The organism is Streptomyces sp. NPDC005866, from assembly GCF_040629895.1.
Lineage (GTDB): Bacteria > Actinomycetota > Actinomycetes > Streptomycetales > Streptomycetaceae > Streptomyces.
This window is the reverse complement of sequence record NZ_JBEXWP010000034.1, coordinates 1-56,313: the sequence shown is the minus strand read 5'-3', so window position 1 is coordinate 56,313 and position 56,313 is coordinate 1. Positions and strand designations below refer to the sequence as shown.

Genomic DNA, 56,313 nt, shown 5'->3' with positions numbered 1-56,313 from the left:
GATCACCGGGGCGGCTGAGCAGCCGGGCCACCGCCACCGGCAGGGTCGGATTGCCGGGCCGCGCGATGAACACGGTCGCCCCGAACTCCCCCAGCGAGACCGCGAAGGCGAAGCCCGCCGCGACCAGCAACGCCCGCCGCACCATCGGCAGATCGACCTCCCGCCACACCCGCCACGGCGAGGCCCCGAGCACGGCGGCCGCCTCCCGCAGCCGTTCGTCCACGGCACGCAGCACGGGCAGCATGGTCCGTACGACGAACGGCACCCCGACCAGCGCCTGCGCGAGCGGCACCAGGATCCAGGACTGCCGCAGATCCAGCGGCGGCCTGTCGAGCGCGATCAGGAACCCGAAGCCGACGGTCACCGCGGACACGCCGAGCGGCAGCATCAGCAGCGCGTCGAAGCCCCGTACCAGCCGCCCCGCGTCCCGCCGGGCCAGCGCGGCGGCGGCGAGCCCGCCGATCACCACGGCGATGGCCGTGGCGGCGACGGCGTACTGCAAGGAATTCACGACCGACTGGATCGGCGCGACCAGGAAGGTGCCCCCGTCGGCGTCGCCCAGCGCCCGGTAGTACCCGAACCCCCCGCCGAGGGACCGCCGTACCAGAACGGCCAGCGGCAGGACGAGGAGTACGGCGACGGTGGCGAGGACGCCGGCGAGGAGCGCCCACTGCCCGGCCCCGCGCGGCCGACGGGCGGTCGTCTCGGGGGCGACGAGACGCAGCGCGCTCTCCCGCCGCCGTATCGTCCACGCGTGCACGGCGAGGATCGAACCGACGGCGACGAACTGCACGATCGTGAGGACGGCGGCCGTGGAGAGGTCGAAGATCTCGGAGGTCTGCCGGTAGATCTCCACTTCGAGGGTGGAGAAGGTGGGCCCGCCGAGGATCTGCACCACCCCGAAGGAGGTGAAGGTGAACAGGAAGACCATCAGCGCGGCGGCGGCCACGGCGGGCGCCAGCGCGGGCAGGGTGACCTTCCGCCAGGCGCCCAGCGGGGAGGCACCCAGCATCCGCGCGGCCTCCTCCTGCCGCGGGTCCAGTTGGGACCACAGGCCGCCCACGGTCCGTACGACGACCGCGTAGTTGAAGAAGACATGGGCGAGCAGGATGGCCCAGACGGTGGTGTCCAGTCGTACGCCCCACAACGCGTCGAGCAGACCGCCGCGCCCGACGAGGGCTAGGAAGGCGGTCCCCACGACGACGGTCGGCAGCACGAACGGCACGGTGACAACGGCCCGAAGCACCTGCTTGCCCGGGAAGTCGAGGCGGGCGAAGGCATAGGCGGCGGGCAGCGCGACGAGGAGGGTGAGCGCGGTGGAGGCGAGCGCCTGCCAGGTGGTGAACCACAGCACGTGCCGGATGTCGGACTGGCCGGCGACGTCGGCGATCCGCCCGAACCGCCACACCCCGTCGACGTTCAGCCCGCGCGTGACGATCGCCGCGACCGGCCAGGCGAAGAAGACGGCGAAGAACGCGACGGGCACGAGCATCAGCCCGAGCCGCGCCGCCCTCCCGCGCCGGCCGGAGGCCGTCACTTCAGAACGAGTGACGTCCACGACTTGACCCACTGGTCACGGTTGGCGGCGATCTTGTCGGGCGCCATGGTCTCGGGGTTCTTGGCGGCGGGACCGTACTCGGTGAACTCGGCCGGCACGCCGGCCCCCTCCACCACCGGATAGACGAACATGTTCGACGGCATGTCCTCCTGGAACTCCTTGGAGACCAGGAAGTCGATGAGCGCCTTGCCGCCCTTGGTGTTCCCGGCGTTGCTCAGCAGCCCGGCGAACTCGATCTGCCGGAAGCAGGTGCCGGTCGCCACGCCGGTGGGCGCGGTGCTGGGCTTCGGGTCGGCGTAGATGACCTCGGCGGGCGGGGAGGAGGCGTACGACACGACGAGCGGCCGGTCGCCGCCCGCCTTCTTGCCGCCGGCCGAACCGGAGAACTCCTCGTTGTAGGCCTGCTCCCAGCCGTCGACGACCTTGACGCCGTTGTCCTTGAGCTTCTTCCAGTAGTCCTGCCAGCCGCTGTCCCCGTACCGGGCGGCGGAGCCGAGCAGGAAGCCGAGCCCCGGCGAGGAGGTGGACGCGTTCTCCGTGACGAGGAGGTTCTTGTACTGCGGCTTGACGAGGTCGGCGTAGGAAGTGGGGGGAGTCAGCTTGTGCTTGCCGAAGTAGGCCTTGTCGTAGTTGACGCAGATGTCGCCGTAGTCGATGGGCGTGACCCGGTGCTTGCCCGCGTCGAGTTGGTAGTCCTTGCCGACCTGGTCGAGGCCCTTGGCTTGGTACGGCTGGAAGAGACCGTTGTCGAGGGCGCGGGAGAGCAGGGTGTTGTCAACGCCGAAGAAGACGTCGCCCTGCGGGTTGTCCTTGGTCAGGATCGCCTTGTTGACGGCCTGCCCGGCGTCGCCGTCCTTGAGGACGTTCACCTTGTAGCCGGACTGCTTCTCGAAGTCCTGGAGCACGCTCTTGGAGACGGCCCATGAGTCGTGGCTGACCAGGGTGACGGTCTTGGAGGCCGCGGCGGAGCCGCCGTTCCCCGACCCGCACGCGGACAGCGTGACGAGGCCGAGCCCGACGGCCGCGGCCAAGAAGGTCTTGGTGTGCACTGGTGTTGTCCTCCTGGGATGGACCAGGAAGAGACGCGGCCCCGCCCGGTGGAACCACCCGGGCAGGGCGCAACAGCTTGAGTGATGACCGAACTTCCTACCCAGAATGACCTGGGCGAGGTTCAGAGGGTCTGCGGCCCGGTTGCCGCACTCTCAGCGCTGTGGCGCTCCCCTGTCGGAATATGAAGATGTCAGCGTATGCGGATGTGGGTGTATGACGATGTGGGTGTACGGCCCTCAGATTACCGCTCGGTGGCCGCGAGCTGACCACACGCCCCGTCGATCTCCTGCCCACGGGTGTCCCGAACGGTGACGGGCACACCGTGCGCGGCGATCGCCTCGACGAACGCCTTCTCGTCCTCGGGCCGCGAGGCGGTCCACTTCGAGCCCGGCGTCGGGTTCAGCGGGATGAGGTTGACGTGCACGGGCTTGCCCTTGAGCAGGCGGCCCAGCCGGTCACCGCGCCACGCCTGGTCGTTGATGTCCCGGATGAGGGCGTACTCGATGGACAGCCGGCGCCCGCTCTTCTCGACGTACTCGAACCCGGCGTCCAGCACCTCGCGCACCTTCCACCGGGTGTTGACCGGCACGAGGGTGTCACGCAGTTCGTCGTCGGGGGCGTGCAGGGAGATCGCGAGCCGGCACTTGAACCCTTCGTCGGCGAACCGGTGAATGGCGGGCACAAGCCCGACCGTCGACACGGTGATCCCGCGCTGCGAGAGTCCGAGCCCGTCCGGGGCGGGGTCGGTGAGGGCACGGATGGCGGTGACGACCCGCTTGTAGTTCGCGAGCGGCTCTCCCATCCCCATGAAGACGATGTTGGAGAGCCGGGCAGGACCGCCGGGCACGTCCCCGTCCCTGAGCGCCCGCATCCCGTCCACGATCTGGTGGACGATCTCCGCGGCGGACAGATTCCGGTCCAGGCCCGCCTGCCCGGTCGCGCAGAACGGGCAGTTCATCCCGCACCCCGCCTGTGAGCTGATGCACATGGTCACCCGGTCCGGGTAGCGCATCAGCACCGACTCGACGAGCGTGCCGTCGAACAGCCGCCACAGCGTCTTGCGGGTGGTGCCCTCGTCCGTCGACTGATGCCGTACGACGGTCATCAACTCGGGGAACAGCGCGTCCCGCAGCCGGTCCCGGGAGCCGGCCGGGATGTCCGTCCACTGCTCGGGGTCGTGCGCGTACCGCGCGAAATAGTGCTGCGAGAGCTGCTTGGCACGGAACGGCTTCTCACCGACCTCGGCCACGGCGTCCTTGCGCTCGGCGGGCGTGAGGTCAGCGAGATGCCGCGGCGGCTTCTTGGCTCCGCGCGGGGCGACGAAAGTGAGTTCTCCGGGTGCAGGCATAACCCTTCCAGTGTGGCAGATCAACTCCGGCGGCCCAGGCCAGAGCGGGGTGGGAGTGGTCACCCGTGGGCGGCCTCTGTCAGCTTTGGTCGGCATCGGACGGCCCAGGGACGGCCCGAGGGCGTGTGCTCTGCGATGGGATGATCTCTCCAGAGGGGTGCGAGTGGACAGGCTTGTACTGATGGAGTGGCTGGCCGAGCGCGGAGTCACAACCGTCTTCAAGGTCGACGGTGACCGCATGGTTGAGCGGAGGAGGCATGGATGGTCATCGTCAGCGGTGGGCCGCTTGGCGAGGACTCGTTCTTCCGTCCTGACCTGGCCACGGCAGACGCTTGCCTTGACTCGCTGCTCGCTCACCTGGAGGGCAAGGGTTGCTGTACTGCACGGCTGAGGATGGACTAGAAGGCGACGATTCCGACCGGTCCGTTGCCGACGCCGATGGGGCGCCCGATCACCCGGTTGTTTCTGGTGTTGATCACCGACACGGTGTCGTCGTCGACTTTGCTTGGTCCCCGCCTCAGGCCGGTGGGTTGAGGCTGGCGGCTCCCGGGCTTCCGGGTGTCGCGTCAGCGCCGTGATGGTTGCCGTTGACGTGAGCAACCTTCTTCAGGTACTTGACCGGGCTCAGCGTCGGCAGGCGTTGGATGACCACCATGGCTGCGTCGTCGCCCAGGCGCCCGCCGGCATGCGTGAGAACGTCGTCTCAGATGTGGTGCAGCAGTGCCTCGGGGCGAGCAACCATCACCGTTCCCGCTGACCACGACGCCCGGACCGATTGCCCGTTAGCGACCCACGCTCCTAGGTAGCCCAACTGGTGGGATGTAGCTGTGCCGATCAGCGGGCGACGCGCTCTTCCGTGCTTCCATCGCGTCAGGAGGCGTACCACATGGATGATGAGCGACAGCAGGACACCCGCCCCCGACTTGCCGCGTCCCGGCGCGGTGTGCTGGCCGCGGTAGCCCTTGCGCCGGCATTTACCGGTGTGCCAGCCCGGGCCCACGCCCTGTCCTTCGGACCTAAGGGCCGCGATCTGGTCGAACCGGTGATGACCAAGCTGGCGGACTGGGCGGACGTGGCTAAGACTCTTGGTCGCCCCGGTGACATGAGGCGGTTCTTATACCACACGGCCTTTCCGCGCCGAGACCTCACGGTCTTTTCCCAAGGCATCCTGATCAAGCCTGCCCTCGCCCTAGGCACGCACGTGTCCTTCGTCCGGTACGCAGACCACAGCGCGCTCATGATGGGGGACGTTGTGGTCACCGAGCGTGAACTGCAGCATTTCTGTGACGTCCTGCAGGGGCGGGGAATCATGCTGACCGCCATCCATAAGCACCTGCTAGCGCACAGTCCGGATGTCTGGTGGGTTCATCTGCATGCTCACGGCCACGATCAGGTCGCCGTTGCTCGCGGTCTGCGCGCGGCATTGGACTGCACTAGCACCCCGCCTGCCGAACCCATCACCCTCTCGCCGTCTGGCGACCTGGACACTGCCTCGATCGATGCCGCCATGGGCGTCAAGGGGGCTGCTAGCGGCGAGATCTACACGTGCACCTATGTCCGCCGTGAGACCATTGCCGACGGCGATTTGGCCTTGCCTCTGGGACTGGGCGCCACCACCTCCGTCAACCTTCAGCCGCTCGGCGGTGGAACGGCCGCGGTTAGCGGTGATCTGGTTATGATCGCCAACGAGGTCCAGCCCGTCCTCGTGGCCCTGCGGCGCGGCGGGGTCGAACTCGTTGAGGTGCATCACCACCACCTCAACGACGAACCTCACCTGTTCTTCGTCCACTACTGGGCTGTCGGCGATGCCGTCAGGCTCGCCGAGGCCATTCGCCGGGCCGTGGACGTCACCAACGTTGTACCGATGCCTGCAGTGGGAGGGACTGCTGCAGGATTGGGTGACACCTGACCTGGCTTGCTGAAAAGCGGCCTAGGAGGATGTTGCAGTGCCCAAGCCGTATCCGAAGGAGTTCCGAGAGGACGTCGTGCGGGTCGCGCGTGACTGCGAGCCCGGCGTCACGCTGGAACAGATCGCCGCCGACTTCGGCGTCCACCCGATCACGCTGCCGAAGTGGCTGCGCCGCGCCGACACCGACGAGGCAAACCCGCAACGGCATCGGGTGAGTCGGCCGAGCTGCGCGAGGCCCGCAAGAGGATCCGGTTGCTGGAGCAGGAGAACGAGGTGCTCACGAGGGCGGCGGCGTATCTGCCGGCAAAATGATGTACCCGCTCGTCCGCGAGCTGGCCGCCGCCGCTGCCCCTGTGCGGGTGCCGGTGGCGGTGATCCCGACTCCCGAACCCGGCGAGCCCTACGCCTCCGCCCGGCAACACGGGATGCACGCCCTTCGCCGCTTCTACGCCTCGGTCCTCCTGGACGCGGGCGAGAGCATCAAGGCCGTGAGCGAGTACCTCGGGCACTCTGATCCGTCGATGACGCTGCGGGTATACGCCCACCTGATGCCCAGCAGCAGCGAGCGAGCCCGCCGGGCCCTGGACGACGTCTTCCGCACGGCCCAGGAGCCCTGACGGCCCAGGGACGGCCCACCGGGCACAAGACGGCCCCCTACTGGCGACAAAACCGCTGGTAGGGGGCTTCTTCACGCCCGTGAGAGATCAGTTCTCCGGGTGCAGGCATAACTCATCCAGTGTCGCAGATCGCCAGGAGCGGCCCGGAGCCGCAGTGGTGCGCGAACGACCACCGTCCGGTGACCCTCTGTCACAACACCCACCTTTAACCGGTGTGATTTCAGTTTGCGGGGCCTACGTGCGGGCATCCCGGCGTCCGCCTTCCGACGCGCGGGGCGACGGGTTTCGCGAGACGCTGGGGAGGAGCGCGCCCGAAAGTGGCGACGCATTTCCAGCGGGAACGCGCACCTAGCCATGAAGGCGGGCCGTGATGAGCGATTCGCATACGGGCGCCATGGGGCGGAGCCAGGACGGGGCGGCCGGACTCTCGACGATCAGGCTGAGCGTCAACGATCAGGTGCGGCAGCTTGAGGTCGATCCGCGGACCTCGCTGCTCGACGCGCTGCGCGAACATCTGCGCCTGAGCGGCACCAAGAAGGGGTGTGACCACGGGCAGTGCGGAGCTTGCACCGTGCTGATCAACGGCCGGCGGGTCAACTCCTGCCTGACGCTCGCCGTCATGCACGAGGACGACGAGATCGTGACGATCGAGGGCCTGGGCGATCCCGATCGCCTGCACCCCATGCAACGTGCCTTCGTCGAGAGCGACGGCTTCCAATGCGGCTACTGCACGCCCGGCCAGATCTGTTCGGCCGTCGGCATGCTCGCCGAGGTGGAGGCGGGCTGGCCCAGTCACGCCACCGCTGACGTGAGCACGCATCACATCGCGTTGACCGACGAGGAGATCCGCGAGCGGATGAGCGGCAACATCTGCCGGTGCGCCGCCTATCCGAACATCGTCGCGGCCATCCGCGGCACCGCGGAAGGGGGCCGGGAATGAGGCCGTTCACCTACGAGCGAGCGACGAACGCGCAAGCCGCCGTCGCCGCGGTGTCCACAGACGGCGCGAAGTTCATCAGCGGCGGCACCAATCTGCTCGACCTGATGAAGCTCGACATCGAGAAGCCCAGCCATCTGGTCGACATCAGCCGGCTCCCGCTCCGGGACATCCAGGAACTCCCGGACGGCGGACTGCGCATCGGCGCCCAGGCGGCGAACTCCCAGGTGGCCGCCGACGCCCGCGTACGCACCCGCTATCCCGTGCTCTCGGAGGCGCTGGTGTCCGGCGCATCGGGCCAGTTGCGCAACAAGGCGTCCACCGGCGGAAACCTGGTGCAGCGCACTCGCTGCCCGTACTTCTACGACACCGCCGCGGGCTGCAACAAGCGTGATCCCGGCTCCGGATGCTCGGCGATCGGCGGGTTCAACCGAATACACGCGATCCTCGGCGCCAGCGACGCCTGCATCGCCACCCACCCCTCGGACATGGCCGTCGCGCTGACCGCGCTGGACGCGGAGATCGAGCTGCTCGACACCGATCAGGCGGTACGCCGCGTCGCCATCACGGACTTCTACCGGCTTCCGGGCGACACCCCGCACATCGAGACCGTGCTGCGGCCCGGCGAGATGATCACGAGCGTCGTCCTGCCCCCGCCTCCGCCGGGCCGGCAGAAGTACCGCAAGGTGCGCGACCGGGCGTCGTACGAGTTCGCCCTGGTCTCCGTGGCGGCTGTCGTCTCGACCGATCAGGGAACGATCAGCGAGGCGCGGGTGGCGTTCGGCGGTGTCGCGCACAAGCCGTGGCGGTCCGTCGAGGCGGAGGCCGCGTTGACCGGCCGTCCGGCCACGATGGCCACCTATCGCGCCGCCGCCGAGGCGGCGATGCGCGACGCGGTCGGGCAGGGACACAACGACTTCAAGATCGAGCTGGCCAAGCGCACGCTGTGCCGAACGCTGGCGCAAGCGGCCGGGGTGAGCTGAGGAGGCGGCATGATCGGGCAAGCCCTGAACCGCGTCGACGGCCCGTCGAAGGTCGCCGGCCGGGCCACCTACGCCTACGAGCAGTGGGAGGCCGGCCAGCCGCTCTACGGTGCCATCGTCGGCGCGACGATCGGCAAGGGCCGTATCACCCGGATCGACACGGAGAGTGCCGAACACACGCCCGGCGTCTACATGGTGATGACCTATCACAATGCCCCGGCGCAAGGCACCCGCGACGAGTCCATTCCGTTCGAGTACTGGCGCGCCCAGCCGGTGCTGACCGGCCCCGACATCCACCATTACGGCGAGCCGGTGGCACTCGTCGTCGCCACGGCCCTCGAGCAGGCCCGTGCGGCGGCCGATCTCGTCGAAGTCGAATACACCACCGGGCGGGGACGTTTCGACTTCGCCGAGCAGGAAGACGAGGTGTACATCCCGAAGGTGGTCAATGCCGGTCTCCCCACCGACACCGCGGTGGGCGATTTCGATGCCGGGTTCGACAGCGCGGACGTCAGAATCGACCAGTACTACACGACGCCGTACGAGTTCTCCATGCCGATGGAACCGCACGCATGTCTGGTGGAACCGCGTGACGAGGAACTTGTTGTCTACGTCAGCTGCCAGATCGTCGACGCGGCGCGGGCCTCGGTCGCCAGCACGCTGGGGATCGACCCGGCGCGGGTTCACATCGTCACCCCCTTCGTCGGCGGGGGATTCGGGTCCAAGCTGGGCATCCATTCCGAGACGATCCTGGCAGCGCTCGCCGCTCGCGCGCTGCGCCGACCGGTCAAGATCGCGATGACCCGGCAGCAGATATTCCAACTCGTCGGCATGCGCCCCACATCCAGCCAGCGGGTTCGACTGGGCGCGGGGCAGGACGGACGGCTGGCTGCGATCGCCCATGACGTCACCATGCACACCAACCCCGACGTGGAGTACGCCGAGCAGACCGCCGCCACGACCCGCAGCCTCTACGCGGCACCCCACCGGTTGACCAGCCACCGGCTGGCGCCTCTCGACCTGCCGCGCGGGACGGACGTCCGGGCACCGGGCGAGGCGCCGGGCATGCTGGCGGTCGAGTCGGCGATGGACGAACTGGCCCATGCGCTCGACATCGACCCGGTCGAGCTGCGGATCCGCAACGAGCCCACCGTCGACCCCGAGCGGGACGTGCCGTACAGCGACCGGCACCTGGTCGAGTGTCTGCGCGAAGGTGCGCGCCGGTTCGGCTGGGAGCACCGCCCCGCCGCCCCGGCGAGTGTGCGCGACGGCCGATGGCTGGTCGGCTACGGCATGTCGGCCGCCATCCGCGGGCACTTCCAGGGGCCGACCTCGGTGCGCGTGCGGTGGGAGGCGAACGGCACCGCCGTCGTCCAGACGGACATGACCGACCTCGGCACCGGCACCTACACGATCCTGACCCAGGTCGCGGCTGACGGCCTCGGGCTCCCGCCCGATCGGGTGCGGATCGAGCTGGGACGGTCGGATTTTCCCTCCAGCTGGGGGTCCGGGGGCTCGTGGGGCGCCACCAATTCGTGCACCGCGGTGCATCGGGCGTGCCTGGCCCTGCGCGAGAAGGTGCTGGCCGCGGCGGTCGGCGACACGCGCTCTCCGCTGCACGGCCTCGACCCGGCAGGCGCCGTGTTCTCCGACGGCAACGTGGGTATCGGCGGCGCGTCCGAGGCGGTGAGCGAGATCGTCGCACGCAACCGTTCCGAGGGTGTGGAGGCGGAGGGCGGGACCCGCTTCATGGGCGATGATCCGAACTACACGGCCTACTCGATCAACACCTACGGGGCCCATTTCGCCGAAGTGGGGGTCGACGCGGACACCGCCGAGATCCGTCTGAGGCGGATGCTCGGCGTGTTCTCTGTAGGCCGCGTGTTCAACCCGAAGACGGCCAGCTCGCAGCTGATCGGCGGCATGATCTGGGGAGTCGGCGCGGCCCTCGAGGAAGAGGCCGTGGTCGACCTGCGATCCGGCGCCTTCGTCAACCGCGATTTCGCGCAGTACCTGGTGCCGGTGCACGCCGACATCCCCGACGTCGAGGCCGTCGTCCTCGACGGGTTCGACGACAAGGCCAACGTCCTCGGCGCGAAGGGCGTCGGTGAGCTGGGAATCTGCGGGGCCGGCGCGGCGGTCGCGAACGCGGTGTTCAACGCCACCGGCGTGCGCGTGCGCGACTTCCCCATCACCATCGAGAAGGTGCTGCCCGGTCTGCCGCTGCTGGAGGCCTGACTCCGTGACGACTCCATGACCGCGACGGCGAGGAAGGCGCCTCGTCCGGCCGCCCTGTCACCAGGTCACGGGAGGGTGTGCGGTCCGCGGATCAGGCCCTGGCGCTGGAACTCGACCTCCCCGGCGGGCACGGCCAGCCGGATGCCGGGGAAGCGGGCAAGGACCGAGCCGATCATGATCTCCGCCTCCATACGGGCCATGATGGCGGCCATGCAGTGGTGGGGGCCGTGCAGCCGGTTGTGCCGGGGCGGGTCGATGTACTGCATGCAGGCCCGCCGTCTGCGAGGCGACGGGCTCCGGGCGCATGCTGGTGATGTCGCGGCCGACGACCTGTTCCCAGGAGAAGCGGCGGTCGGAGGTGACGAAGCGGACGTCCTCGTACCGTGTGACCAGCCAGGCGTGCCCCTCGCCGTACGCGAGCTTGATCCGGGTCACCGGTTCGTCACGCAGCATCTCGTCCAGGAACGGGTCGGGATCGAGGGCGGCCAGATCGTCGACGGGCCAGAAGCGCACCGGAGGAGGCGGGATCGTGGACGGGGTGGTGGCAGGGGCCGGGTGGAGGGGCATGGGCACACTCCCTGCGCGTCGTAGGACACAGCGTCCTCACAGGGAGTGTGCCTTCCGCCGGGATGACCATGCGATTTCTGCTGTCCGGGGCCAGACAAGCCGATGAGCCCCCGCCCTGCGAAGGGCGGGGGCTCGGCTGCGACAGGTGTGCGTCAGCCGCTTCCGAGGAAGAGCACCATCAGCAACCACACCACCGGAGCCGTCGGCAGCAGGGAGTCAAGCCGGTCCATGATTCCTCCGTGGCCGGGGAGCAAGGTGCCCATGTCCTTGATACCCAGGTCCCGCTTGATCATGGACTCGCCGAGGTCGCCGAGGGTGGCGCTGGCCGCGACCGCGAGGCCCAGCAGCAGGCCCTGCCACCAGGTGCCGTCGATCAGGAACTGCATGCACAGCGCGCCCGCGGCCATGGCGAACAGCACGGCGCCGACCAGACCCTCGCGGGTCTTGCCGGGGCTGATGCGCGGGGCGAGCTTGTGGGTGCCGAAACGCCAGCCGACCGCGTAGGCGCCGGTGTCGCTGACCACCGTGAGGACGAGAAAGGTGATCACGCGGCGTGGGCCGTCGTGGGCGGTGAGCATCATGGAGACGAAGGTCGCCAGGAACGGGACGTAGAACGCCGCGAAGAGACCCGCCGTGACGTCCCTGAGATAGCCCTCGGGCGGTTCCGTCATCCGCCAGACCAGGACCGCGAGTCCGGTTAGGGCCAGTGCGACCCAGGCGCCCTGCGCACCGCGGGCATAGCCGGCGACCACCATCGCCGCGCCGCCGAGCGCCAGCGGGACCAGGGGCGCCTTTATGCCCTTGCGCTCCTGGAGCCGGCTGGTCAGCTCCCACAGGCCCACCACGACCGCGACCGCCACCACACCGACGAAGACGGCCTTGACGACGAACAGGGACGCCACGATCACGACGCCCAGTCCGATGCCGACTCCTATGGCCGCACCCAGGTCCCGACCCGCGCTCTTCTTCTGCGGCGCGGGCGCCGGCTGCGAGGCGTCGGGCATGGGCTCCGGATTCTGCGGCACCGCCGCGTGTGGGAGAGGCTGCGCCGACGAGGTGTCGTTGCGGAACGTCCCGTCTCGGAAGAGGGGGCCGCCCAGCCGAGCGGCCCCCCGGTCGTCGTCCTGGTCGCCGCCGTACGCGGGTACGTCGTCGGGCACGATGGGCATGGGGCGAGTCTGCTGCGCGTCATGCGCATCGTACGCGGGACCCGCCGGGGCGGCTCCCTGGCCATAGCCATGGGCATAGCCATGGTCGTACCCCTGGCCGGGGCCGGGACCGTGGTCGTACCCCTGGCCCTGGGCGGGACTCTGCTCGTACCCCTGGCCCTGGGCGGGACCCTGGTCGTACCCCTGGCCGGTGCCCTGATCGGTCGGCCCCCAGTACCCGGCCGGTGATCCGGCCTGCCCGGCCTGCGGACCGGCGTGTGGCGGCGCTCCCCAGGATGAGTCGTTCATCAGACTTCGAGAAGCTCCGCTTCCTTGTGCTTGAGGAGCTCGTCCACCTGTGCGACGTACTTCGCGGTGGTGTCGTCGAGCTCCTTCTCGGCGCGACGGCCCTCGTCCTCGCCGACCTCGCCGTCCTTGATCAACTTGTCGATGGCGTCCTTGGCCTTGCGGCGGACGGAGCGGATGGACACCCGGGAGTCCTCCGCCTTGCTCTTGGCGACCTTGATGTAGTCGCGGCGGCGCTCCTCGGTGAGCTCCGGGAACACCACCCGGATGATGTTGCCGTCGTTGCTGGGATTGACGCCCAGGTCCGAGTCACGGATCGCCTGCTCGATGTTGCGCAGCGCGCTCTTGTCGAACGGGGTCACGACCGCCATGCGCGGTTCCGGTACGGAGAACGAGGCCAGCTGGTTGATCGGCGTCGGCGCGCCGTAGTAGTCGGCCACGATCTTGTTGAACATCGCCGGGTGCGCACGGCCGGTGCGGATCGCGGCGAAGTCCTCCTTGGCGACCACGACGGCCTTCTCCATCTTCTCCTCGGCCTCGAGGAGGGTCTCTTCGATCACCACTTGCTCCTGCGTGTCTTGAGTAAGGCCCGGCTGCGATTCCGTTTCGGGGCGGCGGCCGGCTGCGTCGCGTCTTCTTTCCTGTACGGTTCCCGACCGGCGGGACATTGTCCATTCCCCGGTCAGGGTGCGTCAGGCGGTGCCGGTCAGACCCGGCTGCCCTGGTCACCCACCAGCGTGCCGATCTTCTCACCCTTGACGGCCCGCGCGATATTGCCCTCCACGAGCAGCTCGAACACCAGGATCGGAAGCTTGTTGTCGCGGCAGAGCGTGATCGCGGTGGCGTCGGCGACCTTGAGCTCGCGGGTGATGACCTCGCCGTAGCCGAGGGAGTCGAACTTGACGGCGTCGGGATTGGTCTTGGGGTCTGAGTCGTAGACCCCGTCCACGCCGTTCTTGCCCATGAGCAGCGCCTCGGCGTCGATCTCCAGGGCGCGCTGGGCGGCGGTGGTGTCGGTGGAGAAGTACGGCATGCCCATACCGGCGCCGAAGATGACCACGCGGCCCTTCTCCAGGTGGCGCACGGCGCGCAGCGGGATGTACGGCTCGGCGACCTGGCCCATGGTGATCGCGGTCTGCACCCGGCTGTCGATGCCCTCCTTCTCCAGGAAGTCCTGGAGGGCGAGGCAGTTCATCACGGTGCCGAGCATGCCCATGTAGTCGGAGCGGGCCCGGTCCATGCCGCGCTGCTGGAGTTCGGCGCCGCGGAAGAAGTTGCCGCCGCCGATGACGACGGCGACCTGCGCGCCGTCGCGGACGACGGCCGCGATCTCACGGGCGATCTTGTGCACCACGTCGGGGTCCACGCCCAGGGCGCCGCCACCGGCGAATGCTTCTCCGGACAGCTTCAGCAGAAACCGGCCGCGTACTTTGCCGTCGTCGCTCTTCTGGGCCTTGGTGGTCATGGAGATCCCGCCTCTTTCACGTGGTGCACATACGAAGAAGGCCATTGCCGGTGGGGTCGCTTTTCGCTGCCCATGCGCGGCAATGGCCTCCTCGTCAGATCTGCTGCCGTCCGTCACGACCCTGGGTTTGGCCGGGTACCCGGACGGCTGCTGTCGACCGACCCTATCGGGATTTCCCCACGGGTCGCGCGTCGATCGCGGTACGGACTCAGATGCCGACCTTGATGCGCGTGAAGCGCTTCAGGGTGACACCGGCCTCGTCCAGAACCTTCTGGACGGACTTCTTGTTGTCGAGCGCGTACGGCTGGCCGAGCAGCGTGGCGTCCTTGAAGAAGCCGTTCAGACGACCCTCGACGATCTTCGGCAGGGCGGCCTCGGGCTTGCCCTCGGCGCGCGTGGTCTCCTCGGCGATACGACGCTCGGACTCGACGACGTCGGCCGGCACGTCCTCCTTGGAGAGGTACTTCGGCGCGAAGGCGGCGATGTGCTGGGCGACGCCCTTGGCGATCTCCGCGTTCGGCTTGTCGAGTTCGACGAGGACACCGATCTGCGGGGGCAGGTCGGGCATCGTGCGGTGCATGTAGGCGAGCACGAAGCCGTCGGCGTACTGCGCGAAGCGGTCCAGGACGATCTTCTCGCCGAGGTTGGCGTTGGCCTCGTCGACGTACGCCTGGACGGTCTTGCCGGGCTCGATCTCGGAGGCGAGCAGGGCCTCCAGGTCCGCCGGGGCGGACTTGGCGACGTGCTCGGCGATGGTGTTGGCGACGGCCTGGAACTTGTCACCCTTGGCGACGAAGTCCGTCTCGCACTTCAGCTCGACAAGGACGCCGGAGGAGTTGTCGTCGGCGATGATCGAGACCACGGCGCCGTTCTCGGCGGAGCGGCCCTCGCGCTTGGCGACGCCCTTCTGGCCCTTGATACGGAGCGCCTCGACGGCCTTGTCGACGTCACCGGCGGCCTCGTCCAGGGCCTTCTTGCAGTCCATCATGCCGGCGCCGGTGAGCTCGCGGAGCTTCTTGACGTCAGCGGCGGTGTAATTCGCCATGAGTCTGTAAGTCTTTCTCGAAGTCTGGAAGATCGGAGATCTGCACGTCTGCGATCCACATGGATTCCATGTGCGGATTCCACCTGTAGGGGTGGATCGCGGACCGTTGGCTGACCTACGGGTGAACGGTGGGGGCGGACTTCATGGGACCGCCCCCACCGTCAACGCTTCACCGGACGGTCAGGCCTGCTCGGCGTCCGCGGCCGGGGCCTCGGCAGCGGCCTCCGCCGGAGCCTCGGCAGCGGCTTCCGCCGGAGCCTCAGCGACAGCTTCCGCCGGAGCCTCGGCAGCGGTCTCCGCCGGAGCCTCAGCGGCAGCTTCCGCCGGAGCCTCGGCAGCGGCCTCGGCCGGCTTCTCCGCCTCGGCGGGCTTCTCGGCGTCGTCGGCCTTCTTCTCGCCCTCGAGCAGGTCGCGCTCCCACTCGGCCAGCGGCTCGCCGGCGGCCTTCTCCTTGCCCTCGGTGGCGACACCGGAGCGGGCGATGAGGCCCTCGGCCACGGCGTCGGCGATCACGCGGGTGAGCAGGGTGACGGAGCGGATCGCGTCGTCGTTGCCCGGGATCTTGTAGTCGACCTCGTCGGGGTCGCAGTTGGTGTCGAGGATCGCGACGACCGGGATGTTGAGCTTCCGGGCCTCACCGACCGCGATGTGCTCCTTCTTGGTGTCCACGATCCAGACGGCGCTGGGAACCTTGGACATCTCGCGGATACCGCCGAGGGTCTTCTCCAGCTTGGCCTTCTCGCGCGATAGCACGAGAAGCTCCTTCTTGGTCAGACCGGACGCGGCGACGTCCTCGAAGTCGATCTGCTCGAGCTCCTTGAGGCGCTGCAGACGCTTGTAGACGGTCGAGAAGTTGGTGAGCATGCCGCCCAGCCAGCGCTGGTTGACGTAGGGCATGCCGACGCGGGTGGCCTGCTCGGCGATGGCCTCCTGCGCCTGCTTCTTCGTGCCGACGAACATGACCGTGCCGCCGTGGGCGACGGTCTCCTTGACGAACTCGTAGGCGCGGTCGATGTACGACAGCGACTGGAGCAGGTCGATGATGTAGATGCCGTTGCGCTCGGTGAAGATGAAGCGCTTCATCTTGGGGTTCCAGCGACGGGTCTGGTGACCGAAGTGGACGCCGCTCTCCAGCAGCTCCCGCATCGTGACGACGGCCATGGCCGTATCTCCTTGAATTTCTCGGTTGTGCCGCGGGTACCGGACGGCTCCCGCGCCTGACGCCCGTGCGCGCTGTGCCACGAAGGACCGAGAAGCGCTGACCCAGATCGTTTTGTTGACCTGGTGTCGGGGCGTGCGAAGTCGACCCGGTGACCCGGATCGCCAAAAGAAGTGTACGGGACCCGCGAGGCACCGGGTGACGCCGCTGTCCACAACCGGTGAGTAGTCCACAGGTACCGGCCATTATCGGCGGGTTGCGGGATGGTTCGGTCATGTTGGCGATGCGACGAACGATGCGGTGGGTCGGGGCGGCGATGCTGTCGCTGCTGACCCTGGGAGTGACGGCGGCGTGGGCCTGGGCCTTGGCTCGGGGCTTGGCCTGGGCGGCCGATCCCCCGCCCCCTCCCGCGACGGTCCCGGCGATCGGCCGCGCCTGGCCGGTGGGGGTACGGCCGCCGGTCCTGCGGGGCTGGGAGCCGCCGGCGACGGTGTACGGCCCCGGGCACCGCGGGGTCGATCTGGGAGCCCCGCCCGGCGCGCGGGTCCGGGCGGTGGCGGCGGGCCGGGTCTCCTTCGCCGGCCGGGTTGCGGGGCGTGGCGTGGTGTCGGTGCAACTGGCGGGCACGGACCTGCGCACGACGTACGAACCGGTGTCGGCGCTGGTGAAGAAGGGGGAGGAGGTGGCGGCGGGGCAGGTGGTGGGGACGGTGGAACCGCTGGGTGCGCACTGTGGTGCGAGTGCGTGTGTGCACTGGGGTCTGCTCAGGGGGGACGTGTATGTGGACCCGTTGCTGCTGTTGCCGCCGTGGCTGTTGAACGGGGGGCCTTCGAGACTGCTACCGGTGCTTGGGGTTCCGCTGCCGGAGGGGTGATTGCGGACGGTCGCGCGAGTGCGCCCGGGTGGTGGTTGTCCGCGCAGTTCCCCGCGCCGCTAAAGGGGCACCCGCCTCAGCCCTTCACGCCCCGCAGCGCCATGGCCACGGCCGCGTCCGTGATGGCCCCGGGGTCCTCGGCCGCACCGAGCTCAATGCGCCGAACCGCCGCGTCCACGATCCCCTGCACCAGCATCGCCGCCAGCCGGGGCTGATCGTGCCCCAGCTCCCCCAGCGCCGCCACGATCATCGCGACCAGCCCACCGTGCGAGGCCCGGATCTTCTCCCGCGCCCCCGCGTCCAGCTCGCTCGCCGAGATAGCGACCACCGCCCGGTGCCGCCGGTCGCCGACCAGCGCCAGCTGCTGCCGCACATACGCCTCGACCTTGCCCTCGCTGGAAGCCGCCCGCTCCATCGCCGCCGCGACCTCAGCCGCCCACACGGGGAAGTCGACCGCGCACAGCTCCTCGACCACCGCGGCCCGGGAGCGGAAGTACTCGTAGACGGACGACCGGGCCAGCCCCGTCCGCTCGGCGAGCGCCGGGAAGGTCAGTGCCTCCGTTCCACCCTCGGACAGGAGGGACCGCGCCGCGTCCAGCAGGGCGGCTCGCTGCATCGACCGGTGCTCGGCCACGGAGGCCGCTCGAATCCTTGGCACGTCGACCACTTTACGGACGCGCCGCGCAGGACGGGAGACAGCACGACCGGGACGCGGGTCACTCCCGGCGGCCACGCCCCGAGGCCTTCGGGCCCCGCGGGGAAAGTCGCCGCTCAGCGGCCAAAACTCGCCAGCTTCGCCCGCAGCTGCAGCACGGACTTCGTGTGGATCTGACTCACCCGGCTCTCGGTGACCCCGAGCACGTTGCCGATCTCGGCGAGCGTGAGCCCCTCGTAGTAGTAGAGGGTCACCACGGTCTTCTCCCGCTCAGGCAGCGTGTTGATGGCACGCGCCAGGAACCGCCGCAGCTCCCGGTCCTCGGCCACCTCCACGGGGTTGTCCGCGGCGGTGTCCTCCAGCGTGTCCATGACGCTCAGGCCGTCGCCGCCCTCGCCCCCGACGTGCAGCAGCTCCTCCAGCGCCACCACGTTGGCCAGCGACAACTGGCTGAAGACGGAGTGGAGTTCGTCGACCTCGATGCCCAGTTCGGAGGCCACCTCGCACTCCGAGGGTGTCCTGCGCAGCCGGGCCTCCAGCGTGGCGTAGGCCCGCTCGACGTTGCGCGCCTTCTGCCGCACGGACCGGGGGATCCAGTCCAGCGCCCGCAGCTCGTCGATCATCGCGCCCCGGATCCGGGTGATCGCGTACGTCTCGAACTTGATCTCCCGGTCGACGTCGAACTTCTCGATCGCGTCGATGAGCCCGAACACCCCGGAGGAGACGAAGTCGGCCTGCTCCACATTGGGCGGCAGACCGACGCTCACCCGTCCCGCCACGTACTTCACCAGCGGCGAGTAGTGCAGGATCAGCTGTTCCCGCAGCCGGTCGTCCCCCGTCGCCTTGTACGACCGCCACAGCTCGTCGAGCGTCGAGGGAGCGGGCGGCCGCACGCTGCCACCGTCGCGGGCGGCTGGGGGGACCGCCGCCCGGTCGGACCCGGAGGTGTGCTGGGGCATTCGTCGCCTTGTGCCGTTCTGCCGTGAAGTGCCAGGAAGTGCCGTGTTGCGCTGTGGAGTGGGATGAGCGGGGTGAAGAGTGCGGGTTGGGTGAGGTGTCGGTCTGGTGCCGGTTGGCACGGTCTGCGCCAGGGCTTTCGTGAGCGTAGCGTGACTGAGGTGTCGCGGTGCGCGAACAGCGAGGCTCCACCCCCGCGCGAACCCCGTGTACGGCGCTTCCGGCCGCGCTCGGCGCGTCGCTCTGCGTGATCGGCCGGTGGTGTCAACTCCGGGAAATCCCAAGGGCATCGGGGGTTCCCCCGGACGGCCGAACACGCTCGGTCAGCGCCGAGTGCGACCCTCTCGGACCGAGATCATCGCCTGGCGTGTCAACTTCCAGCCGTCGCCGTGTCGTTCGACGTAACCAAGTGCACGGAGTTCGTACAGTCTCGCGATGGCCTCGTCCTTGGACGTCTGAGCGCCGCGCGCCACCTCTTCGGGTGAAGCCGGCCGGTTCCCGGGCAGGGCGGCCAGGACCTGCCGTGCGGCGGGTTCCAGCAGGTCACGCGGGAGGACGGGGCCGTGTCTGGCCGGTGCCAGCTCGCCCATGTCGCCCACGAGTTCGACGACTTCCGCGGCGTCGGTGACGAGGGCGGCCTCCCCTCTCAGCAGTTCGTGCACTCCGGCGGAGAGGCCGCTGGTGGCGGGGCCGGGCACACCCATGGTGAACCGGCCGAGCCGCTGCGCGGCCCGCGCGGTGACCAGCGAGCCGCTGCGGTGGGCGGCCTCCACGACGACGGTCCCCCTGGTCAGCGCGGCGATCACCCGGTTGCGGAGCACGAACCTGCTTTGCGTCGGATGCTCACCGGGTGGCAACTCCCCCACCACCAGGCCCTGTTCCGCGATTCTGCTGATCAACTGGGTGTGTCCGCGCGGGTAGGGCCGGTCGACCCCGCTTGCCAGCACCGCGACGGTGGCACCACCGGCGCCGAGGGCTCCGCGGTGGGCGGCGCCGTCGACGCCGTAGGCGCCACCGGACACCACCACCCAGCCGCGCTCGGCGAGCCCCGCGGCGAGGGTGGCCGCCATGTGCGCCCCGTACTCGGTACAGGCCCGCGCCCCGACGACGGCGACGGCCCGGAGCGCCCACATCCGCAGACTGGCCCGTCCTCGCACCCACAGCCCGAGGGGGCGGGCGTCGCCGAGGTCGTCGAGCTGAGTCGGCCACTCGGCATCACCGGGGACGACGAAGCGCGCTCCGGCCTCCTGTGCGGCGGTGAGGTCCGCGCGGGGATCGGCCTGCTCCGCCCGGGCCAGCAGCCCCGCCCACCGCCTGTCGCTGATGCCCGGCAGGGCGTCGCCGGCCCTTCTCAGCCGGTCCGCCACCTCCTGCACACCCCGTTCCCTGACCCACCGCCCGGCGGCCTCGTCACCGGGCTCGATGACCCGGGCGAGGAAGACCCGGGCCAGCAGGTGGGCGTCTCCGGTCACGTCAGCGCCCCGATGGCCATCGGCACGCCCCGCGGGACCCCGGTGCGCAGTTGCAGTGCCAGGGCCACGTCCGTGGCGTCCGGACGGTCGTGTCCGACGAGGTCGGCGACCGTCCAGGCGACGCGCAGGACGCGGTCGAGTCCGCGGGCGGTCAGCACACCTCGCTCAAGGTTGCGCTCGGCCTCGTCCATGGCTCCCGACACGGCATGCCAGCGGCTGCGCAGCTCACGGCCGGGCACCTCGCTGTTGGTCCGCCAGGGGGTTCCGGCGAGGCGCAGGGCCGCCCGCTCCCGGGCTGCCCGCACACGGTCGGCGACCACCGCTGTGGACTCGCCTCGGACACCTCGCTCGGTGAGCTGGGCACGTGTGACCCGGTCCACCTGCACCCGCAGGTCGACCCGGTCGAGCAGCGGGCCCGAGAGCCGGGCCTGGTAGCGGCGGACGACCGAGGGCGGGCACTCGCAGAAGTCGTCGGTGAGAGAGAATCGCCCGCAGGGACACGGGTTCGCCGCGAGCACCATCTGGAACTTCGCGGGGAACCGCACGACGCCCGCGCTGCGTGCGATCACGACGTGGCCCGCCTCCAGCGGCTGTCGCAGCGCGTCGAGCGCCTGGGTGTTGAACTCGGGGGTCTCGTCGAGGAAGAGAACGCCTCGATGAGAGAGCGAGACCGCTCCGGGGCGGGCGATACCAGGACCGCCGCCGACCAGGGCCTGCATGGTGGCCGAGTGGTGCGGAGCGCAGTAGGGAGCGACGTCGATCAGCGGCTTGCCCGGTGGCAGCAGTCCCGCCACCGAGTGCACCGCCGTGACTTCGAGCGACTCCCCCCGGGTGAGCCGGGGCAGCACGGCGGGGAGCCGCTCAGCGAGCATGGTCTTGCCCGCACCCGGCGGTCCCTCCAGGAAGAGGTGGTGGCTGCCCGCCGCCGCCACCTCGACTGCTGTCCGGGCCGAGAGCTGGCCCACGACGTCGGCCAGATCATGGCCGTTGTCCTGCTGCGCGGACCCTGCGCAGTGCATCCCGGTGGCCGCGCCCGTGCCCGGCAGCCGCAGACCGGCCAGCAGCGGATCGGGACGCCCCGGCTCGTCCGGCTCCTCGTCCGGCACCGGCTCGTCCGCGAGGATCGCGATCAGCTGCCGGAGGCTGCGCACACCCAGTACGGAGACATCGGGCACCAGCGCGGCCTCGGCGGCGGCGCACTCCGGGACGACGACCTGCTCGTAACCGGCGTCGGCCGCTGCCAGCACCGCCGGCAGGATGCCCCGCACCGGCCGCACCCGCCCGTCCAGACCCAGCTCCCCGATCATCACGATGTCGGGCAGCACCCTCGGGTCGATGCGCTCGGCCGCGCCAAGCACGGCGCAAGCGACGGCGAGGTCGAAACCCGAGCCCGCCTTCGGTACAGACGCCGGGCTCAACCCGACCGTCAGCTTCTTCGAGGGCCAGGCCGCCCCCGAGTTCACCACCGCCGCCCGGACCCGGTCCTTGCTCTCCGTCAGGCTCTTGTCCGGCAGCCCCACCAGCGTGAACGCCGCCACACCGGGCTCCAGGTCGGCCTGGACCTCCACCACCACGCCCTCGACGCCCACCAGCGAAACCGAGCAGGTACGCGCGAAGCCCATCTCAGGCCACCCCCCGCGCATGCTCGACCACGGGCGCCCCGCGCTGCGGCAGGAGCACGCCGATCACGTCGATGCGGACGCCGCCCGGCGGCGCCCCCCCGTGTGCGTGGATCCAGTGTTCGGCGAGGCCGCGCAGGCGCTCCGCCTTCTCGGGGGTCACCCCGGCCATGGGGTGTTCGAAGGGACTCGCCCGCCGGGTCTTGACCTCGCAGACGACCAGGACGTCCCCGTCCCGCGCCACGATGTCGATCTCGCCCGACCTGCCGCAGCGCCAGTTGCGCTCCAGGACCGTCAGACCGGCCTCGGCCAGCCGCCGCGCGGCCAGCGTCTCGCCGTACTTGCCGAGTGCACTGCGTGCCAGATTCGTGTTCATGTCGGCACCACCTCCGGCGCCAACCGTCACGCATCCCCCACCCAGAAGTGGATCTTGGTGAGTTACTCAGCGGTTGTGGACAACTCCGTCACCCACACGAGAGATCACGCATGAGAGATCACGCATGAGCGATCATGAACCAGTCCCATCAGGCCTTCAGCCGCCCGGAAGCTCCAGATCACTCTTGTTCAGCTCCTCGATATTCACGTCCTTGAACGTGAGAACGCGGACCTGTTTCACGAAGCGGGCCGGACGGTACATGTCCCAGACCCAGGCGTCCGCCATGGACACCTCGAAGAACACCTCACCCTGGACCGAGTGCACCTGCATCTCGTAGTCGTTGGTGAGGTAGAAGCGCCGCTCGGTCTCGATCACGTATTTGAACAGACCGACGACATCTCGGTACTCCCGGTAGAGCTTCAGCTCCATCTCGGTCTCGTACTTTTCGAGGTCCTCGGCGCTCATGGCATGTTCCCCTTCAGCCGTGCGATCCCACCATTGTGCGCCAGTCCCGCGCGCCCCTAGACGATTTCCGTGTCAAGGGTGACGGGCCTGACGGGGGGACCTTCGTCGAGCAGCCTACGGAACAGCTCGGCGAGTCTGGTCGGATACACCGTCTCATGTGCCCGGGTCAGTTCCTGGCACGTCCACCAACGTGCTCCTGCGACACTGCGCCGCTCCAGCTCGGTCAGGGCTCTGGCCTCGGGCGTCACCTCAAACGTATGCGCCGTCCGGGCCAGGTAGTACCACTCGTCCTGGTTCCAGCGGCGGCCGGCGAACGGGAAGGAGCACATCCGCCGCCAGAGCACCGGGCCGAGTTCGACGTCCGTGATGCCGGTCTCCTCAGCGAGTTCCCGCAGCGCGGCCTGCTCACGGGTCTCGTCGCCCTCCAGTCCGCCGCCGGGCGTGAACCACCAGTCGTCGGCAGGGTCGTCCGGCTCATGGCCGTGCAGGAGCAGGAGGCGGTCGTCGGGGTCGAGCAGGACCACCCGGGCCACCTTGCGCAAGGCGCCCTCCGACAGCGCCTCAGCGGGCACCGGCGGGCTCCGTACGGCCGCTGGTGCGGGATCGGCCCAGCAGGCCGGCGATCGGGCCGTACGCGGCGCCGCCGAGGACCAGCACAGCACCGCCCACGATCATGAACTCGATGATGCGCAGCGGGCCGGGCTGGGAGAGGGTGCCGAGCGTCTCGAAGCCGGTGGGGCGCTTGAGCAGGCCCTTCATGGGCCAGATGAGGGCGTCCACACGGGCGCTCACGGCGCTGCGGGCGACCGTGCCCTTCGCCGCGTCCGTGAGGTGGGCGGTGGAGTCCAGGGAGCCCAGGCGTTCGTCACCGAGGAGGAAGAGCCGGCCCTTGGGCACGGTGACGGTCGGGAAGCCCTGGAGTTCGGCCGCGCTGCCCGCTGGCAGATACGGCTCGTCGATCTGCTTGCCGTTGACGGTCAGCTTGCCGTTCGTGCAGCAGGCGACCGTGTCCCCGCCGACCGCGACCACGCGCTTGACGACGTCGGCGTTGGTGACCCAGTTCTTGTCCTGGAAGACGACGACGTCACCCCGGCGTACCTCGCTGCCGTCGATGCGCTGGCCGAGGACCCGGTCCCCGGCGTCGATCGTCGGTGTCATCGAACCGGTGGGCACGGTGTACGGCCGGTAGGCCACCGCTCCCCAGGCGAACCCGCCGAGGAACAGCACGATGCCCAGGGCGACGGCGATCCCTGACAGGCGATTTCCGATTGTGCTGCCGGCCTGCGCCGTGCCGGTGCTGCTGCCTCCGCTGCGCGGGGCCGTACGTATCGTGCTGTCGCCACCCATGAGGCCGCACCCTACCCGGCGGTACCGGGCAGGGGCAGCCCTTCTTCCCCGCCCCTGGCCACAAGCTCCCCAAGGGTTTCACACGGGCAGATCAGCGCTTGCCCGCGGCCGACCGCTTCTCGAACTTCGACTCGATCCGGTCGCCCCGCCGGCGGCGCCACACCGCGATCGGCAGGACGGCCGCGACGGCCACGCCCTCCGGGGCCACCGAGAGGGAGGCCGCAGCGGACGACTGCGTGTTGATACCGCTCTGGTCGAAGGTGTCCGGGACGGGCAGGGTGCCCCAGCGGTTGATCGGCCAGGCCTTGACGATGGCGCGGCCGACGACATCCTTGACCGGGACCATGCCGTGATGCTTGTCGGACTGGTTGTAGCGCGAGTCGCGGGAGTTCTGGCGGTGGTCGCCCATCACCCAGATGTAGCCCTGGGCCACCTTCACCGTGAACTGGCCGCCCTGGTCGTCGACGCTGCACGGGGTGTTGCCCGGGTACACATAGGGCTCGTTCAGCGCATGGCCGTTGACCATGAGCGGGCCGCTGCCCTTGCAGGACACGGTGTCGCCGCCGACACCGATGACCCGCTTGATGAGGTCCTTCTCCTCGGCGGACGGCATCAGGCCGATCCAGCTGAGGAAGGTCTGGATCGCGTTCGGCTGGGCCACGGGCTCGCCGGCCAGCCAGTTGTCCGGGTCGTGGAAGACGACTACCTCGCCCCGGTCCGGCTTGGAGCCGAACCACGGGGTGAGCTTGTCGACCAGGACGCGGTCACCCTGCTGGAGGGTGTTCTGCATCGAGTCCGACGGGATCGAGAACGCCTGCACCAGGAACGTCTTGATCAGCAGCGCCAGCACCAGCGCGATACCGATCAGGATCGGCAGCTCCTTCCAGAAGGAGCGGGGCTTCTTCGGCGCGGGCGCGGCCGAGTCGCCCGCGCCGCCGTCCGCGTCCCCGCCTCCGCCGCCGGGGTACGGACCGTCCGCCGGACCACTGTCCCCGGCCGGACCACCGTCATTTCCGGAGGTAGAACCACCGTTTACGGGGGGGACATTCTCCACGGGGCGCCCGCTGTGCTCCTCGCCGTCGTGTCCCGACCGTGCGCCAACCGCCACATCCCCCACGCCAACTCCTTACTCCGTGCCGCCGCCCGCGCCATCCCCGGCGCAGACCCACCACTCCCATAACGAGCGGGAGTTCCGCAGGGCTCGGGAGTTGGACGTATCCGTTCGGATCGTCGGAGGCAACCCTATGCGACAGCTGGGGAGCCGCGGTCGACCCCGACACCGAGTTCGCAACGCTTGCGAAGGTTTTAGGTTCGCCCAGCGAGGCCCAGTGCCCGAACGGCCAGCCGATCCACTTGGCCCGGCCCACCACCAGGCTCACGGGGACCGTGCCGCCGTAGTCGGTGTCCTGGTGTGCTCGGGAGTCGGCCGAGTTTCCCCGGTGGTCGCCCATCACCCACAGCCGCCCCTGCGGGACGGTGATGTCGAACTCGGTGGTGGATGGGGCGTTCCCGGGATAGAGGTAGTCGCCCTCGGTCAGCGGTACGCCGTTCACGGTGACCCGGCCCTGCGTGTCGCAGCACTTGACGTGGTCGCCGCCGACGCCGATCACCCGCTTGATGAGGTCCTTCTCGTTGGCGGAGGGCAGCAGGCCGATGAAGGTGAGCCCTTCCTTGAGCTGTTTGACGACGATCGGGTCGTTCGTCTGGGTGGTCTGTTCGTCCGCGAGCCAGCCGCCCGGGTCGTGGAAGACGACGACGTCCCCGCGGTGCGGCTTGGAACCGAACCACGGGGTGAACTTGTCGACCAGGACGCGGTCGCCGATCCGGATCGTCTGCTCCATCGAACCCGAGGGGATCACGAAGGCCTGGACGAGGAACGTCTTCAGCACGAGAGCTATCAGGACGGCCACACCGACCAGCAGCGGTATCTCCCGCACCGCGCCGCGCCGGCGCTTGCGCTTGACCTTGCGCTGCAGCTTGCGCCGCTCCGCGCGGGAACGGCCGCCGGCCGGGCTGGCGGCGCGCCGGGCCCCGGTGGGCAGCAGATTGGCGGCGGCGTCGCTGGGCACGCCGCGCGGTTTGCCGCGGTTACCCATGGGCCGCTCCCGCCGCCGGCACGCGCGCGTAGGCGGCGGGACGGATGAGCCGGGTCCAGTGGGCGTACGGCCAGACGATCCAGTCGGTCCGGCCGATCACATCCTTCACGGGGATCATGCCGCCACCGGGCGAGCCCAGATGGTCGCGGGAGTCGCTGGAGTCGCTGCGGTGGTCACCGAGGACGAAGAGCCTGCCGTCGGGGACCTCGACGTCGAAGGGCACGGTGGACGGAGTGTCCCCGGGATACAGGAACGCGGTCTCGTCGACCGACCGGCCGTTCACCTCGATCCTCCCCTCCTTGTCGCAGCAGACCACATGGTCTCCTCCCACACCGACGACACGCTTGATGTAGTCGGCGTCCCCGAAATACCCGGTGCCGTCGAACACGACGACATCGCCCCGGCGCGGCTCGGCACCGAAACGGTACGCCAACTTATTTACGAGAACGCGGTCCCCGATCCTCAATCCCTGTTCCATGGATCCGCTGGGAATCTGGAACGGTTGCGCCACGAGAGCGTTGAGGACGAGCAAAAACGCCAGGCAGGCGAAGAGGGTCAGGGTGACCCGGCCGCCCGGCAGCCAGTCGGTGACCCGCGCCAGCAACGCGAAACGCGACCGGTCCTCCGCGGCCTCCGGTTCGGGGCGGGAGGAGCGGTCGCGCTCCGTCGGCTGTGCTTCGGTGTCCATCGGGGCCAGATGTTATCCGGCCCCGCTGAGACACCTTCTTACCGGCACGTTCGCCTTCGGCTCAGGCGCCGGCAAGGCGAGATCAGCTGTCGCGCTTCTCCTTGATCTTCGCGGCCTTACCGCGCAGGTCGCGCAGGTAGTACAGCTTGGCGCGACGCACGTCACCGCGGGTGACGAGCTCGATCTTCTCGACGATCGGGGTGTGCACCGGGAAGGTGCGCTCGACGCCGACGGAGAAGGAGACCTTGCGGACCGTGAAGGTCTCGCGGACACCGCTGCCCTGGCGGCGGATCACAACGCCCTTGAACTGCTGCACACGGGAGCGGTTGCCCTCGATGACGCGGACGTGGACGTTGACGGTGTCACCCGGGCGGAAGGCCGGGACGTCGCTGCGCAGCGACGCGGAGTCGACGGTGTCGAGCAGGTGAGACATTTCGTCTGCTTTCTTCGCTGATGCCACAGGTCATCAACGGGAACTAGATGGTGATCGGAAACAGGCCGTGAGGTCGGGGCGGGCGTCGTCTCCCCCTGTGGCAGGGGCGCACACCGGACGGTTCACAGCACAACAGCCGCTCATTCTTCCACGCCCTGGCCCCGGCGCCAAAATCGGCCGCGGGGCTCCCCCTCCGGGTCCGGTTCCCAGCCCAGGATGGAGAGAATCTCGCGGTCCTTCTTGTCGAACGCCTTGGGGTCGCAGCGTTCGATCAGGTCGGGCCGGTGCGCGGCCGTACGCTTCAGGGCCTCGTCGCGGCGCCAGCGGGCGATCTTCCCGTGGTGGCCGCTGAGCAGCACGTCCGGGATGTCGCGCCCCCGCCATTCCGGCGGCTTGGTGTAGACGGGCCCTTCCAGGAGGTTCGCCATCGCGCCGGGTGCGAAGGAGTCGTCCCGGTGCGACTCGGCGTTGCCGAGGACGCCGGGCAGCAGTCTGGCCACGGCCTCGGTGACGACGAGTACGGCGGCCTCGCCGCCGGCGAGCACGTAGTCGCCGATGGACACCTCGTAGACAGGCATCCGGGTGGCGTACTCGTCGATGACGCGCCGGTCGATGCCCTCGTAGCGGGCCGGTGTGAAGATCAGCCAGGGCCGCTCGGAGAGCTCGACCGCGAGTTCCTGGGTGAAGGGGCGTCCGCTCGGGGTCGGCACGATGAGCGCGGGCGTGTGCGAGCCGGTGTCGTAGCCGTCGGCGAGGACGGAGTCGAGGGCGTCGCCCCAGGGCTCGGTCTTCATGACCATGCCGGGTCCGCCGCCGTACGGGGTGTCGTCGACCGTGTTGTGCCGGTCGTACGTCCATGTCCGCAGATCGTGCACCCGCACATCGAGCTGCCCACGCGCGCGTGCCTTGCCGACGAGCGAGACGTTCAGTGGTTCCAGGTACTCGGGGAAGATCGTGACGACGTCAAGGCGCATCTCTTACGACTCTTCCCGCGAGGAGGCGATCTCGGCCCGGTCGTCGATCAGGCCCGGCGGAGGCGCGATGACCGCCTTCTGCTGCTCCAGGTCGATCTCGGTGACGATCTCCTCGACGAACGGGATCATCACCTCGCTGCCGTCGGGGCGCTCGACGATGAACAGGTCCTGGGAGGGCAGGTGCGAGATCTCGGTGATCCGGCCGACCTCGGTGCCGTCCTCGGTGACCACGTCCAGGTCGATGAGCTGATGGTCGTAGTACTCGTCCGGGTCCTCGGGCACCTCGTCCGGGTCGATCTCGGCGATCAGGAGGGTGTTGCGGAGGGCCTCGGCGCCGGTGCGGTCCTTGACGCCCTCGAAACGCAGGAGCAGGCGGCCGCTGTGCACACGGCCCGTCTCGATGGTGAGCGGTCCCACGCCCTCGGGATCGGTGGCGAGTACGGCGCCGGGTGCGAGCCTGAGCTCCGGCTCGTCGGTACGTACCTCGACGGTGACCTCGCCCTTGATGCCGTGGGCGCGGCCGATCCGTGCGACTACCAGCTGCACTGTGCTTGCTCTCCTGTCATACGACCCATACAACCCGCCATACGACTGCGGGCCGGGGACGGCCCAGTGGCCCTCCCCGGCCCTGGGGCCGGCCCGGCGGATCCTGTCGCAGACGCGGGGTCTGGCAAGCAACCGCCGATTTCTGCGACCTGATCCGCCGGACCGGCCCCCGCCGGTTGCGATGAAGCGTCAGCGGACGTGGTCCACGTCGACGAGGTCGACGCGGACACCGCGGCCGCCGATGGCGCCCACGACGGTGCGCAGGGCGCGGGCGGTACGGCCGTTGCGGCCGATCACCTTGCCGAGGTCGTCGGGGTGCACCCGGACCTCCAGCACGCGCCCGCGGCGCAGGTTGCGCGAGGCGACCTGCACATCGTCGGGGTTGTCGACGATGCCCTTCACGAGGTGCTCAAGCGCCTCTTCGAGCATGCTGCTCAGGCCTCGGTCGACTCGGACTCAGCCGCGGCCTCGTCCTTCTTCTCAGCCTTCTTCTTCTGGGTGATCGCCTCACCCTTGCCCTCGTCGTCACCGCCGAGCGCCTCGAACGAGGGACGGGCGGCCTTCGGCTCGGCGACGAGCAGCGGCGCCGGGGCGGGCTCGCCCTTGAACTTCTGCCAGTCGCCGGTCTTCTTCAGGATGGCGAGCACGGGCTCGGTCGGCTGGGCGCCGACGCCGAGCCAGTACGCCACGCGATCGGCGTCCACCTCCATGACCGACGGGTTGTAGGTCGGGTGGTACTTGCCGATCTCCTCGATCGCACGGCCGTCACGGCGCGTGCGGGAGTCGGCGACGACGATGCGGTAGTGAGGCGAACGGATCTTGCCCAGACGCTTCAGCTTGATCTTGACTGCCACGGGAGTGGGTTCTCCTGAATTTGACGTGTTTGGGCACGGCGAGTCTGCCGCGTGGGGTTGCGGTACCCGAGTGCCCGATGGACGCGTCAGCCGGAGGAGAGAGGGGTCCTGTGCGGCTGTCGAGTACAGCTAGCCATTGTGCCACACCCTGCGGGTCGCTTTTGGCCGACGGTGAGGTGAGGGGCGCCTGGGCATGCCGGAGGCGCACCCGGCGCGGAGGTGAGCTGCGTCGGGTGCGCTTGCCCGCAGGGGGACGAGGGCGTGGCGACAAGCAATGGCTACGGCTGCCACGAGCAGCCGTGTGCTCAGCTCGCCGCCGCTCCCACGACCTCCGGAATGCGGAACGGCTTGCCGCAGCCGCCGCACACGATGGGGGCCTGGGCCAGGACCGACGGGACCACCCGGACGTTGCGGCCGCAGTCGCACACCGCCTTGACGCGGACGCCGCCGCCGGACGAACCATGGCGGGCGGCCGGGCCGCGGAAGGTGCGGGAGGTGTCGGCGGAGGTCGCCACCGTGTGGGCCTTGAGAGCGCGCTGCAGCCTCTCGATGGTCGGGCGGTAGCGGCGCTTGGCCTCGGGGTTGAGCGTGACCAGCGAGAAGCCGCTGCTGGGGTGCGGCTCGTCGGGGTGGTCCAGGCCCAGCTCCTCGGCGATCGCGAGGAATCTGCGGTTGTGGTAGCGGCCGGCCCGGGAGGTGTCGCGCACTCCACGGGACGCGGCGATGCCATGGACTGCCTCATGGAGCAGGCGTTCGAAGGAGAGCTCGTGTCCGCACGCGGACGACGACTCTCCGATCAGGGACTCTGGCGCGGCAAGGTCGGGCAGCTCGGGGTGGTACCGCTGAATGTCGGCCCACGCCTCTGCCAGCTCTGCGGCGAGAACAGGTGGTGTCTGTGTCGTGCTCACGTAATGAGAACGAGCGGGAGGGCCACTGTGTTCCTATTCCGGGGCATCCCAAATAATTTGCACGTACCCGTCAGTTGCCGCTGATGCGTGGAGACGAGTACGGGTGCGCTGATCTGCGGAGAAGCCTCACAGCTCATACCAAGCCGGTGCGTAGTCTGACGTACGACCCGACGCGTACCCGGCGTACGGACCCGGGACGACTGTGGTCGGCGGATACGCAAGAGCCCTTTCGGTCGCTCTCGTGGCGGAGGACGCCACCTCGGTCAGCGCTCGCGGCGACCCCGACGTTACCCGGATCCCGTCGTCATCCGGCACCGGCCCGTCTCCGGCGACCAGGCACCGAACGCTCACCGTTCCGGGTGACCATGGCCAGAACCGCCGTGTCGTGGGTCCGATGGTAGAGCCACAAGTTGCGGGGATGTGAAATCTCGCCACAGTCACAGCCCACACACAAGCGGTGACCCCCGACCTCTGGACGGCACCGCGAGCCGGGAGTTACCTGGCATACGTGGGAAGTGCGAGGGCACGACACGGGGGCCACGGAATCGGTCAGTGCGTAACTCTCGGCGGATTGGGGCGCTTACCTATGACACCTACGCTCGTGCGGCATCACCCGTCTCACGCGGACTCCGCACCCCGCGTGAACCTGGGCGCACGCGCGCGTGACTGGTCAGAGATCCAGGAGCGGATGCTGGTTCCGCTCTACGAGACCGTCCACGAGCGACTTCAGGTGGGTCTGACCACCCGGCTCCTTGGCCTGCGCTGCGGTTCCGGTCTCGCCCTGCTGATGGCGGCGGCCAGAGGGGCCGCGGTGACCGGTGTCGACTCCTCCCCCGGACGTCTGGCCCTCGCCCGTGAGCGCCTGCTGCCCGAGCCGGCCGCCGGGGCACGCACGCGTGACCGCGCCGCGCGGATCGTCGAGGGCACACCGGCGGACGCGGCGGACGCGCAGGCACCGGCGTACAACCTGATCACCGCCTTCGACCCGATCGGCTGCCTGGCGGGCGACGCCGAAGGACTCGGTGAGCTGCTCGCCGAGGCGACGCCCTTGGCGGAGCGCGGGGCGGCGGTGGTGCTGGCCGGCTGGGGTCCGCCGGAGCGCTGCGCGACCTCGTCCGTCCTGCGGGTGGCCGCGAAATTGGCCGATCCTTTGCGCAGCAGGGGCAGTTGGCGCCCGGCGTGCCGCGACGACCTGGAAGAGGCCGCCCAACGGGCGGGGCTGCGGATCGACGGCTCCGGGCGGGTCTCCTGCCCGTTCGGGTACGCCGACGCGGACAGCGCCGTACGCGGGCTGCTGTCGACCGGGCTGTTCGACGCGGCGGTCGCGGCGACCGACCAGGAGCAGGTCGGCAAGGAGCTGACCGAGGCGCTCCACCCGCACCAGCGCCAGGACGGCACGGTGTGGATGCCGAACGTCTTCCGCTACCTGGTCGCCCGCGTGCGCTGAGAAGCGGCCCGGCGGGAGCGGCCGACGGGTCCTGGACCTCGTCCAGGTCCTTGCTCAGCCGCGTGATCCCGGCGATCCGGTACGCGTCCGCCTCCTCGAGCGTCGCGCGCTCCAGCAGTGCCTGGGCCGGCGCGTCCAACGGGCCGCGGTGGTCGCGGAGTTTGCGGCACGCCGCCTCGTAGCATTCGTCGACGATCCGGCGCGACCAGAGCGGTCATGACCAACCGCCACCAGCCCCCGCGCATCCTCGGCCCGCCGGGCGGCGGCTTCGGCGGCCCCCTGGGGCGCCCTCGGTGCGCCAGGGCCGGTCGGGCGACTTGCGCGGCGGCGCGGGGTTGGTCATAGCGGGACGGTACGACCCGGACCAACCCCCGGCACGCGCACGGGTGAACTCAGCCCATGAACTTCTTGAACTCGTCCGGCAGCTCGAAGTCCTGACCGCCCTGCTGCGGCAGCCCGAGGGCGCCTCCGCCCTGTGCGGCGGCCTCGCGGCGCTGGGCCTCCTCCAGCTCCTGCTGCTTGCGCTTCATCGGGTTGCCGGAGCGCTGCTTGCCCTTGGCCTTCTTCGGCTGCTTCTTGGCACGGCCGGGGCCGCCGCCCATGCCCGGGATCCCCGGCATGCCCGGCATACCGCCGCCCTGGGCCATGCGGGACATCATCTTGCGGGCCTCGAAGAACCGCTCGACCAGGTTCTTGACGGCGCTGACCTCGACGCCGGAGCCCTTGGCGATACGGGCGCGGCGCGAGCCGTTGATGATCGTGGGCTCCTGGCGCTCGGCCGGCGTCATCGACTTGATGATCGCGGCCGTGCGGTCGACGTCCCGCTCGTCCAGGTTGTTGATCTGGTCCTTCATCTGGCCCATGCCTGGCAGCATCCCGAGCAGCTTGGAGATGGAGCCCATCTTCCTGACCTGCTCCATCTGGGCCAGGAAGTCGTCCAGGGTGAAGTCCTGGCCCTTCTTGGACGCCAGCTTGGAGGCCATTTTCTCGGCCTCTTCCTGGCTGAACGTCTTCTCCGCCTGCTCGATCAGGGTGAGCAGGTCACCCATGTCGAGGATGCGGGAGGCCATCCGGTCCGGGTGGAAGGCGTCGAAGTCCTCGAGCTTCTCGCCGTTCGACGCGAACATGATCGGCTTGCCGGTGACCTGGCGGACGGAGAGCGCGGCACCACCGCGGGCGTCACCGTCGAGCTTGGAGAGGACGACACCGTCGAAGCCGACGCCGTCGCGGAAGGCCTCGGCGGTGGTGACGGCGTCCTGACCGATCATGGCGTCGACGACGAAGAGGATCTCGTCGGGGCTGACCGCGTCCCGGATGTCGGCGGCCTGCTGCATCAGCTCCTGGTCGATGCCGAGGCGGCCGGCGGTGTCCACGATCACGATGTCGTGGACCTTCTGCTTGGCGAAGTCGATGGAGTCCTTGGCGACCTTGACCGGGTCACCGACGCCGTTGCCCGGCTCGGGCGCGTAGACGGCGACTGCGGCGCGCTCGGCGACGACGCTCAGCTGGTTGACGGCGTTGGGGCGCTGGAGGTCGGCGGCGACAAGCAGCGGGGAGTGGCCCTGCTCCTTGAGCCAGTGGCCGAGCTTGCCCGCGAGGGTCGTCTTACCGGCACCCTGAAGACCGGCCAGCATGATCACGGTCGGCGGCTGCTTGGCGAAGCGCAGCCGGCGCGTCTCGCCGCCGAGGATCGTGACCAGCTCGTCGTTGACGATCTTCAGGACCTGCTGGGCCGGGTTCAGGGCCCTGGAGACCTCGGACCCGAGCGCCCGCTCCTTGATGTTCTTGATGAACGTGCGGACGACCGGAAGGGCCACGTCGGCTTCGAGCAGCGCGATGCGGATCTCCCGGGCCGTGGCGTCGATGTCCGCTTCGCTCAGACGCCCTTTGCCGCGCAGATTCTTGAAGGTCGCTGAAAGGCGATCGGAGAGAGTGTCGAACACGGCGGCGTCGGTCCTCGGAGTCGGGGGCAGTGAGCGTCTTCCAGGGTATCCGGCCGCGCAAGGAAGTCGTCCCCGCCTTGCACGACCCAGCGGTCAGGCCCTCAGCGTCTCCTCCAGTTTGCGCGCCACGGAGGTCGCCTCCTCCGCGGGCAGCGGGGAGTGGTCGCTGCCGGTCACGTAGAAGGCGTCGACGGCGTTCGACCCGAGCGTGCTGACATGCGCACTTCGCACGCGTACCCCGGCGTCCTCCAGTGCCCGCCCGATCCGGAACAGCAGCCCGGGGGCGTCCTGGGCCCGTACCTCGATCACCGTGGCGTGCCGGGAGGCCGCCGAGGCCACCGTCACGCGGGGCGGCGGGGCCACCCAGCCCCGGCGCCTCGGGTAGGCCGCGTCCCGCTCGGCGAGGCGTCCGGCGATGTCGAGGGAGCCGTCCAGGGCGCGGACCAGGTCCGCACGGAGGCGGGCCGCCTGGGGCAGGGAGCCGTACTCGGCGGCGACGCGCCAGTCCAGGAGCAGGACGGTGCCGTCGTCGACGTCGTGGGGGAGCCGGAGGGAGCGCAGCTCGGCGGTGCGGACGGTGAGGCGGTGCATGGCCAGGACGCCCGAGACGGCCGGGAGGACGCCCGGCTGGTCCGGTACGGCGATGAGGAGCTCCACGCCCAGCGGCTCGGGGCCGCCGGCCGGTTCCTCGTCCGTCGCCGGTTCGGTCTGGGCGCTCAGGGCCAGGACAGGGCCGCCGGTGCGGAAGGCCTCGATGGACAGCCGCTCCTGCTCGGCCGTGGGCGCGCCCGGCTCGGGCTCGTCGGTGGCGTCCCCGGCGAGGACCGCCGCGACCCGCTTGACCAGGTCGGCGACGAGCGAGCCGCGCCAGGACGACCAGGCGGCCGGGCCGGTGGCCATCGCGTCGGCCTCGGTGAGGGCGTGCAGCAGCTCCAGGGTGCCCTGGCTGCCGACCGCCTCGGCGACCAGGCGGACCGTGGCCGGGTCATCCAGGTCGCGCCGGGTGGCGGTCTCGATGAGCAGCAGGTGGTGTCGTACGAGCGTCGGCAGGACGGCCACGTCCGCGCGGTCGAAGCCGATCCTGGCCGCGACGTCCTTGGCGATGATCTCGCCGGCCACCGAGTGGTCGCCGGGCCAGCCTTTGCCGATGTCGTGCAGCAGCGCGGCGACCAGCAGCAGGTCGGGGCGGTGGACGCGGCGGGTGAACTCGGAGGCGCGGACGGCGGTCTCGATGAGGTGGCGGTCCACGGTCCAGATGTGCACGGCGTTGCGCTGCGGTCGGCAGCGCACCCGCTCCCAGTCCGGAAGCAGCCGGCTGATCAGCCCCTCCGCCTCCAGCGCCTCCCAGACGTCGACCGTGGGCCGACCGGAACCGAGGAGCGTGACCAGCTGCTCTCGCGCCTCGGCGGGCCAGGGCGTGGGCAGGGGGCGCGCGGTGGCGGCCATGCGCCGCACGGCGTGCAGGGAGAGCGGGAGACCGGCCTGCGCGGCGGCGGCCGCGGCGCGCAGCGGGAGCACGGGGTCGCGTTCGGGGCGCGCGGCGCGGGCGAGCACCACCTCGCCGTCCTGCTCCACCACCCCTTCGGCCAGCGGGGAGCGCTCGGCGACCGGTTTGCCGCCGCCCAGCATGGCGCGCAGGCGTGGCCGCACGGCGCGCGAGCGCAGCACGCGCCCCACTTCACGCCAGGTGACATCACTGGCGTACGCGATGACGCGGGCGGACTCGTAGACCTGGCGCAGCAGGGTGTCGGCGTCGAGGAGGTCCAGTTCGGCCGCCACCTGGTCCTGCTCCTGGAGCGCGAGGCGATCGGTCGCGCGCCCTGTCGTGAGGTGCAGGGCGTCACGGACGTCGAGCAGGCGCCGGCGGGCGTCGGCGAGCCCCTCGCGCGGGGCGTCGGCCAGCCAGGAGGCGGCGACGGCACGCAGCGCGGTGGCGTCCCTCAGCCCACCGCGGGCCTCCTTCAGGTCCGGCTCCAGGAGGTACTGCAGCTCGCCCTGGCGTTCGGCGCGCTCGGCGCAGAGCTCCTGGAGTTCGGGGAGGCGTTTGGGCGCCTGGTTGCGCCAGTCCGCGAGGATCGCGGTGCGCAGTCCGGAGGTCAGGCCCAGGTCGCCGGCGATATGGCGGGCGTCGAGCAGGCCCAGCTGGACCTTGAGGTCCTCGCCGGCGGTCTTGCGGGCCTCGGCGGGCGTGCGCACGGAGTGGTCGAGGGCCAGGCCCAGGTCCCAGACGGGGTACCAGAGCCGGTCGGCGACGGCGGCCACCGCGCCGGAGTCGCCGCCGTCGTGCAGCAGCAGGAGGTCGAGGTCGCTGCGCGGGGAGAGCTCGCCGCGGCCGTAGCCGCCGACGGCGACCAGGGAGACGCCACCGGTGACGCCCTCGGTGGCCGCGGCGAACAGGCCGGTCAGCCAGCCGTCCGTGAGTTCGGCGAGGGCGGTACGGCGCGACGGCCCGGACCGCGCCCCCTCGGTGAGGAGGCGCAGCCGGGCCGCCGCGTAGCCGCTGGGTCCCGTGTCCTCTGCGTCGTTCCGAACATCCGTACCGGTCACCCAGCGACTCCTGCCTGTATTCAGATGGTTCTGTTCTACAGCGCGTCCGGTCCGCGCTCGCCCGTGCGGACCCGTACGGCGGTCTCGACCGGGAGTGACCAGACCTTGCCGTCACCGATTTTGCCGGTGCGGGCCGCCTTGACGATGACGTCGATCAGTTGCTCGGCGTCCTCGTCCTCGGCCAGCACCTCGATGCGGATCTTGGGCACCAGGTCTACCGTGTACTCCGCACCACGGTAGACCTCGGTGTGGCCACGCTGCCGACCGTAGCCGCTGGCCTCGGTGACCGTGAGACCGTGGACGCCGAAGGCCTGCAGGGCCTCCTTGATCTCGTCGAGCCGGTGGGGCTTCACGACGGCGGTGATGAGCTTCATGCGTCCACCTTCTTGCTCGTGCCGGCCAGGGCCGCGGCGGAGACGGTGCCGACGACACCGCCGCCCGCACCGCTGAAGTCGTATGCAGTCTCGGCGTGCTCGGCCTGGTCGATGCCGGAGACCTCGACGTCCTCGGGAACCCGCATACCGATGGTCTTGTCGAGGAGGAAGGCGAGGACCGCGGAGGCGATCAGGGAGTAGGCGAGGACCGCGCCGACACCTGCGAACTGCTTCCACAGCTGGGTGAAGGAGTGGTCGCCGTAGAAGACGCCGGTCGCGGTGGACTGGCCCTTGCCGGTGGCGAAGAAGCCGATGAGCAGGGAGCCGATGATGCCGCCGACCATGTGGACGCCGACGACGTCCAGGGAGTCGTCGTAGCCGAACCTGAACTTCAGTCCGACGGCAGCAGCGCAGGCGACACCGGCGATGGCGCCGACGGCGATCGCGCCGAGCGGGGAGATCGCGCCACCTGACGGGGTGATCGCGACCAGGCCGGCGACGGCGCCGGAGGCGGCGCCCAGCGTGGTGAACGCGCCGTGGCGGATCTTCTCGTAGGCGAGCCAGGCCAGCATGGCGGCGGAGGTGGCGACCTGCGTGTTGACGAACATCAGCGCGCCGACGCCGTCGTCGTTGCCGAGCCACGAGCCGGCGTTGAAGCCGAACCAGCCGAACCACAGCAGACCGGCGCCCAGCATGACCAGCGGAAGGCTGTGCGGGCGCATCGGGTCCTTCTTGAAGCCGACGCGCTTGCCGATGACCAGGATCACACCGAGGGCGCCGGCACCGGCGTTGATGTGGACCGCGGTACCACCGGCGAAGTCGATCACACCGAGCTTGTAGGCCCAGCCATCGGCGCCCCACACCCAGTGGGCGACCGGGACGTAGACGACCGTGAGCCACAGCGCGACGAAGAGCGCCCAGGCCGAGAACTTGACGCGGTCGGCGAGGGCACCGCTTATCAGGGCCGGCGTGATGATCGCGAACATCAGCTGGAAGACCATGAAGACGAAGATCGGGATCGTATAGCCGTCCCAGAGTTCCGTCAGCCCGATGTTGCTGAGACCCAGCCAGTCGGAGTTGAAGCCGATGAAGCCGTTGCTGGAGCCGAAGGCAAGGGAGAAGCCGTAGAGAACCCACAGGATGGTGACGATCCCGATGCTGATGAAGCTCATCATCAGCATGTTCAGGGTGCTCTTGACGCGGACCATGCCCCCGTAGAAGAAGGCGAGGCCCGGCGTCATGAGCAGCACCAGGGCGGAACAGATGAGCATGAAGCCTGTGTTCGCGGCAGACAGCTTGGGTGCCTCCGCGGCAAGCATGATGGCTGGTGCCATCGGCGTCTCCTCGTCGATTGGTACGGCCCTGCGTGCGGGCGATGCCTGAGAGCGGTCCGGTCAAGCGGGGGGGCGGGCCGGTTATGCGCCACGAGATTGGCGCAGCGCGGTTTCGGTCGTTGCCCCTCGTTGTTTCGCCGGAGTGACGAAGGCGCCTGGCGTGTTACGCGTCGATGAACTACAGGATGTCCGGCCGCGGGATCGTTATCGTGACGCAACCATCTCGCGGAGCCAAGGAACCGGCCGCGGGCGGCCTTCCGATGACCTGGCGTGGGGGAGCCGAGTCGGGCGGTTCGGGAGGGCCGGCCGCGGCCGGGGTCTGGGAAGCGACCGGGGTTCAGACCGCCTCGGCGGTCTCCGGCAGATCGACGGCGAGCTGTTCGGTGAGGTCGACGACCGCGGCGAGGTCGCCGTAGTCACGGACGGCGGAGTCCACCGTCTTTCGAATACGAGTGTTCACGCGCTCCGAGCGCACCTTCTTGGCGATGCCCATGGCCTCGCGGGCGAGGACCGTGCTCTGCTCGGGCTCGTTGCGCAGCAGGTGCACGGTGGCCATGCCGATGACGTTCAGTGCGTACGACCGCTGGTGCTCGGCGTCCTTGGCGAACAGCTCCACGGCCCGCTGCATCAGCGGCTCGGCCAGGGAGGCGTAGGTGGGGCTGCGGCCGGCTACATAGGCGAGGTCGCGGAAGGAGTGGCTGTTCTCGCCGTAGAGCTCGGCCTCGGAGAAGAACCGGATCCAGTCGGGGTCCGGCTCGTCCCACTCGTCGGCCTCGGCGAAGGTGTCCTCGGCCATGCGGACCGCCCGCTTGCACTTTCCGGGCCGGCCCATGTTGGCGTAGGCGCGGGCCTCCATCGCATACAGCATCGACTGGGTGCGCGGGCTCGCGCAGTCCCGGCTGCCGTACTGGGCGAGGTGGATCAGCTCCAGGGCGTCGTCGGGCCGGCCGAGGTGGATCATCTGGCGGCTCATGCTGGACAGGACGTACGACCCCAGCGGCTTGTCACCGGCCTCCTTGGCCGCGTGCAGGGCGAGCACGAAGTACTTCTGGGCGGTGGGCTGGAGCCCGACGTCGTACGACATCCAGCCGGCCAGTTCCGCGAGTTCGGCGGCGACCTGGAAGAGCTTGCGGGTGGTGGCCTCGGGCTGGGGTTCCTGGAGGAGGTCGGTGACCTCGTGCAGCTGGCCGACGACCGCCTTGCGCCGCAGGCCGCCGCCGCACTGGGCATCCCACTGGCGGAACATGACCGTGGTGGTCTCCAGGAGCTCCAGCTCGGGCTTGGAGAGGCGGCCGGGGCGGCGGGAGTCGGCAACCGGCTCGGGGGCCGGCTGCGGCGCGGTGGGCGAGGGGACGAGCCAGCGCTGCATGGGCTCGATCAGGGACGGGCCCGCCGACAGGATCAGCGAGGTTCCGAGGAAGCCGCGCCGCGCCAGCATCAGGTCGCTGCGTGAGAACTCGCTGAGCAGGGCCACCGTCTGCGGGCCCGTCCAGGGCAGGTCGACGCCGGTCGCCGAGGGTGACTGGCGGGCGGCCCGCAGACCGAGGTCCTCGACCGAGACGACACAGCCGAAGCGCTCGGAGAACAGCTCGGAGAGGATCCTCGGGATCGGTTCGCGCGGATTCTCCCCGTCGAGCCAGCGACGCACCCTCGATGTGTCCGTCGAGATGTGGTTGGCTCCCAACTGGCGTGCCCTGCGGTTCACTTGCCGCGCCAGCTCGCCCTTGGACCAGCCGCTGCGCACGAACCAGGAGTTGAGCAGCTCATTGGGGCGCTTGTCCGTGCTGGTCACGGTCGTCCCGCTTCCGCCGTTGCCGCCCACTGGAACGCCCCCATCCCTGAGACCACTTGATGCCGGATGCGCCAAGCCCTATCAGAATGCCGGTAAATACGGCCGCCTGTCCGCCAGTTCTCACCCTTCGAACGGGATGTCGAGTTGCCTCCGGCATACCCACGGGTGCATGTGCCCCCAGGCTTTGTGCACTCAAAGTAATCCTACGATCACTGCTCCAGCCATGGCGATCCCGGAAACGCCACCATTCGCCACCCCTTCGAATGAACTCACGATGGCCTTGGCGCGATTCACTTGACATAGGACGGCCGGGAGTGGGCGGAGCGATGCACTCGGGGGCGCGCAGCCCCGGATGCACCACCGGTGGCGCTTCCAGGCGCTGTCTTGACCTTGCGGGCGCGAGGGAAGGCGGAGCCGTAGCGTCACGTTCCGTTTCCGTCTCGTTCCGTGTCGTAACCACCGGCGCGCCGGACCCGTTGGAGGGGGCATGGGCTTCACGATCGGCGGCATTCGCGAGATCCGCTCCGGCACGCGCCGGCGCGGTCGTTCATCGGATTGCACTGACGTCGCCGAGTTCACCGGCCTGTGGGGCTGGGACGTGGTGCCGGGTGCCCGGGCCGCGGCCGGCGCATGTTCCTGCGGGCACGCCGACTGTCCCGCGCCGGGAGCGCACCCGCTGGACTTCGCGCCCCAGGTGCCCGCCGGGGCCACGCTCGACGAAGTCACCAAGACCTGGGGGGAGTTCCCGGGCTCGGCCGTGATGCTGCCGGTCGGCCACGCGTTCGACGTCATCGAGGTCGCCGAGTCCGCCGGGCGCCGCGCCCTGGTCCGCCTGGAGCGCATGGGCCTGCCGCTCGGCCCGGTCACCGCCACCCCGGAGGGCCGCACCCACTTCTTCGTCGCCCCCGGCGCCGCCGCCGAACTTCCCGAACTCCTCTACCGCATGGGCTGGGACGACCCGACCTCTTTGGACCTGCGCGGCCTCGGCTCGGGCACGTACATCACCGCGCCGCCCTCCGACCGGGGCGGACTGGGCCCGGTGCGCTGGCTGCGGCCACCGGCCCTGGACTCGGCCACGAAGCCGCCGGCGGCCCGGCTGCTGCTGGGGACGCTGGCCTACGTGGCACACCGGTCACGGGCGTAGCCACCGAGGCTCGAAAGCCGAAGCGCCCGACCCAACTGCACCTTGGGGCGGGCGCTTCTCATGAACGCGGGTAGTAAGTTTACTGGCCCGGCTACTCACCGATAAGGGCGTCGACGAACGCCTCCGGCTCGAACGGTGCCAGGTCGTCCGCGCCCTCGCCGAGACCGATGAGCTTGACGGGGACACCCAGTTCACGCTGGACCGCGATCACGATGCCGCCCTTCGCGGTGCCGTCCAGCTTGGTGAGCACGATTCCGGTGATGTCGACGACCTCGGCGAACACCCGGGCCTGGACCAGGCCGTTCTGGCCGGTGGTGGCGTCGAGGACGAGCAGTACCTCGTCCAGCGGGGCGTGCTTCTCGACGACGCGCTTGACCTTGCCGAGCTCGTCCATGAGGCCGGTCTTGGTGTGCAGCCGCCCCGCGGTGTCGATGAGCACGGCATCGACGCCCATCTCCTTGCCCTCCTTCACCGCGTCGAACGCGACGGAGGCGGGGTCGCCGCCCTCCGGCCCGCGCACGGTGTAGGCGCCCACACGCTCGCCCCAGGTCTGGAGCTGGTCGGCGGCGGCGGCCCGGAAGGTGTCGGCGGCGCCGAGGACGACCGTACGGCCGTCGGCGACCAGCACGCGCGCGAGCTTGCCGGTGGTGGTGGTCTTGCCGGTGCCGTTCACGCCGACGACCATCACGATGCCCGGCTTGCGGTCGGCGGGCTCGGTCTTCACCCTGCGGTCGGCCTCGGTGCCCAGCAGCTTGAGCAGCTCCTCGCGCAGCAGCCCGCGCAGCTCCTCGGGGGTGCGGGTGCCGAGCACCCTGACGCGCTCGCGCAGCCGCTCGACCAGCTCGGTGGTGGGCTGCACACCGACGTCGGCGGTGAGCAGGGTGTCCTCGATCTCCTCCCACGTCTCGTCGTCGAGGTGCTCGCGCGAGAGCAGCGTGAGCAGCCCCTTGCCGAGCGCGTTCTGGGAGCGGGAGAGCCGGGCGCGCAGCCGGACCAGGCGGCCGGCCGTGGGCTCCGGGATCTCGATCTCGGGAGCCGGGGGCTCCTCTACGACGACGGGAGCCGAGCCGTCGGGAAGGTCGACCTCCTCTATCGTCCGGCGCGGTTCGTCGCGCGGCGTCTCGGCCTCGTCGCCGACGTGCGGCTCGGCCGGGGGCGCGGTGATGTCGGGCGCGGAGGGGGGCGGCGGGGGCAGCGACTTCTTGCGCCGACTGCCGATGACGAGCCCACCGAGTGCGCCGAGCACGACCACGGCGATGACTACAGCAAGGATGAGGGTTTCCATAACCCGTCCAGTATCCATCCCTCCCCCGGGCACGACTTTGCTCCCTCGCGAGGGAGTTTCTGGATGATCCTCCGAATCCGCAGGGGACTTTTGGGGTATTAGTCGGACTAACGTACGATGACTCCCCATGAGCACCACCGCCCACCACGATGGCGCCCTCGAACACCTCGAAGAGTCGCTGGAGCACCACGGCCTCGAAACCCGGGGCATCGAACCGGTACCCGACTCCGAGCGCACCGCGACACCCCGCGGACTGCTGCCCACCTGGATCGCCGCCAACATCAGCGTCCTGCTGCTGACCATGGGCGCGGGTCTGGCGGTGTCGTTCGGACTGAACTTCTGGCAGGCCCTGGTGGTCGGCACTGCCGCGCCGATCGTGTCCTACGGCCTGGTCGGGCTGATCGGCATCGCGGGCAAACGCGGTGGCGCACCGGGCATGGCCCTCTCCCGCGCGGTCTTCGGGCAGCGCGGCAACCTGCTGCCCGGCGCGCTGATCTGGGTGGCGCGCTGGGGCTGGGAGACGATCAACGCGGTGACCGGTGCCTATGCGCTGCTGACCGTCCTGGACATCGTCTTCGGGATCAGGAGCAACACCACCTTGATCATCGTCACCCTCCTGCTCTTCGTGATCACCACGTTCGCGATCTCGGGCATGGGCATCAAGGCGGTCCAGCGCTGCAACCGGTGGGCGACCTGGCTGTTCGGCGGCTTCTCCCTGCTGGTCCTCGGCCATCTGGTCGTGGAGACGGACTGGGGCGGGGTGCTCGGGCGGCCGGCCGGCTCCACGGCCGCGATGATCACGGGGATCGGGCTGATCGCGGCGGGCGGGATGAGCTGGGCGCCGGCCTCGCCGGACTTCACTCGGTACCTGCCGGGTACGGCGTCCTCGGCGGCGATCGTACGCAACACGGTCGGCGGTGCCGGGATCGTCGTACTCCCCATGGTCCTGATGGGCGCCGTGATGGCCTCCGGCACGCCGGACCTGGCCAAGGCGAGCGACCCGGTCTCCTTCCTCGGCGAGATCCTGCCGCTGTGGCTCGCGGTCCCCTATCTGCTGATCGCGCTGGTCGGGATGCTGCTGATCAACGCGATGTCGATGTACTCGGCGGGCTTCACCGCGCAGACACTCGGCTTCCGGCTCCCCCGCCACTGGGCGGTCTCCGTCAACGCGGCCATCTCGCTGGTCCTCGGCGGGGTCCTGATGCTGGCGGCGACCTCGTTCATGGGCTCGTTCATCGCCTTCCTGTCACTGCTGGCGGTGGCGTTCTCGGCGTGGGTGGGCGTGTTCGGGGCCGACATGCTCCGGCGGCGGGAGTACGACGCCACAGCGCTCCTCGACACCACGCGCACCAGCGCCTACTGGTACCGGGCGGGCTTCTCCCCCGCCGCCGTGACGGCCTGGGCGCTCGGTCTGCTGGCCGGGCTCCTGTTCACCACGTCCGACTGGTTCACCGGCCCACTCGCCGCGAACAACCCCGTGGGCCGGTACGGGCTGGGCTGGATCGCGACGATCGTCGTCTCGGGTCTGCTGTACGCGGTGCTCCCGAAGCCGGCGGTGGAGCCGGCGACGGCCGAGGAGCCCGCACCTCTCGCCGTCTGACGCCCCGTCAGCTACTGTCCCCGCACACCCGCCCGGCCAAGGTGAAGGGGAACTCCCATGCCCGTCTCGGTCGTTCGCTTCAACCTCGTCGAGCCGGGGCCGACTCCGCTTCCCTGGGCGCCCGTTACCGGGCCGCAGTGGAGATGGCCGCGTACGCCGACGAGCACGGGGTCGCCACGGTCCAGACCGAGGAACACCACGGAGTCGACAACAACTGGCTGCCGTCGCCTTTCGCCTTCGCGGGCGCGGTGTTCGGGGCGACGCGGAACATCGCGGTGACCGTGTCGGCGGTGATCGGCCCGCTGCGGCTGGCGGAGGACATCGCGGTGCTCGATCTGCTGGGCGCGGGGCGGCTGGTGACGGTGGCCGGGATCGGCTACCGGCCCGAGGAGTACGCCCTGTCCGACGTGGAGTGGAAGCGGCAGGGGCGGCTGCAGGACGAGGTGCTGGAGACGGTGTTGAAGGCGTGGACCGGCGAGGAGTTCGAGTACCGGGGCCATACGGTACGGGTCACACCGCGCCCCTTCACCGATCCGCACCCGCTGCCGGTCGGCGGCTCCTCCAAGGCCGCGGCCCGCCGTGCCGCCCGCCTCGGCCTGCCGTTCTTCCCCAGCGCGCAGCTGCCGGAGCTGGAGGCGTACTGCAAGGAGAAGCTCACCGAGTACGGCACGGAGGGCTGGACGATGATGCCCACGGCGGAGACTCCGCTGCTGCACATCGCCGAGGACCCGGAACGGGCGTGGGAGCGGTACGGGGAGCACTTCCTGCACGAGGCCCGGACGTACGCGTCCTGCCAGTCCGGCGACATCCACTCGGCGGTGCGCTCGGCGGCCACGACGGTGGAGGAGCTTCGCGCGGAGGGCGTCTACCGCATCCTCACGCCGGAGGAGTGTGTGACGGCCGGGCTGGACAACCTGGTCCTGCACCCGCCGGCGGGCGGGACGCCGCTGGAGGAGGGCTGGCGGAGCCTGCGACTGTTCGGGGAGACGGTTCTTCCCGCGCTGCCGGCGTAGCGGGGTGGGGGGTCGTGGAGGGATTCCACGGCCGGCCGAGCAGCCAGGGAGTGAACGGACCGCCGCCCCGCCCGGGCAGTGACCGGGCGGGGCGGCGGGGGGTACGAGGAGAGGGGCAGCGGGGACTTGGCCCTTCTCCCCGAGTCGGGGGCCTCGTTACGAGGCTCAGCCCATCTCCTCCAGGGACTTGCCCTTCGTCTCCTTGACGAACTTGAGGACGAACGGGATGGAGAGGGCCGCGAAGATCGTGTAGATCACGTAGGTCGCGGAGAGGTTCCAGTCGGCCAGCGACGGGAAGCTCGCGGTGATGGCCCAGTTGGCGATCCACTGCGCGGCGGCGGCCACACCCAGGGCGGCGGCGCGGATCCTGTTCGGGAACATCTCGCCGAGGAAGACCCAGACGACCACACCCCAGGACAGGGCGAAGAAGAGAACGAAGACGTGCGCGGCGATCAGGGCGGTCCAGCCCTGCGCAGCCGGCAGCTTGCCGTCGACCAGGTCGTAGGAGAAGGCCCAGGCCTCCAGGCCGAGGCCGACGACCATGCCGGCCGAGCCGATGAGGGCCAGCGGCTTGCGACCGATGCGGTCCACGAAGATCATCGCGATCACGGTACCGATGATGTTGATGATCGACGTCGTGAAGGAGTAGAAGAACGAGTCCGTCGGGTCGACACCGACCGACTGCCACAGCGTCGAGGAGTAGTAGAACGCGACGTTGATGCCGACGAACTGCTGGAAGACCGAGAGACCGATACCGATCCAGACGATCGGCTTGAAGAAGAAGGAGCCGCCGAGCAGGTCCTTGAAGGTCGACTTGTGCTCGCTCTGCATCGCGTGCTTGATCTCGGCGACACGGGCCTTCAGGTCGATCTTGTCGCCCTCGACCTCCTTGAGCACCTCACGGGCGCGGTCTTCCTTGCCCACGGAGATCAGGAAGCGCGGCGACTCGGGGATCGCAAAGGAGAGGAGACCGTAGAGGACGGCCGGGATGACCATGACGCCGAGCATCACCTGCCAGGCCTCGAGGCCCATCAGCTTGCCGCGCTGGTCGCCGCCGGCGGCGTTCAGGATGGCCCAGTTGACCAGCTGCGAGACGGCGATGCCGACGACGATCGCGGCCTGCTGGAAGGAGCCGAGCCGTCCGCGGTACGCGGCCGGGGAGACCTCGGCGATGTAGGCGGGGCCGATGACGGACGCCATACCGATGGCGAATCCGCCGATGATGCGCCAGAAGGCGAGGTCCCACAGCGCGAAGGGCAGCGCGGATCCGACGGCGCTGACCGTGAAGAGGACGGCGGAGATCTGCATGCATCGGATGCGGCCGATCCGGTCGGCTATCCGGCCCGCGGTCGCCGCGCCGATGGCGCAGCCGATCAGCGCGATGGCGATGACCTGGGCCAGGGTCGCGGAGCCGATGCCGTAGCGGCTTCGGATGGCCTCGACGGCGCCGTTGATCACGGCGCTGTCGTAACCGAAGAGGAAGCCGCCCATCGCGGCCGCCGCCGCAATGAAGATGACGTGCCCGAGATGTTCGGGGTGAGCCGTCCTGGCTCCTGGTTGGGGTGCCTGCGCTGTGCTGGTCACAAGAAACTCCTCGGGCCACCCGGCAGCGCTGCCGGGGGTGGGGGTGAGCCCTTTCAGGTTCAAGTGGCGCACAACTTCACGCCCCTCACACCTGAAGGTAAAATCAACGTTGCAGAGACTATGCCTTCAAGTTTCGAAGTCAATAGGCCCCTGCCTGCGAGTTTGAAGGCCAGGTGAAGGTAGATGCGTTCAGTAGTTGAAGCAATGAACGGGATGTGCAGGTCAGGCGGGGGTCGACTGATGTACGCCGCACGCACGGTCAGCGCAGCCGCTGGCTGATGACCTTCGACACACCGTCGCCCTGCATGGACACCCCGTACAGCGCGTCCGCTACCTCCATGGTGCGCTTCTGATGGGTGATCACGATGAGCTGGGAGGACTCCTGGAGCTCCTGCATGATGCGGATCAGCCGCTGGAGGTTGGTGTCGTCCAGGGCCGCCTCGACCTCGTCCATGACATAGAACGGGCTGGGCCGCGCCTTGAAGATCGACACCAGCATCGCTACGGCGGTCAGCGAACGTTCGCCACCCGACAGCAGGGAGAGCCGCTTGACCTTCTTGCCCGGCGGACGCGCCTCGACGTCCACGCCCGTAGTGAGCATGTTGTCGGGGTCGGTCAGGATCAGCCGCCCCTCGCCGCCCGGGAAGAGACGGCTGAAGACGCCCTCGAACTCCCTGGCCGTGTCCCGGAACGCCTCCGTGAAGACCTGTTCGACGCGTTCGTCGACCTCCTTCACCACCTGAAGCAGGTCGGCGCGGGTCTTCTTCAGGTCCTCCAGCTGCTCGCTGAGGAACTTGTGCCGTTCCTCGAGGGCCGCGAACTCCTCCAGGGCGAGCGGGTTGACCTTGCCGAGCTGCTGGTAGGCCCGCTCGGCCGCCTTGAGCCGGCGCTCCTGTTCGGCCCGGTGGAAGGACTTGGGCTGGTTGCGCGGGTGCTCGGGATCCTCCGGCAGCACCTCGCCCTCGGCGGGGGGCGAGGGCGGCACCGGCTGGTGCGGGCCGTACTCCTCGACGAGCCCCGCCGGTTCCACACCGAGCTCCTCCAGCGCCTTGGTCTCCAGCTGCTCGATCCGCAGCCGTTTCTCGGCGCCGAGTACCTCGCCACGGTGAACTGAATCCGTGAGCTTGTCGAGCTCCGCCTTGAGGTGGCGGCCGGTGTTGCGGGCGGCGGTCAGCTCCTGCTCGTGCCGGGCCTTCGCGGCCTCGGCGGCGGCCCGCTCCCGCTCGGCCCGGCCGACCGAGACCTCGACATGCGCGAGCAGCTGGCGGGCGCCGGAGGCGACGGCCTCCGCGACCGCAGCCTCGTGGCGCAGCCGGGCCCGTCGCTGGTCCGCACGCGCGCGTGCCTCGCGTTCCGCGCGGGCGGCGCGGTCCAGGGAGTCGGCGCGTCCGGCGAGGCCCTTGACCCGCTCCTCGTGCGTACGGACCTGGAGGCGGGCCTCCATCTCGGTCTGGCGGGCGTTGGCGCCGTCGGCGGCCAGACGATCCCGCACCGAGGTGTCCGGCTCCTCCTCGACCGGCATCTCCTCGGCCACGGCGAGCCGCTCGGCCAGCACCTCGACCTCTTCCAGGGCCTTGTCCAGGGACTCCTGGGCGCGCGCGGCTGCGGCCGTGGAACGTTCCGCCTCACCGGCCGCGCCGCGCGCCTGTCCGGAGAGCCGGCCGAGCTGCTGGGCCACGGCCGACTTCTCCCGGTCGGCGGCGCGGCGGCGCTCCGCCAGTTCCTCGACCAGCGCGGTGCACGCCTTGCGGTGTTCCTGGGCCGCCTGCTGGTTCTCGGCCAGGGTCTCGCAGCGAACCGCCAGCTCTTCCAGCTCGGCGGCGGCCTCGTCGACGGAGGCCTGCACTTCGAGGAGGCTGGGGGCGCCCGCGGAGCCGCCGTGTGCGAAGTGCGCGCCGAGGAGGTCGCCTTCGGCGGTGACGGCGGTGAGGTCGGGGCGGGCGTAGACCAGGGCCTCGGCGGCTTCGAGGTCGTCGACCACGACGATGCCGTGCAGGAGGCGGCGGACGGCGGGCATGAGGTCGGCGGGACCGCGCACCAGATCTTCGGCGAAGACCCCGGAGGGGGGTGCGGGGAGGGGGCGTCGGCCGGGTGCGGGTGCGTGGTGGCCGGTCGCGCCGTTCCCCGCGCCCCTGGGGGGCGCTTCAGCCGGGGGTGTCTCAGGGGTGCACGACAGGAGCAGGGCCGCCCGGCCTCCGTCCTGCTTGCGTAGGAGGCGGATCGCGTCGGTCGCCGCGGCCGGGGTTGTCACGGCGATCGCGTCCGCCGCCGTGCCGAACGCCGCCGCCAGGGCCACCTCGTGGCCCGAAGTCACCGTCAGCAGCTCCGCCGCCGGGCCCAGCACCCCGGTGAGGCGGTCCCGGGCGCCGAGCAGTATTCCGGTGCCGTCCTTGCGGCGCAGGCCCAGCGCCAGCGCCTCGTGGCGGGCCTGGGTCGCGGCGCGCCGGCGTTCCACCGCGGTGGTCGCCTCGCGGGCCGCGGTCAGGGCCGTCTCCGCCTCGGCGAGCCGCAGCTTGGCCTGCTCGTGCTGTCCGGCCAGTTCCTCGTCACCGGCGTCGAGGCCGTCGACCTCCGCCTTGAGCGCCTCGTACTCCTCCTGCGCCGAGACGGCCCGCTCCTGGGCCTCGTCTCGGGCGGCGGCGAGGCGGTCGATCTCGGCCTGGGCGGAGGCGGCGCGGGAACGGGCCGCGTTGACCTGGCCGTTCAGCCGGGCCAGGCTCTCCCGGCGGTCGGCGATGGAGCGGGCCACGTCCTTCAGGCGCCGTTCCTCATGGGCCAGCTCGCGCTCCAGTTCGGCGCGGTGCGCGACGGTGTCGTCGAGGGTTCGCTGGGCCGCCTCCAGGGCCGCCTCCAGCTCGGCCTCCTGCTCACGGATGCGGTTGGCCTCGCGCTCCATGTCCTCCGGGTCGCGGCCGCGCCGCTCCTCGGGCGGCGCGGAGGTGGCGCTCTTCACCCGGGCGTCGGCCAGCGAGATGGTGCCGCGCACCCGCTCGGCCAGCTGGGACAGCTCGTACCAGGTCTGCTGGGCGCGCTGGAGACGCGGGGTGAGCTGCCGTACCTCGTCCTCCAGGAGCGCCTCCCGCTGGAGGGCCTTCTTCAGCTCCTGTTCGGCGGCTTCCTTGCGTTCCTTGAGGGCGGCCTCGTCCGCGATCTCGGTCTGCAGCGCCTGGCGCAGTCGTACGAGATCGTCGGCCAGCAGGCGCAGGCGCGCGTCGCGCAGGTCCGCCTGGATGACGGCGGCCCTGCGGGCGACCGCCGCCTGGCGGCCGAGGGGCTTGAGCTGGCGCCGCAGCTCGTCGGTCAGGTCCTGCACGCGCGCGAGGTTGGCCTGCATCGCGTCCAGCTTCCTGAGCGCCTTCTCCTTGCGCCTGCGGTGCTTGAGGACGCCGGCCGCCTCTTCGATGAAGGCCCTGCGGCCCATGGGATCCGCGTGCAGGACGGAGTCGAGCTGGCCCTGGCCGACGATGACGTGCATCTCGCGGCCGATACCGGAGTCGGAGAGCAGCTCCTGGATGTCGAGGAGGCGACACGTGTCGCCGTTGATCTGGTACTCGCTGCCGCCGTTGCGGAACATGATCCGCGTGATGGTGACCTCGGCGTACTCGATGGGCAGCGCGCCGTCGGAGTTGTCGATGGTCAGGGACACCTCGGCGCGGCCCAGGGGCGGGCGGCCGGTGGTGCCGGCGAAGATGACGTCCTCCATCTTGCCGCCGCGCAGTGACTTGGCACCCTGTTCGCCCATGACCCAGCTGAGCGCGTCCACGACATTGGACTTGCCCGAGCCGTTCGGACCGACGACGCACGTGATCCCCGGCTCGAACCGGAGCGTGGTCGCCGAGGCGAACGACTTGAACCCTCGGAGGGTCAGGGCCTTGAGATGCACGCCGTCGGACTTTACCCGGCTGCGCTACCGCACTCCACGAAGCCTCGCAACCTCACGGTTTCGCGCATGAACATGCAGGGCACACCAGACGTTAAAGAGGGTGAAAGGATGCGCGGGGCTGGAAGGGGCCGGGCGCGGGGGCAAGAGGGCAAGAGGGCAAGAAAGAAGGGACGCCGGGGGCGTCCCTTGCAAATCTTGACGACTTAGCGGTTGAAAGAGCTGCCCAACCGCCGCATGTGCCGTTGTGGAGCGATGCAGCGATCAGGTGAGCGCAGGCTCCGCCTGGTTTGCGTCGATGCTCTCCATGATCCTGTCGTGAGAAGCGGCAGCCGTCAGCGCATCGTTCTCGGCCTGAATCCGTCCCAACTCGGATTCGAGGTCCTGGACACGCTGCTGGAGCCGTCGCATCTCGGCGAGGAGTCGCGGGTCGGAGCCGCCGACGTAACCGAGAAGCGCCTTTGCCATGATGGATGGTCCTCCACACTGAGTGACCGACCGAAGTGGTGTGGGTCGTGAGGGATTCGCACCCGCGGTGCTTGACACATTCGAGTGTTGCTCGGGTGTTGCTCCATGCCAAACAGCTAAGGTGCGCGGGGCTTTCAGCGTCTCACCAAAAAGTTTGACGGTCAACACGATCACGCCCTGTATTGGTGGGCGAACCCGGGCGCGCGCGGCTTCGGACCGGCGGCGCTGCGACTCCTGCGGGGCCCTCAGGACGTGGCGATCATCTTTATGTGCGGAGCCTGCCACGACAAGCGATTGTTGGCAACCACCAGGCCGTTTCCGCTCCGGGCACCTGCCGGTGGCAGTTCGCTCCGCTTCCGCCTGCGGACTTTACGCGGCGGGGTCAGCGGATGGCGAAGCCGTCGTAACCGCCCCGGGGTGTGTCCCAGATCTCGGTGACACCCTCCACCCGCCCGGGCGTGTCATCGCCCTGGAGCCAGTCGAGCAGCCCCTCGCAGCCCGCCCGGGAGCCCTCCGCGACCACCTGGACTCGGCCGTCGCCCAAATTGAGAGCAAAGCCACTCAGGCCGCCGATCTCCAGTGCCTTGGCCCGCGTGAACCAGCGAAATCCCACGCCCTGTACGCGTCCACGGACCCAGGCGACCAGTCGTACATCCTCGCTCATGGCTGCAACCTAACCGGCCAATGTCACTCGGAGCACTTCCGCCTTCGTCGCCATGCGGTACCGTCCCGACGCAATGAATCTCATCTGAAACTCACTCGATCGAGTGAGTCTGGTTGACCAGAAGGAGTCATTGGCCACACCGGCCCCTGGTCGACCCTGACCGCGAGGACGAGGGAAGAAGGCAAGGACACATGGGACGCCACCGACGCTCCGCCGCCGGCCGCGCCACCACGGGGGTCACGGGGGACAACGGCTCGTACGCGGGCGGCGACGACCCGCAGTACGCGGGCCTCCGCTTCGGGATGGGCACGGCGGCCTATCTGCACCAGGATGCCTACGCCGACGCCAACGCGCGCAGCTCCGCCTACCTGTACGAGACCGGCGCCGACCACGCCCGGGCCGACGAGACGGCCGTCTTCTCCCCCGAGGAGTTCGCCCCGGCCGTCGGCGGCTCCCCCGCGGGCAGCGGGCACCGACGCAAGAGGAAGGCCGGACGGCCGGTGCGCACGGGGCTGCTCGGGGTCTCGGCCGCCGTCGCGATCGGCACCGTCGCGGTGGCCAGCGGTGTGATGCCGGGCCTGGAGAACTACAAGCTCGGCGGCACCACCACCACCGGCGGCGAGCAGGTGCAGGCCGACGGGGCGCCCAGCAACACGGCCGCCGAGCAGGGCGGCACCTCCGGCAGCGCCGAGAGCCAGGGCACCGGCTCCTCGAACAGCCGTGGCACCCAGCGCTCCGCATCGCCCACGGCCACGGCCTCCGCGTCCGCCTCCGCCTCCGCCTCCCCGTCGCCCACCCCGACGAAGACGGCGACCGAGAAGCCCACGCCCCGCGCCACGCCGTCCAATAAGGCGAAGCCCAAGCCGACCAGGAGGGCCACCAAGGCGCCGGTGACCTCCGCGCCGATCACCGTGTCCGAGGCGGCCGCCGCCGAGGCCCAGGTGCTCAAGCTGGTGAACGAGGAGCGGGCCAAGGTCGGCTGCAGCGCACTGTCCGCGAACTCCTCGCTGACCGGGCTGGCCGAGTCCTTCAGCGGGGACATGGCCGCACGGGACTTCTTCGACCACACCGACCCGGACGGCAAGACGCCGTGGGACCGGGCGGCGACCGCCGGCATAGCCAACCTGGGCGGCGAGAACATAGCCCGTGGTCAGGCCACCGCGCAGGCCGTCATGGACGCCTGGATGAACAGCGAGGGCCACCGCGCCAACATACTGAACTGCGACTTCAAGACCCTCGGGGTCGGGGTGCACTTCGGTGCGGGCGGCCCCTGGTGGACGCAGGACTTCGGGTACTGAGCCGTCTCGGACACACTCCGGATGCGCTAACCAGCAGTTAGCGCATCCTGTCGGTCAGCGCTGTGCTCCCGTACGCTTGACGCATGACCATCAGCACCCAGGACCGTCCCGAGGAGACGCATCCTCCGTACGACGTCTTCGCCCGGGCCTGTCCCTCGCGCACCACGCTCGAACATGTCATGGGCCGCTGGGGCGGGCTGACGCTGAGCGCGCTGCACGAGGGTTCGTTCCGGTTCAACGAGCTGCGCCGGCGCGTGGACGGCGTCAGCGAGAAGATGCTCTCCCAGACGCTTCAGGCGCTGGAGCGCGACGGCCTGGTGCACCGCGAGGCCCAGCCGACCAACCCGCCGCGCGTCGACTACGAACTCACCCCGCTCGGCCGCGAGGTCGCCGAACGCCTGCTGTCCGTCGTCCGCTTCGTGGAGAGCCGGATGGGCGAGGTGCTGGCGGCCCGGGAACGTTACGACGAGACGCGCGGCGCCCGCTGACACTTCGGGCAGAAGTAGCTGGACCGGTTCATCCAGGGCCGCCTGCGCATCGGCGTCCCGCACCGCCGGCAGGGCAGTCCCTCCCGGCCGTACGCGTCGAGCGAGCGGTCGAAGTACCCCGACTCGCCGTTGACGTTGACGTAGAGGCTGTCGAAGCTGGTGCCGCCGACGGACAGGGCCGCGTTCATCACGTCCCGTACATGGCCGAGGAGTTCGGCGGTGCGCGGGCGGGTGAAGCCGGCGGTCGGGCGCTCGTAGTGGACACGGGCCCGCCAAAGGGCCTCGTCCGCGTAGATGTTGCCGACTCCGCTGATCAACGACTGGTCGAGCAGCGCCCTTTTGATGGTGGATCGCTTCCGGCGCAGCGCCTGGTGGAAGGCCTCGTCGTCGAACAGCGGGTCGAGGGGGTCGCGGGCGATGTGCGCGATGACGTCGGGCAGTCCGTCGAGGCTGTTGTCGTGCAACGACAGTCCGCCGAAGGTGCGTTGGTCGACGAAACGGAGTTCGGTACCGAGGCCGTCGGCGAATCCGACGCGGATTCTGAGGTGCTTCTCGTCCGGTGTCTCGTGCGGCTGCACCAGCAGCTGTCCACTCATGCCGAGGTGGGCGAGGATCGACTGGTTGGTGTCCTCAAGCGGCAGCCACAGGTACTTGCCGCGCCGGCTCGGGGTGCCGACGCGGTGGCCCTTGAGCCGGTGCGTGAAGTCGTCGGCACCGGCGAGGTGCCGTCGTACGGCACGCGGGTGCAGTACTTCGGTCTCGGCTACGACGCGATGGGCGATCCACCGCTCCAGGCCGCGCCGTACGACCTCGACCTCGGGCAATTCGGGCATCGCGTCTCCCGGGTGGGACCGTGGACGATCCGAGCGCCCGGCCCCTTCCCAGGGCCGGGCGCTCGGTCATCGCGCTGTTCTTCAGGCGGAGGCGGCGGACGACGAGCCGTCGTCCTCCTCGGCTGCGGCGGCTTCTTCCGCAGCCGCCTCGGCTGCCTCGGCTGCCTTGACTGCCTGGGCTCGCTCGTCCGCCGCGGCACGGATGGCGCGCCAGGCGGACTCGGCGGCCTGCTGTTCCGCCTCCTTCTTGCTGCGGCCGGTGCCGGTGCCGTACGAGACGCCTCCGACGCGGGCGGCAGCAGTGAAGGTCTTCTCGTGGTCGGGGCCGGTCTCCGTGACCAGGTACTCGGGCACGCCGAGGCCCTCCGTCGCGGTGAGCTCCTGGAGACTGGTCTTCCAGTCCAGGCCGGCTCCGAGGTTCGAGGACTTCTCGATCAGCGGGTCGAAGAGCCGGTGCACCAGCTCGGACGCCGAGTCGAGGCCCTGGTCGAGATAGACCGCGCCGATCACCGCTTCCAGGGTGTCGGCGAGGATGGACGCCTTGTCCCGGCCGCCCGTGCCTTCTTCACCGCGGCCGAGCCGGATGAAGGAGCCCAGGTCGAGACCGCGGCCCACCTCCGCGAGCGCACGCGAGTTCACCACCGCAGCCCGGAGCTTGGCCAGCTGGCCCTCGGGCAGGTCCGGATGGGTCTTGTACAGCGTGTCCGTGACGACGAGGCCGAGGACGGAGTCACCGAGGAACTCCAGCCGCTCGTTCGTCGGCAGGCCGCCGTTCTCGTACGCGTAGGAACGGTGGGTCAGAGCACGCACCAGAAGGGCGGACTCGAGCTTGTAGCCGAGCCGCCCTTCCAGAAGCGTGTGGGACGAGGCTGTGTTGTCCGTTTTCTTCTTGGCGGATGGGTCCGCCTTGGCGTCATCCGCCTTCTTGGGACTGGACACAGTGCCTCTCACCTGGCCGCTCAGACTTCGAGGACCTGGCGCTTGTTGTAGGTGCCACAAGACGGGCACGCGATGTGCTGCTGCTTGGGCTCGTGGCAGCGCTCGCACGCAACCAGGGTGGGGACCGCAGCCTTCCACTGCGACCGGCGGTGGCGCGTGTTGCTGCGCGACATCTTCCGCTTCGGAACAGCCACGGCTACTTCTCCTGCTTCTCGTCGACGCCCGCTTCCGCGTCAGCGCCGCTCATCTCGTCCTTCTCGCCGTCCTTCATGGAACCGGCGAGTCCCTGCAAAGCCGCCCAACGGATGTCGACGGCGTCGTGGTGGTGGCCCGGGTCGTCCGCAAGGCGCGCTCCGCACTCGGAGCACAGCCCTGGACAGTCGTCCTGGCACACCGGCTGCATCGGCAGTGCGAGCACCACCGCATCACGCAGCACTGGTTCGAGGTCGAACAAGCCGTCCTCGATGAAGTACCTGTCCTCGTCGTCCTCGGCGTCGTCGCCCGGTTCCGCGATCACGCGGCCCCGGTCGTCGGCGTCAGGGTACGAGAACAGTTCCTGGAAGTCCGCTTCGAGCTCCTGCTCGACCGGCTCCAGACACCTTACGCACTCCCCCTCGGCCTGCGCACGGGCGGTGCCTGTGACGAGCACCCCTTCCATGACCGACTCGAGCCGGAGTTCGAGCTCCACCGGGGCGCCTTCCGGCACTCCGATGACCCCTTTGATCCCGAAGTCCTCGGGAGCGTCGATCGTGCGGGACAGGCGCTGCAGCGCGCCAGGACGCCGCCCCAGCTCGTGTGTGTCGAACACGAACGGGTTGCGGTGGTCGAGGCGTGCGTGAGGAGCCATTCCTGCTTTCGATCTTCGAATTCAGAGGGACGCCGTCCGGAAGATGCCCCCGGGCAGCGTTGATCGCAGGTGTAGACGCGACCGAACAGTCAGGATACTGGACCTTTCGCTGTCGGCCCAATCCGCTGGCCGTCCGCCGGTCCCCTAGGGCCTGTCGTTTGGATCAGGCCGCAGGTCAGTGGCGGTGCAGTTCGATGCCGGGGAGCGGGGGCCGGTGCGTGTGGCTGCAAGGCGGAGGA

At 69.8% G+C, this 56,313-nt stretch carries 51 protein-coding genes, 4 pseudogenes and 1 riboswitch (1 of these 56 only partly in view); of the genes and pseudogenes, 14 read left to right on the top strand and 41 right to left on the bottom strand.

Annotation, left to right across the window (positions count from 1 at the left end; translation table 11 throughout):
• The 4 genes from ABZ396_RS36165 to ABZ396_RS36150 form a co-directional block, all read right to left on the bottom strand.
• Positions 1-1,492 carry the 5' portion of an iron ABC transporter permease gene (locus tag ABZ396_RS36165; protein WP_358921422.1) on the bottom strand. It extends 107 nt beyond the left edge of the window, so the window shows 1,492 of its 1,599 coding nt (coding positions 1-1,492); it begins with the start codon at positions 1,490-1,492; its stop codon lies off the left edge, out of view.
• A gap of 41 nt (positions 1,493-1,533) precedes the next feature.
• Positions 1,534-2,607, bottom strand: a complete 1,074-nt coding sequence (locus ABZ396_RS36160; RefSeq protein WP_358921420.1) for a thiamine ABC transporter substrate-binding protein — start codon at positions 2,605-2,607, stop codon at positions 1,534-1,536.
• A 76-nt stretch (positions 2,608-2,683) separates the two neighbouring features.
• Positions 2,684-2,791, bottom strand: a riboswitch (TPP riboswitch).
• 58 nt (positions 2,792-2,849) lie between these two features.
• Positions 2,850-3,956, bottom strand: coding sequence for a 23S rRNA (adenine(2503)-C(2))-methyltransferase RlmN (gene rlmN, locus ABZ396_RS36155; protein ID WP_358921418.1), 1,107 nt, complete (start codon positions 3,954-3,956; stop codon positions 2,850-2,852).
• A 517-nt stretch (positions 3,957-4,473) separates the two neighbouring features.
• Positions 4,474-4,611: a hypothetical protein gene (locus ABZ396_RS36150; protein ID WP_358921417.1), complete on the bottom strand. Its 138-nt coding sequence runs from the start codon at positions 4,609-4,611 to the stop codon at positions 4,474-4,476.
• Between the two features lie 231 nt (positions 4,612-4,842).
• Between ABZ396_RS36150 and ABZ396_RS36145 the strand changes: the two genes are divergently transcribed.
• From ABZ396_RS36145 to ABZ396_RS36120, 6 genes and pseudogenes are all read left to right on the top strand, one after another.
• A complete protein-coding gene (locus ABZ396_RS36145) occupies positions 4,843-5,865 on the top strand; it encodes a DUF1259 domain-containing protein (protein ID WP_358921416.1) in 1,023 nt (340 codons plus the stop codon).
• Between the two features lie 37 nt (positions 5,866-5,902).
• A pseudogene (locus ABZ396_RS36140) lies at positions 5,903-6,058 on the top strand (transposase); the annotation flags it as partial.
• Positions 6,059-6,236: 178 nt separating this feature from the next.
• A pseudogene (locus ABZ396_RS36135) lies at positions 6,237-6,482 on the top strand (tyrosine-type recombinase/integrase); the annotation flags it as partial.
• Between the two features lie 370 nt (positions 6,483-6,852).
• The gene (locus tag ABZ396_RS36130; protein WP_358921415.1) at positions 6,853-7,422 is read left to right on the top strand and encodes a 2Fe-2S iron-sulfur cluster-binding protein; all 570 of its coding nucleotides are present in this window, start codon (positions 6,853-6,855) and stop codon (positions 7,420-7,422) included.
• Positions 7,419-8,402 carry a xanthine dehydrogenase family protein subunit M gene (locus ABZ396_RS36125; protein WP_358921414.1) on the top strand — a complete coding sequence of 328 codons (984 nt, stop codon included), beginning with the start codon at positions 7,419-7,421 and terminating at the stop codon, positions 8,400-8,402. The genes ABZ396_RS36130 and ABZ396_RS36125 overlap by 4 nt, the downstream gene beginning before the upstream one ends.
• A 9-nt stretch (positions 8,403-8,411) precedes the next feature.
• The gene (locus ABZ396_RS36120) at positions 8,412-10,640 is read left to right on the top strand and encodes a xanthine dehydrogenase family protein molybdopterin-binding subunit (protein ID WP_358921413.1); all 2,229 of its coding nucleotides are present in this window, start codon (positions 8,412-8,414) and stop codon (positions 10,638-10,640) included.
• Positions 10,641-10,705: 65 nt separating this feature from the next.
• Here the strand turns inward: ABZ396_RS36120 and ABZ396_RS36115 are convergent, their stop codons facing one another.
• On the bottom strand, positions 10,706-10,906 hold the full coding sequence (locus ABZ396_RS36115) for a hypothetical protein (RefSeq protein ID WP_358921412.1): 201 nt from the start codon (positions 10,904-10,906) through the stop codon (positions 10,706-10,708).
• Between the two features lie 453 nt (positions 10,907-11,359).
• Positions 11,360-12,436: pseudogene (locus tag ABZ396_RS36110) on the bottom strand (phosphatidate cytidylyltransferase); the annotation flags it as partial.
• Between ABZ396_RS36110 and ABZ396_RS36105 the strand changes: the two are divergent.
• On the top strand, positions 12,398-12,604 hold the full coding sequence (locus ABZ396_RS36105; RefSeq protein WP_358921473.1) for a hypothetical protein: 207 nt from the start codon (positions 12,398-12,400) through the stop codon (positions 12,602-12,604). The pseudogene ABZ396_RS36110 and the gene ABZ396_RS36105 sit on opposite strands and share 39 nt — an antisense overlap.
• Before the next feature lie 59 nt (positions 12,605-12,663).
• On the opposite strand, the gene frr is transcribed toward ABZ396_RS36105, so the two are convergent.
• The 4 genes from frr to rpsB form a co-directional block, all read right to left on the bottom strand.
• Entirely contained in the window at positions 12,664-13,221 is a 558-nt protein-coding gene (frr, locus tag ABZ396_RS36100; protein WP_351712500.1) for a ribosome recycling factor, read from the bottom strand.
• A gap of 146 nt (positions 13,222-13,367) precedes the next feature.
• Entirely contained in the window at positions 13,368-14,126 is a 759-nt protein-coding gene (gene pyrH / locus ABZ396_RS36095) for a UMP kinase (protein ID WP_358921411.1), read from the bottom strand.
• A 208-nt stretch (positions 14,127-14,334) separates the two neighbouring features.
• Positions 14,335-15,171: a translation elongation factor Ts gene (gene tsf, locus ABZ396_RS36090; protein WP_358921410.1), complete on the bottom strand. Its 837-nt coding sequence runs from the start codon at positions 15,169-15,171 to the stop codon at positions 14,335-14,337.
• Positions 15,172-15,351: 180 nt separating this feature from the next.
• Positions 15,352-16,332, bottom strand: coding sequence for a 30S ribosomal protein S2 (rpsB, locus tag ABZ396_RS36085; protein ID WP_358921409.1), 981 nt, complete (start codon positions 16,330-16,332; stop codon positions 15,352-15,354).
• 281 nt (positions 16,333-16,613) lie between these two features.
• Between rpsB and ABZ396_RS36080 the strand changes: the two genes are divergently transcribed.
• Complete coding sequence (locus ABZ396_RS36080) at positions 16,614-17,204, top strand: M23 family metallopeptidase (RefSeq protein ID WP_358921408.1); 591 nt, start codon at positions 16,614-16,616, stop codon at positions 17,202-17,204.
• Positions 17,205-17,280: 76 nt separating this feature from the next.
• On the opposite strand, the gene ABZ396_RS36075 is transcribed toward ABZ396_RS36080, so the two are convergent.
• From ABZ396_RS36075 to ABZ396_RS35995, 17 genes are all read right to left on the bottom strand, one after another.
• The gene (locus tag ABZ396_RS36075; RefSeq protein ID WP_358921468.1) at positions 17,281-17,838 is read right to left on the bottom strand and encodes a helix-turn-helix domain-containing protein; all 558 of its coding nucleotides are present in this window, start codon (positions 17,836-17,838) and stop codon (positions 17,281-17,283) included.
• A gap of 137 nt (positions 17,839-17,975) precedes the next feature.
• Entirely contained in the window at positions 17,976-18,818 is an 843-nt protein-coding gene (gene whiG / locus ABZ396_RS36070) for an RNA polymerase sigma factor WhiG (protein WP_358921406.1), read from the bottom strand.
• A gap of 321 nt (positions 18,819-19,139) precedes the next feature.
• Positions 19,140-20,288 (bottom strand): DNA-processing protein DprA, encoded by a 1,149-nt coding sequence (gene dprA / locus ABZ396_RS36065; RefSeq protein ID WP_358921404.1) that lies wholly within the window; start codon positions 20,286-20,288, stop codon positions 19,140-19,142.
• On the bottom strand, positions 20,285-21,910 hold the full coding sequence (locus ABZ396_RS36060; protein ID WP_358921402.1) for a YifB family Mg chelatase-like AAA ATPase: 1,626 nt from the start codon (positions 21,908-21,910) through the stop codon (positions 20,285-20,287). Before ABZ396_RS36060 ends, dprA begins: the two co-directional genes overlap by 4 nt.
• A 1-nt stretch (position 21,911) precedes the next feature.
• Entirely contained in the window at positions 21,912-22,283 is a 372-nt protein-coding gene (locus ABZ396_RS36055; RefSeq protein ID WP_358921400.1) for a YraN family protein, read from the bottom strand.
• A 156-nt stretch (positions 22,284-22,439) separates the two neighbouring features.
• The gene (locus ABZ396_RS36050; protein WP_003965949.1) at positions 22,440-22,748 is read right to left on the bottom strand and encodes a DUF2469 domain-containing protein; all 309 of its coding nucleotides are present in this window, start codon (positions 22,746-22,748) and stop codon (positions 22,440-22,442) included.
• Positions 22,749-22,804: 56 nt separating this feature from the next.
• Entirely contained in the window at positions 22,805-23,320 is a 516-nt protein-coding gene (locus tag ABZ396_RS36045; RefSeq protein WP_358921398.1) for an NUDIX domain-containing protein, read from the bottom strand.
• Positions 23,310-24,095 carry a signal peptidase I gene (lepB, locus tag ABZ396_RS36040; protein WP_358921396.1) on the bottom strand — a complete coding sequence of 262 codons (786 nt, stop codon included), beginning with the start codon at positions 24,093-24,095 and terminating at the stop codon, positions 23,310-23,312. The genes ABZ396_RS36045 and lepB (ABZ396_RS36040) overlap by 11 nt, the downstream gene beginning before the upstream one ends.
• A gap of 91 nt (positions 24,096-24,186) precedes the next feature.
• Positions 24,187-25,212, bottom strand: a complete 1,026-nt coding sequence (gene lepB, locus ABZ396_RS36035) for a signal peptidase I (RefSeq protein WP_358921394.1) — start codon at positions 25,210-25,212, stop codon at positions 24,187-24,189.
• Positions 25,103-26,191, bottom strand: a complete 1,089-nt coding sequence (gene lepB / locus ABZ396_RS36030; protein WP_358921392.1) for a signal peptidase I — start codon at positions 26,189-26,191, stop codon at positions 25,103-25,105. Before lepB (ABZ396_RS36030) ends, lepB (ABZ396_RS36035) begins: the two co-directional genes overlap by 110 nt.
• The gene (gene lepB, locus ABZ396_RS36025; RefSeq protein ID WP_358921390.1) at positions 26,184-26,879 is read right to left on the bottom strand and encodes a signal peptidase I; all 696 of its coding nucleotides are present in this window, start codon (positions 26,877-26,879) and stop codon (positions 26,184-26,186) included. The genes lepB (ABZ396_RS36030) and lepB (ABZ396_RS36025) overlap by 8 nt, the downstream gene beginning before the upstream one ends.
• A gap of 82 nt (positions 26,880-26,961) precedes the next feature.
• Positions 26,962-27,312, bottom strand: a complete 351-nt coding sequence (gene rplS / locus ABZ396_RS36020; RefSeq protein WP_358921388.1) for a 50S ribosomal protein L19 — start codon at positions 27,310-27,312, stop codon at positions 26,962-26,964.
• 140 nt (positions 27,313-27,452) lie between these two features.
• A complete protein-coding gene (gene trmD / locus ABZ396_RS36015) occupies positions 27,453-28,286 on the bottom strand; it encodes a tRNA (guanosine(37)-N1)-methyltransferase TrmD (protein WP_358921386.1) in 834 nt (277 codons plus the stop codon).
• A 3-nt stretch (positions 28,287-28,289) separates the two neighbouring features.
• A complete protein-coding gene (rimM, locus tag ABZ396_RS36010; RefSeq protein ID WP_358921384.1) occupies positions 28,290-28,832 on the bottom strand; it encodes a ribosome maturation factor RimM in 543 nt (180 codons plus the stop codon).
• A 189-nt stretch (positions 28,833-29,021) separates the two neighbouring features.
• A complete protein-coding gene (locus ABZ396_RS36005; protein WP_003973401.1) occupies positions 29,022-29,261 on the bottom strand; it encodes an RNA-binding protein in 240 nt (79 codons plus the stop codon).
• 5 nt (positions 29,262-29,266) lie between these two features.
• Positions 29,267-29,686: a 30S ribosomal protein S16 gene (gene rpsP, locus ABZ396_RS36000; RefSeq protein ID WP_358921382.1), complete on the bottom strand. Its 420-nt coding sequence runs from the start codon at positions 29,684-29,686 to the stop codon at positions 29,267-29,269.
• 305 nt (positions 29,687-29,991) lie between these two features.
• Positions 29,992-30,594, bottom strand: coding sequence for a hypothetical protein (locus ABZ396_RS35995; protein ID WP_358921381.1), 603 nt, complete (start codon positions 30,592-30,594; stop codon positions 29,992-29,994).
• Positions 30,595-31,180: 586 nt separating this feature from the next.
• Between ABZ396_RS35995 and ABZ396_RS35990 the strand changes: the two genes are divergently transcribed.
• Positions 31,181-32,041: an SAM-dependent methyltransferase gene (locus ABZ396_RS35990; RefSeq protein WP_358921379.1), complete on the top strand. Its 861-nt coding sequence runs from the start codon at positions 31,181-31,183 to the stop codon at positions 32,039-32,041.
• 392 nt (positions 32,042-32,433) lie between these two features.
• Here ABZ396_RS35990 and ffh read toward each other — a convergent pair whose 3' ends face one another.
• The 5 genes from ffh to ABZ396_RS35965 form a co-directional block, all read right to left on the bottom strand.
• The gene (gene ffh, locus ABZ396_RS35985) at positions 32,434-33,984 is read right to left on the bottom strand and encodes a signal recognition particle protein (RefSeq protein WP_358921377.1); all 1,551 of its coding nucleotides are present in this window, start codon (positions 33,982-33,984) and stop codon (positions 32,434-32,436) included.
• A 93-nt stretch (positions 33,985-34,077) separates the two neighbouring features.
• Positions 34,078-36,531, bottom strand: coding sequence for a [protein-PII] uridylyltransferase (locus ABZ396_RS35980; protein ID WP_358921375.1), 2,454 nt, complete (start codon positions 36,529-36,531; stop codon positions 34,078-34,080).
• Between the two features lie 35 nt (positions 36,532-36,566).
• The gene (locus ABZ396_RS35975; RefSeq protein WP_093498850.1) at positions 36,567-36,905 is read right to left on the bottom strand and encodes a P-II family nitrogen regulator; all 339 of its coding nucleotides are present in this window, start codon (positions 36,903-36,905) and stop codon (positions 36,567-36,569) included.
• Positions 36,902-38,239, bottom strand: a complete 1,338-nt coding sequence (locus ABZ396_RS35970; RefSeq protein WP_358921373.1) for an ammonium transporter — start codon at positions 38,237-38,239, stop codon at positions 36,902-36,904. Before ABZ396_RS35970 ends, ABZ396_RS35975 begins: the two co-directional genes overlap by 4 nt.
• Before the next feature lie 337 nt (positions 38,240-38,576).
• Positions 38,577-40,061 carry a hypothetical protein gene (locus tag ABZ396_RS35965; protein WP_358921372.1) on the bottom strand — a complete coding sequence of 495 codons (1,485 nt, stop codon included), beginning with the start codon at positions 40,059-40,061 and terminating at the stop codon, positions 38,577-38,579.
• Positions 40,062-40,518: 457 nt separating this feature from the next.
• On the opposite strand from ABZ396_RS35965, the gene ABZ396_RS35960 reads away from it, so the two are divergent.
• Positions 40,519-41,175, top strand: coding sequence for a bifunctional DNA primase/polymerase (locus tag ABZ396_RS35960; RefSeq protein ID WP_358921370.1), 657 nt, complete (start codon positions 40,519-40,521; stop codon positions 41,173-41,175).
• Between the two features lie 91 nt (positions 41,176-41,266).
• Here ABZ396_RS35960 and ftsY read toward each other — a convergent pair whose 3' ends face one another.
• Complete coding sequence (ftsY, locus tag ABZ396_RS35955; protein ID WP_358921368.1) at positions 41,267-42,460, bottom strand: signal recognition particle-docking protein FtsY; 1,194 nt, start codon at positions 42,458-42,460, stop codon at positions 41,267-41,269.
• Positions 42,461-42,587: 127 nt separating this feature from the next.
• Between ftsY and ABZ396_RS35950 the strand changes: the two genes are divergently transcribed.
• Together ABZ396_RS35950 and ABZ396_RS35945 are read left to right on the top strand one after the other, a co-directional pair.
• A complete protein-coding gene (locus ABZ396_RS35950) occupies positions 42,588-44,060 on the top strand; it encodes a cytosine permease (protein ID WP_358921366.1) in 1,473 nt (490 codons plus the stop codon).
• A gap of 57 nt (positions 44,061-44,117) precedes the next feature.
• Positions 44,118-45,073: pseudogene (locus tag ABZ396_RS35945) on the top strand (LLM class flavin-dependent oxidoreductase).
• 165 nt (positions 45,074-45,238) lie between these two features.
• Here the strand turns inward: ABZ396_RS35945 and ABZ396_RS35940 are convergent.
• The 4 genes from ABZ396_RS35940 to ABZ396_RS35925 form a co-directional block, all read right to left on the bottom strand.
• The gene (locus ABZ396_RS35940) at positions 45,239-46,657 is read right to left on the bottom strand and encodes a sugar porter family MFS transporter (protein ID WP_358921364.1); all 1,419 of its coding nucleotides are present in this window, start codon (positions 46,655-46,657) and stop codon (positions 45,239-45,241) included.
• Positions 46,658-46,916: 259 nt separating this feature from the next.
• Positions 46,917-50,540: a chromosome segregation protein SMC gene (smc, locus tag ABZ396_RS35935; RefSeq protein ID WP_358921362.1), complete on the bottom strand. Its 3,624-nt coding sequence runs from the start codon at positions 50,538-50,540 to the stop codon at positions 46,917-46,919.
• 261 nt (positions 50,541-50,801) lie between these two features.
• Positions 50,802-51,005 (bottom strand): hypothetical protein, encoded by a 204-nt coding sequence (locus ABZ396_RS35930; RefSeq protein ID WP_046733987.1) that lies wholly within the window; start codon positions 51,003-51,005, stop codon positions 50,802-50,804.
• Between the two features lie 382 nt (positions 51,006-51,387).
• Complete coding sequence (locus ABZ396_RS35925) at positions 51,388-51,669, bottom strand: acylphosphatase (RefSeq protein WP_352219379.1); 282 nt, start codon at positions 51,667-51,669, stop codon at positions 51,388-51,390.
• A gap of 191 nt (positions 51,670-51,860) precedes the next feature.
• Between ABZ396_RS35925 and ABZ396_RS35920 the strand changes: the two genes are divergently transcribed.
• Positions 51,861-52,967, top strand: a complete 1,107-nt coding sequence (locus ABZ396_RS35920; protein ID WP_358921360.1) for a CAP domain-containing protein — start codon at positions 51,861-51,863, stop codon at positions 52,965-52,967.
• 83 nt (positions 52,968-53,050) lie between these two features.
• Positions 53,051-53,455 (top strand): helix-turn-helix domain-containing protein, encoded by a 405-nt coding sequence (locus ABZ396_RS35915; protein ID WP_358921358.1) that lies wholly within the window; start codon positions 53,051-53,053, stop codon positions 53,453-53,455.
• Here the strand turns inward: ABZ396_RS35915 and mutM are convergent.
• The 4 genes from mutM to ABZ396_RS35895 all read right to left on the bottom strand — a co-directional run bounded on the left by mutM (position 53,428) and on the right by ABZ396_RS35895 (position 56,074).
• Positions 53,428-54,288, bottom strand: coding sequence for a bifunctional DNA-formamidopyrimidine glycosylase/DNA-(apurinic or apyrimidinic site) lyase (gene mutM / locus ABZ396_RS35910; RefSeq protein ID WP_358921356.1), 861 nt, complete (start codon positions 54,286-54,288; stop codon positions 53,428-53,430). The two genes, ABZ396_RS35915 and mutM, sit on opposite strands and share 28 nt — an antisense overlap.
• An 81-nt stretch (positions 54,289-54,369) precedes the next feature.
• A complete protein-coding gene (rnc, locus tag ABZ396_RS35905) occupies positions 54,370-55,239 on the bottom strand; it encodes a ribonuclease III (RefSeq protein WP_358921354.1) in 870 nt (289 codons plus the stop codon).
• Between the two features lie 8 nt (positions 55,240-55,247).
• The gene (gene rpmF, locus ABZ396_RS35900) at positions 55,248-55,421 is read right to left on the bottom strand and encodes a 50S ribosomal protein L32 (protein WP_003951102.1); all 174 of its coding nucleotides are present in this window, start codon (positions 55,419-55,421) and stop codon (positions 55,248-55,250) included.
• Positions 55,422-55,423: 2 nt separating this feature from the next.
• The gene (locus tag ABZ396_RS35895; protein WP_358921352.1) at positions 55,424-56,074 is read right to left on the bottom strand and encodes a YceD family protein; all 651 of its coding nucleotides are present in this window, start codon (positions 56,072-56,074) and stop codon (positions 55,424-55,426) included.
• Positions 56,075-56,313: the final 239 nt, after the last annotated feature.

Bases quoted from the DNA above. Each gene is read 5' to 3' on its own strand.
- rlmN (WP_358921418.1), bottom strand. From the start codon at position 3,956: ATGCCTGCACCCGGAGAACTCACTTTCGTCGCCCCGCGCGGAGCCAAG.
- ABZ396_RS36150 (WP_358921417.1), bottom strand. From the start codon at position 4,611: ATGGTGGTCATCCAACGCCTGCCGACGCTGAGCCCGGTCAAGTACCTG.
- ABZ396_RS36145 (WP_358921416.1), top strand. From the start codon at position 4,843: ATGGATGATGAGCGACAGCAGGACACCCGCCCCCGACTTGCCGCGTCC.
- ABZ396_RS36130 (WP_358921415.1), top strand. From the start codon at position 6,853: ATGAGCGATTCGCATACGGGCGCCATGGGGCGGAGCCAGGACGGGGCG.
- ABZ396_RS36125 (WP_358921414.1), top strand. From the start codon at position 7,419: ATGAGGCCGTTCACCTACGAGCGAGCGACGAACGCGCAAGCCGCCGTC.
- ABZ396_RS36120 (WP_358921413.1), top strand. From the start codon at position 8,412: ATGATCGGGCAAGCCCTGAACCGCGTCGACGGCCCGTCGAAGGTCGCC.
- ABZ396_RS36115 (WP_358921412.1), bottom strand. From the start codon at position 10,906: ATGCAGTACATCGACCCGCCCCGGCACAACCGGCTGCACGGCCCCCAC.
- ABZ396_RS36105 (WP_358921473.1), top strand. From the start codon at position 12,398: ATGCGCATCGTACGCGGGACCCGCCGGGGCGGCTCCCTGGCCATAGCC.
- pyrH (WP_358921411.1), bottom strand. From the start codon at position 14,126: ATGACCACCAAGGCCCAGAAGAGCGACGACGGCAAAGTACGCGGCCGG.
- tsf (WP_358921410.1), bottom strand. From the start codon at position 15,171: ATGGCGAATTACACCGCCGCTGACGTCAAGAAGCTCCGCGAGCTCACC.
- rpsB (WP_358921409.1), bottom strand. From the start codon at position 16,332: ATGGCCGTCGTCACGATGCGGGAGCTGCTGGAGAGCGGCGTCCACTTC.
- ABZ396_RS36080 (WP_358921408.1), top strand. From the start codon at position 16,614: ATGCGACGAACGATGCGGTGGGTCGGGGCGGCGATGCTGTCGCTGCTG.
- whiG (WP_358921406.1), bottom strand. From the start codon at position 18,818: ATGCCCCAGCACACCTCCGGGTCCGACCGGGCGGCGGTCCCCCCAGCC.
- ABZ396_RS36060 (WP_358921402.1), bottom strand. From the start codon at position 21,910: ATGGGCTTCGCGCGTACCTGCTCGGTTTCGCTGGTGGGCGTCGAGGGC.
- ABZ396_RS36055 (WP_358921400.1), bottom strand. From the start codon at position 22,283: ATGAACACGAATCTGGCACGCAGTGCACTCGGCAAGTACGGCGAGACG.
- ABZ396_RS36050 (WP_003965949.1), bottom strand. From the start codon at position 22,748: ATGAGCGCCGAGGACCTCGAAAAGTACGAGACCGAGATGGAGCTGAAG.
- lepB (WP_358921396.1), bottom strand. From the start codon at position 24,095: ATGGGTGGCGACAGCACGATACGTACGGCCCCGCGCAGCGGAGGCAGC.
- lepB (WP_358921392.1), bottom strand. From the start codon at position 26,191: ATGGGTAACCGCGGCAAACCGCGCGGCGTGCCCAGCGACGCCGCCGCC.
- lepB (WP_358921390.1), bottom strand. From the start codon at position 26,879: ATGGACACCGAAGCACAGCCGACGGAGCGCGACCGCTCCTCCCGCCCC.
- rplS (WP_358921388.1), bottom strand. From the start codon at position 27,312: ATGTCTCACCTGCTCGACACCGTCGACTCCGCGTCGCTGCGCAGCGAC.
- trmD (WP_358921386.1), bottom strand. From the start codon at position 28,286: ATGCGCCTTGACGTCGTCACGATCTTCCCCGAGTACCTGGAACCACTG.
- ABZ396_RS36005 (WP_003973401.1), bottom strand. From the start codon at position 29,261: ATGCTCGAAGAGGCGCTTGAGCACCTCGTGAAGGGCATCGTCGACAAC.
- ABZ396_RS35990 (WP_358921379.1), top strand. From the start codon at position 31,181: ATGACACCTACGCTCGTGCGGCATCACCCGTCTCACGCGGACTCCGCA.
- ABZ396_RS35975 (WP_093498850.1), bottom strand. From the start codon at position 36,905: ATGAAGCTCATCACCGCCGTCGTGAAGCCCCACCGGCTCGACGAGATC.
- ABZ396_RS35970 (WP_358921373.1), bottom strand. From the start codon at position 38,239: ATGGCACCAGCCATCATGCTTGCCGCGGAGGCACCCAAGCTGTCTGCC.
- ABZ396_RS35960 (WP_358921370.1), top strand. From the start codon at position 40,519: ATGGGCTTCACGATCGGCGGCATTCGCGAGATCCGCTCCGGCACGCGC.
- ftsY (WP_358921368.1), bottom strand. From the start codon at position 42,460: ATGGAAACCCTCATCCTTGCTGTAGTCATCGCCGTGGTCGTGCTCGGC.
- ABZ396_RS35950 (WP_358921366.1), top strand. From the start codon at position 42,588: ATGAGCACCACCGCCCACCACGATGGCGCCCTCGAACACCTCGAAGAG.
- ABZ396_RS35930 (WP_046733987.1), bottom strand. From the start codon at position 51,005: ATGGCAAAGGCGCTTCTCGGTTACGTCGGCGGCTCCGACCCGCGACTC.
- ABZ396_RS35925 (WP_352219379.1), bottom strand. From the start codon at position 51,669: ATGAGCGAGGATGTACGACTGGTCGCCTGGGTCCGTGGACGCGTACAG.
- ABZ396_RS35920 (WP_358921360.1), top strand. From the start codon at position 51,861: ATGGGACGCCACCGACGCTCCGCCGCCGGCCGCGCCACCACGGGGGTC.
- ABZ396_RS35915 (WP_358921358.1), top strand. From the start codon at position 53,051: ATGACCATCAGCACCCAGGACCGTCCCGAGGAGACGCATCCTCCGTAC.
- mutM (WP_358921356.1), bottom strand. From the start codon at position 54,288: ATGCCCGAATTGCCCGAGGTCGAGGTCGTACGGCGCGGCCTGGAGCGG.
- ABZ396_RS35895 (WP_358921352.1), bottom strand. From the start codon at position 56,074: ATGGCTCCTCACGCACGCCTCGACCACCGCAACCCGTTCGTGTTCGAC.